Origin of the sequence: Aquibacillus rhizosphaerae (assembly GCF_030282825.1) — a bacterium.
Taxonomy (GTDB): Bacteria; Bacillota; Bacilli; order Bacillales; family Amphibacillaceae; genus Aquibacillus_C; species Aquibacillus_C rhizosphaerae.
Genome location: NZ_JASTZU010000018.1, coordinates 346,029 through 389,160 on the forward strand (window position 1 = coordinate 346,029; position 43,132 = coordinate 389,160).

Sequence of the window (43,132 nt, forward strand, 5' to 3'; positions counted from 1 at the left end):
CATAGTACATCGCTAAACCAGAACTCCGTATAGGCAAGCTGCCAAAGCAGGAAATTACTTAACCGCTTTTCCCCTCCAGTTCGAATAAGGAGGTCAGGTTCTGTCATACCTGCAGTATAAAGGTAGTTCGAGAACTGCTGTTCATCCAGATTATCCAGTGATAGCTTTGCCTCGTTTATATCCGTGAGCATCTCTTTCATGGCGTTAAGAATCTCATTCCTGCTTCCATAGTTGAGCGCAATAGTTAGCTTAAGACCATCATTATGTCTCGTACGGTCTATCGCATACTGTATTGCTTCACGTGTATGATCAGGCAGGTTGTCAATATCACCGATTGTCTCAATACGTACATTGTTAGAGATAAGTTCCGGTAAATAAATATTTAAAAATTGCTTCGGAAGTTTCAATATAAAATCTACCTCAGTTTTTGGACGTTTCCAGTTTTCTGTGGAAAACGCATAAAGTGTTAAAGCCTTCACATTGCATTTGACTGCTACTTTGACAATTTTCACTAAAGCCGATAAACCTTCTTTATGTCCAGCAAATCTAGGCATTCCTCGTCTCTCAGCCCAACGTCCGTTTCCGTCCATAATGATTGCTATATGGTCCGGTGTATTACCTTCCTGATAATGAAAGGATTCTTTCGATTGTTTATTACTCATAAATGGCATTTTCATAGACATATTCTGCCTCCCGAAATATTGTTAATTTCTCCAATTTGCTAAGCACAATGTTCAAAATTAGCTTCCTTGTTAAGAAATGTATTCTTAAAATACTGGAACTTCCTTCATAAACCAGTCTTAAACGCAGATACATGAAAAATATGTATCCTTACTAGTACCAAGCCTACTTTACTCGCCCTGAGTGTTTTCCTCACTTCTGTATTCTAAAATATCACCAGGTTGGCAATCCAACGACTTACAAATTGCCTCTAACGTTGATAATCGAACTGCCTTTGCCTTTCCGTTCTTTAAAATAGAAAGGTTAGCCATTGTAATTCCTACCCTTTCTGAAAGCTCTGTTACACTCATCTTCCTTTTTGCCAACATCACATCAATATTTATTATAATCGCCATTTTGTCACCTCAGACTGTTAAATCATTTTCGGATTTTATGTGGATTGCTTGCTGCAGGAGTCTTTGGAGAACAGCAACAAATACTGCGACGACTAAAGCAGCACCAGCTATGACCATTCCGAACAATATGAGACCAGGTGCATCATCCCACTCAGCTATGATAAAAATTAATGGTAAAGCCAATATATACAAACCAAAAATTAATTTAGCGCAGTTCTTTATCGTCCTTAGCGCGTTCACCGATAATTCTGAGAAAGCTTGGTTTTTGTCAATATAACTTAAAAGCAATAACCCTTGATACAGCGCAACGTATAACGGTATCGCCGATCCATACATAATAATTAAAATACCGAACACAACATAAGCTAACACTGCACCATTTTTCACTTGTTCTATTCCTTCGATTGCGATTTGTGGTAACAAAAGAATACACAAAGCAAGCACTGAAGTTCCAATCAGAAAAATAGATATCTTTAAAAAGAGTGTTGATCCCTGTTTCATAAAAAGCACCTCACCTATTTATTTTCATTTTTATTCTAACAACACATTTATTGTTTTGCAATAAATATTTATTAATTTTACAAGTATTTTTATTGAATTTATTATTTTCAGACCAAGAGAAAGAGCATTCTTTATTATCAGAATGCTCTTTCTCTTGGTTTCGACTACTTCATTAATCAATCACTTCCTGCACTGATACTGGCTTTATTGAAAATTAGACTAAGATACATTTTCGAAAGACAAATATTTTTAAAATTTAATTAGACTTCATAGTTGTTTTTTATAAAGAAAGTTAACTTTAAATTTATAGCTTAGTGCTCATTGTATTGTAGGATTCTGTGTACACTTGTACTTGATTTCGACCTGATTCCTTAGCCTCATATAAAGCTTAATCTGCTTTGTTAAGAATCTGATATAGTAGCTCCCCAACCCCTTCTGCTTCAGCTACACCAAGGCTTAACGTTATAGAAATCTTTTCATCAGATGTCGAAAATGAACTTCTCTCCACTTCCCTACGCATTTGATTTGCGATAGCTTCTGCTTCTGTTGTTGAATAACCCTGTAAAGCAAGTACAAACTCCTCACCGCCAAATCGCGCAAAAAGCATCCCATCTTTTAGTTGTGCTTTACAAACACCTACTACATGCACAAGCAACTGATCACCAACATAAATGACCGTATGTATCATTCACTTTCTTAAAATAATCGATATCAATCAAGATGACACTAAACGGTATAGCGCTTTTCATTGATGCGTCTAAACTTTGTTGGCATTGTTCAAAAAAGGCACGGCGATTATAAATTTGCGTAAGATCATCATAATAGGCTTGATGTTCCAGCTTTTCTTGAAGCTCTTTTACCTCGGTAATATCGCTAAACAGTAATAAAAGACCATTGCTATTATTCGTTTTTTGCATCTTTGTAGAACGAACCTGATAGATTTTATTTTCGTTTCCAAGTTTCTTATACCGTAATTCACCATGTATATTAGGCTCTATGTTATAAGGGAACGGATTACTAGAAAGTTGGCTCCATACCTTAGTAAAATTCTCCCCAAGCATAGACTTATTTATGTTCGGAAACAGACTTTCACACGCTTGATTAAATTCTATTATTCTATAAGAATCATCTAGTACAATAACGCCATCATCTATACTATTAAAAATAGCGTCTTTTGCAATAGGTATAATCGAAAATAAACGTGAGGAACTAATCGCCCATACATATAACAAGGAAGTTAGCCATAGAGACATTGGAACTGGATCAATTCCTGGAGGTGTCAACCCAATGAGATAAATGAAAGCCGTTAGCATGGGGACTAATTGTCCAAAAAGTAATGCGATTAATTGGGGGCGGTACACCTTAGCTGTTTCCTTCCAATGCGAAATTAATAGAAAGAAAGCGATAAACATACAAGCAAAGGTAAACATCCCATGAATCATGTACCATATCCCTATTTCCTGATGGACAAAAGGCGCTCCGAGTACCGAATCAAATGCATACACACGATAATGCAAATGATGAAAATCATTTGTCACAACCATGACCAAGCTTATAAAGGGTATGATTATTAGGGGAATCCATTTTCTCTTTGTAATTTTAATCCCTAGATAATGCATAATGAACAGTAATCCAAGCGGAGAAGATACTGGCATGCCAATATATTGAACAATTGTCCAGAATTTCATTTCTTGCAAAGTTGTTGACATAAGCCCAAATGCTGATCCAATACAATAAATGGTAATACTCAATGAATACAAAATAAACCAATTTGCTATATTTTTAAACTTATGGCGCTTCATAAAGACATATAGACAAAGATAAATAATTAATACACTCGATGTGCAAACAAGGGTTATATATGCTGTCAATTCTGTATTCACGTTGTTGCTCCTCTATTAGCAGAAATGTTTCTTTTAATTTAGCATAAGTGTGCATAAAAGTGGATGTTTTTCTTTATTTTTACAAATAAATGATGCAGAAAAAGTTTCTTATGTTGACACTTAGTACTAATAAAAGCATGAAAATCATACGATTGTAAAAATAGAACAACAGCTAAGGAGTGACGTTAATTGGAAAAAGTTATTTTAAATTTACAACCAATCGTTAGTAATCTCAATTTACCTACTGTTATTAAATCTATCGTACTCCCAGGTGACACAGTGGAAAGTCTATTTATTGCAACCCAGGTCGGTGAGATATTTTACATAAGAAACGGTGAAATAAAGGTGTTTTTAGATATTCGCTCACATGTCATTTCACTTGAAGAATACGATGAACGTGGATTATTAGGGCTTGCGTTTCATTCTAGTTTTTATGATAATGGTTTATTTTATCTCCATTATTCTGTAGCTGGTACGGAAGGTCCTGGTGCCCTCTCTAATTCTTTTAAACCTAATCCCTGCGACTCAAGTACGCTAAATTTAGATTGGACGCACAGAGAAACACAATATAGCCATGTTAATACGATTGAAGAATGGGGATTGCAATCGAATGAACAGCCGCAAAAACGGCGAACATTACTTCGTATAAAAAGACCCTTTTCCAATCATAATGGAGTGAATAGCTTAAACTTTTCACCAGAAACAGGAAAACTCGTATTCACACATGGAGACGGTGGATCTGGGTATGATCCCTTTAATTTAAGTCAGGACATTTTGGAAATCGCCGGTAAAATTATAGAAATTGATGTTACCACATACATAGCTATCGACCCTCCTGTTGTAACTCGTTTTAATGAGCTTCCTAAACCTATCCTAGCAACCCTTTCGCTAATGGCAAAAGGAGTACGTAACATACCTGGTATTTCCTATCAATGGTTTTATAATCAGTATGTGAAATATGTGGGAAACGTTGGGCAGGATTTAGTAGAGTCCGTCTATTCCTTCGTCCACTACAAACCGATCCCGGTCAGCCAACTTGTTCAAGCTGAAGCAAACGGAGGTAAATTAGACGAGGAAGGATTGATTAACTTTGGGTGTCGAGCGTGGGAAGGTGCATTCCCGACATCAATCATAAGAAACTGCGCAGATGATGGTCCTTTGGACAAAAAAGGAATGGCCTATTATAAGGAAGCTGTAAAAATTGCAACAAAACGGCTGCCACCTTTGATGATTTATTTCCATCAGGATCCTCGACCAGATAAGTTTGAAGCAACAGCACTTACAGGTGTTCAGGCGTATTTGGGGAATAGAATCCCTACTTTGACAGGTACAGTAGTGTTTTCCGAGCTTTCAAAAAAAGGAAACGCTAATGGTCCAGCAAGAGGAACGTTAGCTTATACACGGTATAGATCAGATGGGATGTTAAATAGTTTTATGGAGATTCAGACTAATGATCCATTCGATTCAAATGATGCGTACTATGTTAGTCTTGGCACAAATATGAATCAGTCTAGAATTTATGTAGGTGTGTATGGCTCTATGCAGGTAACTGATTATAACCAAGGAACTGTTTTTGAGATTGTCCCGAGAGGATAGATTTCTATGGTTTAAGGCATTACGAGTAGCAACTGTTAATTGATACCTAATTGCTGAATCTAACTTATTAATTTTTACGCTATTCTATAGCAAAATCTATCTTGTTTCAAAGAAAACAAAAACTCATGTTTTAACCCTAAAAATCATAGTCAAAATGCTGATTAACAAAGTCTGTCATAGGACTACTATCACCTTCATTCCCTATATAATCTAAATCAAAATCATGAAAATACAAATACGCAATGCTTTGTTTTTCATCCGATGTTCCAATCATACCAAAGGATTTTGGAAAGTGTGTATGATCTTTTTCATTTCCTTTAACTACATTAAAAATATAACTATTAACTGAAAATTCATATTCAGCTATGGATGTGTTCAATTTTTTGGTCAAAAATATATAGTTCTCTGCTAATTTTTCTTTTTCTTTTGTATATGTTTTATCATCGTATGTAACAATAAGTGCAACCGAGTTGGATTGAAACAAAAGCATTGTTTTTGAAGTGTATCTATATTCAATATCTTCATATTCAGGTAAATTATCCAGTGCGGGCATCGTATCCCTTGCACGTGTATCAATGTTAGTTCCAGTGTTAAGATAATCTTCTATATCTGTACTTGTATCGCTGCCGAATGCCTTACCAAATAAAAATACAACCCCTATCAAGATCGTTATAACTAATAATGTAATCATTATTAGAATTGTATTTACTAATAACTTTTTCATTGATAATTCCCACATTGGACCCCCCATTGTATTCTCACCTGATTTTATATACCTGTTCTTTAATAGGAGCTGGAGCATCGATAACTCCTTGTTCATATTTGTACGAGTTAATTCATGAATATATCTAGTTAAAACTCTTTCCCATTCATCATCTAAAATCACACCATTTTCAGTGACATACGCCATAATAACTAAACCGTGTTGCAATTCATCTTCGCTTTTTAGAGAAGTTATAAACTCATTAAGTATTTTTTCGTCCCCGTCTCTCCTTTTACGAGAAACAGTAAGTGTAATATCGAACCTTTATAACTTCTCGGATTAATAGGGGCATGACCCAATTCTCGCCCGATTTTCTCATTGATAAACAAAACATAAAAATCAGTTATTTCTTCAAAATTCTCTTTAATAAAAGGACGTATTTCAGTTTCAAAATCATCCGCCCATTTATCAGCAATGTAAGTATCAACCATTTGTTTATAGCTTTTGCAGGATAATAAGTAATCGATTCAATTTGTATATATGGGAGTATACTACAACCCTTTAGCTTAATAAAAAATTCTAATATCCATTAGAATTAGTCTTTCTTTTGATATTTAATAACTTCTGATCCAAATTCTAAACATTCACTACAAATGGATACTCCTGGTCCAAGAGCTAACTCACCTACGTCTTCTTTACTTCTACCACAAAATGAACAAGCTCCCACGTTCTTCACCTTGTTATCTTTAATTGGTTTCGAATTCTTTTCTAACGCGTTGTATAACTCATCAACTACTTTCGGTTCAATATAATCAAAGTTGCCTTTTAATTTTATAGTAATAGTTGTATAAGCAATGGCCATTCCTTCGTAAAAACGTTGTCTTTCTAATTGATTGCTACTTTTTGACTTTTCTTCACACAATGAGCTCAGTTTCTCTAATTCCATGATAACATCTTCAACTTTTGCACCTCTAAACATTTTTTTTCTAAAATCTTCGTCCATTTCAACACCTCTTTCTTATTTTATGTAAACATTTGTTTACATCTTTTATAAGGTATATTCTCTGAAACTATAAAATGTACCTTTATATTCTAAAAAATTTCGAGTGTGGTATTTCTAAAAAGGATTAGAGATACAATTTTCAACGAAAAAAGAGCCTTAACCCTTGTTGGATTAAAGCCGCGATAGTTGAATACACTCATAAGCTATTTTAGGTTTTACGAAATAATAAACAACAAAAATTCAACCACGGAATACTTAGCATGACTATCTATACAATATTCCAAGCAGATTGTTCTTTTACTAAAGATATACATTCTTTTGTTTTCAATTCTTAACCTTTTTGCTTCTTTACACCAAATAACTTTTTGATAACAAAGTAAATTGGAGTAAAAATTGCCAACCAAATACCTAAATCAAGGCAAGCTGACACCAAATTAAATTCGTCACTAAATAAATTATATTCAAGATTTAAAAGCGCTGTTACCCATTCATGAATTAGAATAGTTAATATAATACTAATTATTCCTGTAGCAGTTTCTTTCAAGAAACTCTCCCCTTCTCTAATACACATAATTCTCATTCGACTTTAGCATAATTAAAAAGTCCAAACAATGTATTTCATTACACTCCTAATTAAAACGCCAAAATAAGTATTATCCAGTTCCTGTTGCCTTCTTTTGCACCATCTTCAATTAATGCACTAGCTCTTAATGATATTGCACCAAATTATTCCAACTACGCTAAGCCACCTTAAATTCTAGCTGAAGACTAACGCAACAAATAAGATCAACACATCAATACCAGATTCACCTTTACCTTAAAAAACTTATACTGCGTGGAAAAAATCCACCTGAAATAGGTAACATCAAACCCTTTTCCCATTGGGAGAGTGCATTGTTTTAACTTAAGCTTCATTGCAATTCATTAATTGACTTCTTTCAGAAAAAGTTCAAACAAAAAGACTTCAATTAAAATGAATAATTGAAGCATTAGTCTAGACTATCAAGATAGCAGGAGCACTTTATTAATTGTCACCAGCAATTTTATAGTGCTGCCATTCATAAGGTATTAGATTCAGGTACTTCTTCTGTAAAAATCGATCATCAATAAGTGCGATCACACCAGTATCTGAATCAGATCGAATAAGACGTCCGCCAGCTTGCAATACTTTGTTCATTCCTGGATATACATAAGCATAATCGAAGCCATTCTTACCAACCGATTGGAAATAGTCCTTTATAATATCTCTTTCAAAACCAATCTGTGGCATACCAACCCCAACTACGATAACACCTTGTAATCGGTCACCTTTTAAATCTACTCCTTCAGAAAAAATTCCTCCGAGTACAGCGAAACCTACCAATCTTTCGGCGCGTTCAGACTTAAACTGCGTGAGAAAATCTTCTCTTTCTGCTTCTGTCATTCCAACATCTTGCATCATGGTAGACATATTTGGATAATGATCGGTAAACTGATCATACGCATTTCTCATATATTGATAGGACGGGAAGAAGATTAAGAAATTTCCGTGCCTTTTATCGATAACATCTTTAATAAAGTGCACCATAGGCTCGATTGTCTTTTCTCTATCCCGATACCTCGTCGATAACGGTTGAATCATAACCTCAGTGTTTTCCCTCGCAAAAGGGGATGGAATAGAGATAACATAATCGTCAGATTGCCCACCGAGTAAATCTTTATAGTAATCTGCAGGTATTAACGTTGCTGAAAAAAACACCCTTGCCCTAAATCCTTTACCCATTTTTAGAATTTGCTCGGATGGGTCAAGACAAAATAACTTCATCATCACTTCACTCTTATGAATGTCAACATACGTAATAAATTGTTCATTGTATAATTTAGCAATTTTCACAAAGGTTTGGGCAGCAAAATACGTATCTAGCAACAATCCATGTTCCATTCTTACCAGCTCTAGCTCTGCTTCTACGATGAACGTTTCTAGTAATTCTACTAGTTCTTCGTCTAAGTCCTTTCGTAAATATTCCTCAGACTTCTTTACTTGTAATAAATAGTCATTGATCGCTTTTGCCTGTGTAGCAAGACGGCTATTATTAAACTCTCTTTTCAGCTGCAAAAAGTTAGATTTATGAATCGCAGCAGAATACATTTCCCTCGCACGGTCAACTAGGTTATGTGCCTCATCTACTAGTATTGTGGTTTTCTTTTTCTGATCTTCCAACAACCGCTTCAACGATACTCGCGGGTCAAAAATATAATTATAATCACAAATAACAGCATCCACTGCATAAGCAAGTTCAATGGAAAATTCAAAAGGACAAACCCGATGTTTTCTAGCGTATCGTTCAATAACGCTCCGATTTATCATTTTCTCCTGTTGCAAAATATCAATAACCGCCCCATTTACTCGGTCATAAAAACCGGCTGCAAATGGGCAATCTTTACTCGTGCAAATGGTTTCCTCTTGAAAACAAATTTTATCTTTGGCGGTTATGGTCAGAACTTTAATATCTAGGCCATAATCAATCAATTGCCGAAATGCTTCTTCTGCAGTTGTTCTTGTGATTGTCTTTGCAGTCAGATAAAACAACTTCTCCAGTTTTCCTTCGCCAATAGCTTTAACAGCAGGAAAAATAGTAGAAATTGTTTTACCTATCCCAGTCGAAGCACTTGCAAATAGTGTTTTTTTATCATCAATGGTTTTATATACGGCACCAGCAAGCTTACGTTGACCTTCACGATAAGTGTCAAACGGAAATGCCAGTGTTTTACTTGTCCTATTTCGCTTTTCTTTATGCTCTAACTTCACTTTTAAAAAAGGACCATATTTTTCTATGACATCATAAACGAAGGATTCCAATTCCTCATATGTCATTACGCGACGAAACTTTTTCTGTTCTAGCGTTTTCACCTGAACATACGTAAGCTGAATCGTCACTTCCGATAAATCGTGGTCACCAGCATAGATATAACCATAAAAAATTGCCTGTGCCCAGTGTACTGGATGTGTATCTTCCTGAACATCATCCAGTGAATGTATCGTGGACTTTATTTCGTCAATTGTCACTGATTCATCACTTTTAAGCAATCCATCACAACGTCCATCCACTCGAACAACAAATTCTTGATAAGGAATATCTGCTTCTACAAACACTTCCTTTTCATCTTGTTCCTCATATCCTTTTTGGATTAACTGATGGATTCTAGTTCCTTCTATCATCACCTGAGACGTACGGAAGCCAGACTCAATACTGCCAGTACGATACACGTATTCTACTAAATTTCTTACTGAAATTTTCACTATGTTCGTCATTTCATATCACCTAAAATAATTATCGGCTTGGATGGACACCCAGTCAAATTTAATTATCAGCACTAACAGAAAATATTAATGTTTTTCCTGTATTTCTCCAATAAACTTCATTAAGGAATAAAATTAAAACCAAAAGGCTTCAATCCAAATGAATGATTGAAGCCTTACTCTGAACTATCAAACTACTTATCAAACTTAGCTTTTACATCCTCAGGCAATGCTTCTGCCTGAACTTCTTCATAACCTTTCACAAAGGCTCCTTTTGCGGTTATCTTTAAAAATGCGTTTTCCTTTAAATCTTTTATTGCACTAAATGCTAATTCTGTTTTCTTCCCGTCTTCATGGTAGCCAGTTAAATCGTAATAATATCTACCCTCATCTACAACAGGCTCTTCATTGACTTGGACATAAACATTTCCCAATTCAATGAAGGGATTGATACGAGCTCTTTCTCCTTCAGGAACAATTACAAAAAAGCCAGCGAAGATAACTACCACAGCAATAACAATATTTCTTACCTTTTTATTCAATTTTTTCCTCTCCCTTATTTAAAGTTTTGCTGACACTTGATCTATCCGTCTTTAAAAGACAATTCTCCTTACTTGTTTCACATAAAAAAATCGGACAATCAAGAAGTAGATCACTTGAATCAAAGCGAAACTTCCTAAAACAAGAGAAGATTCTACTGTTAAATTGTAATTAAACAAACGGGATAAAGCGGTAAGTGCAACAGCACCATGCACTAATGCGACAACAATTGGTGAGAAAAATAGAATCGCGATTTGTCTGTTTACTACTTTTTGCAACTCTGATTGTGTCAATCCAATTTTTGCAATAGCTTGGAATTTGCGCTTTTCTTCATCCAAATCTGTAAATAAGCGAAAATAGAGAAAGCTACCAGCCGAAACAAAGAACACAATTCCGATAAACAACCCAATAAAAAGAATAGGACCATATGCTTTGTTAATTTCATAAATGGTATAATCAGTGATAAACGTTTTATACTGTAAATCGCCTTCTGATCTTTCTATTATTCTTCCCACTTCAATAATTTGATCGGTTTGCCCTTCTTCCGCATTCCATACGACACTATGATCCTTTCGTTCAGGTGATCCAAGTTGCTTGAAATCCTTATCATTCACCACATAATACCCATTCATTGCTGATAATACGGCTGATTCTACTACTTTTGTAGGTTGAATTTCTTGTCCATTTTGTAGTTTGACACTTGCTTCCATTAACACTTCACTAGCTTTTGGCCCTTCCGCGATGTTCGCATCACTTTGTTCCACTACAATGGCCTCATTTCCCTCCGGATGTAGTTCCTTGTCACCAATAAGTGCTGCAAAGCGATTGTAGTCAGAAGCACTTGCGATTACGACACTTCGTTCACCTATCTCATGATAGTGCAACTCCATCGATGCCATTTTTGCATCAATATTTTCCTCCTGCAAAATTGCATTAATGGTGTTCGCATCTTCCTCAATCATCGCTTTCGTGTCATCTAGAAAGGGGCTATACGTAATCGCATAGGGACTAGCCTCCTTTGTTCCTTTTGTGAGGTAAGACCCGAATCCATATAAAGAACCAATCGCACTAAAAGCAACTGTTGAAATAATTGCCACCATAAAAAATGTCCTTGCATTATCCTTCAATCGAAAGGATAAGTCAGAGAATAAGAGCATATTTGTTTTGCGCCAGAAGATCGATGTATTATTTTTCAAACGACGGATGACATACACACTTAATTGAGTAAATAATAGATAGGTTCCAAGTGTTACGACTAAAATAACTGGAATCATCACATAGACAACATAAATACCCTCCACCATCATAGCCGTAATATATCCCGAGATAAGTAGTAGTGCTGCGAGTACCGATAGAATAATCGATGCTTTTGGTTCTCCTTTAGACTGTTTATCCCCTTTAATTAAATCAACTAGTCTTTTTGTACGTAGAACAAACGAAACAAATAAGGATATACAAAAAAATAGAAATAAAAAGCTAATAAACGTCACAATTATTGCGAGTGTAGGGAAATAAAAATCCAGTGTTTCACTAATAATTAATACGTTTTCGGCAATTAAAAGAATCGCTTTTGCAAATACCAAGCCAGACACAATTCCACCGACTGTAGCAAAAAATCCGATTAAGATGTTCTCCAAAAATACCATCAGACGAATTTGCTTATTGGAGGCACCAAGCATGATTAACAAACCAAACTCTTTCTTTCTCGACTGTAAAAAGGAACTCATCGAGTAAAGGACAAAAAAGAAAGAAAACACATAAATGATGCCACCAGCAACTCCCATACCGAGTAGTGCATTTTGATTGATCGAACCTCCTGAAAATGCTGGATGAAATGCAAAAATGGCAAAAGTGAAGAATACCATAACGGTAAACATGCTACTAAGGAGGTAGGCAATATACATTCGTTTATTGCGCAAGACATTATTAAATGCGAACTGACGAAAAGTCATTACCATCGCCTCCCATCAAGGAAAGCATGTCAATTATTTTCTGAAAAAATGCTTGTCTACTCTCCCCACAATGAATCTCGGAGTGTAACTTCCCATCACGGATGAAGACAACTCTATCTGAATAGCTTGCTGCTTGTGGATCATGCGTTACCATTAACAAACTCGTTTGTTCCTGCTTATTAATGTCTCCAAGCATCGCCATGACATCCTTTGACGCTTTTGAATCAAGGTTTCCAGTTGGTTCATCAGCTAATAGTAGCTTCGGTTGATGAATCATCGCCCTTGCAATCGCTACTCGTTGCGCTTGACCGCCTGATATTTCGTACGTGCGTTTAGCCATAATCGATCCGATTCCAAGACTTTCCGCTATTTTATGCGCCTTTTCCTTCATCTCTTTTACACGTGTACCATCTAGTGTTAGTGGTAATACGATATTTTCTTCTACCGTTAATGTATGAAGGAGGTTGAAATCCTGAAATATAAATCCTAGTTCAGTTCGACGGAATTTAGCTAACGCATTTTTCTTCAGCATATGTGGATTTTTTCCTTCGATCTTAACTTGTCCCGTAGTTGGTGCATCGTTGGTGGAAATAATATTTAGTAAGGTTGTTTTCCCACTACCAGATGGACCCATAATGCCAACAAATTCACCAGTTTCTATTTCTAAACTAATATCAGTAAGGGCACGGTAAGCTACTTTCCCTTCGTAAACCTTACTTACATTTGTAAGTGTGAGCATAATCATTCTCCTCTGCTAAGTTTCTAAAACAAGTATAGCCGAAGCGCGCAGCCTTAAACTATCGATTATGCTTTCACGAACCTTACATCGATGTAAGGTTTTGAGTCGTTGAAAAAATGATTCGGATTGTTGTTCCCTCTCCCTGCTCTGATTCCAATTCAATTCTATGCTCTAGTTTTTCAGCAACTTCTTTTACCAAGTAAAGCCCCATTCCTGTTGATTCCCGATATTTCCGTCCATTTTCTCCGGTATAAAATTTATTGAATACCCGCTTCTTGTCCACAGCTGGAATACCAATTCCAAAGTCCTTCACTTCAAGGATTGCTTCCTCGTCCCTTTCATATATAGATAGGAAAAGATGCTTTACTTTTCCAGTAGAGTATTTGACAGCGTTATGGACGAGTTGTGTTAATAAGAAGAAAAGCCACTTCTCATCTGTCTCCACTGTTATACCTGATTTTTGTTCCTTTAATTGTGGGTATACTTCATGTCGAATGTAGAAACGCTTGTTTTCTTGATTCACTTCATGGATTAGCTTAGAAAGAAGAACTGGCTTAATCTGAAAATCTTCTGTAATCGTACGAAGTCTTGCCATATAGAGAACGGTATGTAGGCCATTTCGCATTCGTTCTGTTTCCTCACGAATACTAGATGATTCTGGTTCATCTAACGTTTGTGCTGTTAACTCAATCACAGACAGCGGTGTCTTCATTTGATGGACCCAGCGATCGATAAACAACAAATGCTCATCCTGTCTATCTTCTGCTTGTTGAAGTTCTTCCTGATATAAACGATACTGTACAAGAAGTAACTGATCGAGCGCTTCTCCTAATGGCGATCGTTCCGTCGTCTCAAGTGATTCATCCATTGTTGCGATTGGATGCTGTAATCTTTGATAGAATTTCTTTCTACTCACGTATCGATAGATGAGAAATACGGTTAACAGCACGAGAGATAGAATAAAAGCGTAGAAAATTACACCTACCCCACGATAGCCATCAAGCCAAAAAAGGATAGTAATCGTGATGCATTGAATCAGTTGAAGTACAATGAAAAGAACATGCTCTCGAAGAAAAAGTTTCATGATTGTTCTTCTTTCCACGTCATATGGAGACGATAGCCTGCGCCTCTAACCGTCTCAACCGCATTTTCTATCCCTAATGATTGAAACTTATTTCGGACACGAGTGATATTCACATTCAATGTATTTTCATCCACATAGGCTTGGTCATCCCAAAGCTTCTCTAACAAATCCTGTCGACCGGCAACACGAGGATACCGCTCCAGTAACGTTTCGATGATGTCGGTTTCTTTTTTTGTTAAGGCTGTCACTTCATTTTTATATCGAAGTTCCAACCGTTCTGGATAAAAGCGCAACTCTCCTTGAATAAGTACTCTTTCCTCATGCTTCGTTGCATATTCCCCGTAGGCACGGCGCATCTGACTTCTAATCTTAGCCATGACAATATCAGGATGAAATGGCTTCGTTATAAAATCATCCCCGCCATTTTCTAGAGCCATGACTTGATCCATCTCACCAGTTCTGGCCGAAATAAAAATGACCGGACAAATCGATTCCTTCCTAATTTGCCTACACCAATAATACCCATCATAACTAGGTAGATTAATGTCTAGTAATAAGAGATCGGGCTGCACATCCCGAAATGTGTCTAATATATGCTCAAAATCTTCAGCTACAGTGACCTTATATCCATATTTTTTCATATAGGAAGATAAAAATTCTGCAATTTTCATATCATCTTCCACAATCATGATTTTCTCCATGTATGGTTTCTCCTAGATTTATATTTTTACTTTTGTTTAATGTAACATAGGTAATTGCTCTAATACCATTTTCAATAAGACGATACTATTTTTATTGGAGATCACTTTGGCGATAAGGTTTCTTGATTAGCAGGAGCAATCACTGCCTTCACCATCATATGTAGAATTTCTGTATTCGAGTTACCATTAAATAAATAATGCCTGTCAACTCCCGTAAAATGTTGACATTCCACGGGATCATGACAGGCTCTTTCATTAATACTTGCAGGTTACGTAACGTCATCCATTACACTAGCTATCAAGGGAGGGAATTTAAATGAATAATCGAGAAAAGTTCTTTCTTCATTCGCCATGGACATGGAAAGAACTGATTCAATTACTATTATTGGTGTTAGTGTTTGTACCGGTTTTTATAGAATATCTACTAAAGGATTATTTGGCAACTTTATTCCAAAATGACCTTTACTCAGGGACATTGATTGGTTTAATCATGTCTATGATCTTCATGCTTGGGGTGTATGTTTTTGCAATAATGCCAAATAACCTTAGCTGGAAAGAAGTCGGTCTAAGAAGGTTTTCTTCAAGTTATTGGAAAGCTATTATTGGTTGGACCATTGTATTAATTGTAATAAGCATCGCAATGGTTGTTGTCATGGAGGATCTTTTAGGTGTTGGACCGAATAGTACGAAGACTGATAGCCTACAGTCAAGCGTGACCCTACTTAACTTCTTTATCGGGTTTATATCAGCAGCAATTATTTCACCAGTATATGAAGAGATATTTTACCGAGGATTCCTTTATCGATTCATTCGTAGCAAATACGGAATCGCTGTAGGCATGTTAAGTAGTTCATTTATTTTTATGATCATTCACATTCCAACCTTTAATACGCTGCCAGTCAATTTTGTGTCTGGCCTTATATTTGCATGGACCTATGAAAAATCAGGTTCCGTTTTTCCGGCAATGATCATACATGGATTATTTAATGGGATTGCCGTTATCGTTACTGTCCTTGGATGACGGCATATCCTTCTTCAATAAAATCTATGATTTCCTGTTTTATAGGATATAGATTTAGTTCATGTGAAGATTCTTGGGAACGACGTACCTCCCAGAACTTTGACATCAGCTTTTGATCACCATGAAACGTTTCCTCTGAAAGAATATCTAAGTCTTCCAAAATAAACTTAGCGCGTTCCGTTTCAGGGGAGATACCTTCTTGTATGCAAAATTCAATCCGTTTTACTAGATTCATCCATTTTTTTGTAGATAGGTTATCCCTTTCTAGTTTCGGCAAGCTCTCTTGTAATTTTTCTTGCTCTTCCATCGAGAAATAGATGCTCCATGACTTAGTCGGTTCTGGCCGAACAATGAGTGAGATCAGGTCTTTCCAGTTAATCGTACCTTCTAATTTAAGAATGTGAAGCAGCGAATTTGTATGTGCTATTGAATTTTGTGTATTCAATATTTGCTCTTCCAGATATGATTTATGAGCGGTAAGAATGGTCTCTATCGATTTGTTTTTGATAATACTCCTTATTTCTTCGAGTGGAAGTGCGAGCGATTTCAGTAGAAGTACTTTTTCAAGAACTAAGCAGTCCTCTGCAGAGTAGAACCTTTTTCCTCCCTCGCCCAGTTTCGACGGACAAACAAGACCAATTTGATCGTAATATCTAATAGTCCTAATGGACACCTTAAACCGCTTTGCCAACTCCCCACTTGATATGTACATTTTCCCTCTCCTTAACCGTTATTTAAGTTGACTACCATACGTTTTAATTTTAACACAAAATTTAAGTGGTTCTTTTTCAGAAAAATAATTGAGGTCCTCGAAGTGAAAATCCTCTTGTTTCATTTTGCATTAGTTTAATACTTGATGACTTGTAAAGTAACTTCTGAAATAACCGTGGCATCTTTTTGTGATGATTACTCAACCCTTCTTTCTGTATAGATTAGCCTTAGGAAGGTTCATACCCTATTGTTAAATCCAATTAAAAAAACATTAAAATTAAAGCAATAATAAAAACAGCGATAAAGAACTCAATATAATATGATTTCTTTTGTTCTGTTTTGTTGTTTTTCTTCCTATAATTTTTCCAACCAATAAACAAACCAATAAACATACCCATGATGCCTATGCGTAAGATTGAGACTATGTTTTCATATATAGGTGTATAAGTAGTCACATAACCACTATTACTAATCCGTGCAACGTCTTTATAATCGACAAATAAAATAGCAATAGCCAAACTCGCAAGATTAGTACCTGTTCCTACCCGTAAATTATCGAATTCTGCCAAATCACGGGCACTTCTCCACTAATCGTTTCCATGCATCCGAATAGGATTATGAAGTGATACGATCGTGATTAGTTGCATATTTAACTCTTTAATGGATGTCTTATATTCTTGTCGATGCCATTCTATTAAGATTCCTAGGATGGCATTTGTTTGATAGCTAATTAAATAGTCTACTTGTAAATCAGGTTGTGACGTTAACAAGCCTTCCTCTATGGAATCTCGCATAAATGTTCGGACCGTGTCGAACAGGAGATAATAATACATCATTGGAATCCGCTCATCAAAAATAATTTGATAAAAATCTTGATATTTTTTTACATGATGAAAAATTTTGATCATGTCTGCTGTGATATCTTTTATCTTATAGTTTGTTTTGTAATAAGGCTCTTCATAGGATTTTCTAAGATCTTCTACGATTACATCTAAATACTCCTTAAAGACCTCGTGCACATCTTTATAATGTAAATAAAATGTGCCTCGATTTATTTGTGCTAACCTACATAGTTCTGCGATCGTTATTGTTTCTATTGACTTCGTTTTAAGTAAACTTAATAAAGCATGGCGCAAACTTTCCTGTGTTTTTATAATACGTAAATCTTTTTTCAAAATTTTTCACCTCTTATTGTACACCTTTTATAAAAACTGTTGATTAGTCAACACAAATCTATCATTTCGTTGTTTGTACTTCTTTTCTATACCTATTATACTTTTAATGAACACATGTTCAATAAGTTTCTAAACATTTGGAGGGATTTAGGATGAAATTACAGGACAAAGTGGCTATTGTTACAGGGGCAGCTTCAGGCATGGGGAAAGAAATTGCAGAATTATACGCAAATGAAGGTGCAAAAGTTATCGTTGCTGATCTGAACATCGATGGTGCAGAAGCTGTAGCAAAAGCGATCACAGATAACAATGGTGTTGCAAAGGCTGTTCAGGTAAATGTAGCGAAACAAGAAGATATTGACACAATGATTGATACAGCGGTAAGTGAATTTGGAACGTTAGATATTCTAGTAAACAATGCTGGTATTATGGACGGATTTGAACCTGTTGGGGATATTCTTGATGAGCGTTGGGATTTAATTTTTGATATAAATACAAAAGGAATAATGCGAGCAATGCGTAAGGCATTACCAATTTTCCTTGAAAAAGAAAGCGGCGTAATTATAAATACTGCTTCCACTGGTGGCATAAGTGGTGCACATGCTGGAGCTGCATATGGTGCATCGAAGCATGCGGTGATTGGTCTTACAAAAAATACTGGTTTTATGTATGCCCAAAAAGGAATCCGCTGTAATGCAATAGCCCCTGGTGCGGTAGAAACGAATATTTCTTCTTCTATGAAGAATATTAATCAATTTGGTATGGAGCGCGCAAGAGTTGCACAAGGTGTCATCCCTCGTGTAGGACAACCTGAGGAAATAGCAAAAGTAGCGCTATTTCTAGCATCCGATGATTCCAGCTTCTTAAACGGTACGGTTGTCACTGCTGACGGAGGATGGACCGCAGCATTTTAAAAAGTCATTCAAAAACCTAAGGAAACGGAAGGAGGCTTCTTCTGTTTCCATTTACGATTTATTATATTTAGCACACTCGAACCTTCATCCTGTTCCAACTTTGTTTAAATATTGCTCATTTATTCACATGTTAAGTTATATCAAACTGTCACTCTCTATCATTTGACTCACCATTTCTTCCAATGGGGAATTTTTAATAACATCCCTTTTCAGTAAGTAGTTCCGATACTGTGGAGAAAATCTAGAAAATAGGTGAAATAACATACTAAAACACACTATGTTTAGCACCATAAAAAACAGTAAAAATAACAAAAAACAAACGCTTCAACATTTTAATGTCCAAGCTTTTGTTTTTTATATTGTCTTGTTGAACTCACTATAATTTAAGAGATTTTTTTCACAAACTTGACTACTACTTTCAACCAACTTTAATTCCAAAGGCTATCCACCTTCCATCAATGTCTTCAACTACAAATTCCTTATTATTGTAATCAGTATTCACTAAAGAACGGACTATATTCACATTAGAATTGAGTAATTCTTCTTGAAGTTTCTTTTGATTCTTCGTAATAAAGTAAGCGTCGTATCCATAGCCGTATAAGTCTCTATTAGGAATTACCTTTTGTCCATTAGTTTTGGTTAAGATAATTTCTGTTGTATCACGATACAAGCAAATATGAGGTTCATTCCCATTCAAATAATGAACAGCCGTAAATCCCATTTTCTGTTCATAAAAATTTGCAGTTTTTATTATGTCCTGTGTTGGAAAAATACAGTGTGATTCTATTAAAAGGTTCTTCATTTACTTTCTCCTTATATAAGTTTCCAATTTAATTTCTATAAACCTTGTGAAATCCCTTCTTTCACTAAACTGCATCTTTAACACAATAAGGGCTGTATCTCTTCTTCCAGATAAGCACCCCGTTCGTATTATAAGGTTAGCCAGATGCTAAATATTTCTGGTTGACCTTTTTTTACTTGGTCTTATTATCATTGTAGCCGGGGTAGAACGTAAGCACCCGTGGGACTTGATCCCGTCAAGTAAACCGTTCGCCCCCTACTTGTAGAAACATGATTGAGGCTGGTTGGGACTATGATCTCGTATAACAAGCGAAGCTATGACACTGCAAGAAGAATTTAGGGTACCGGCAAATACTTTCAGGAGGAGATAACGAATGAATCCAGTAGTTGGTCTGGATGTAGCTAAAGGGGAAAGCCAGATTCAAGGTTTTCTAGACAAAAAGAAACCTTATAAAAATAGCTTTAAAGTTTCACATACCATGGAAGGGCTAGAAAGTTTGCTTCACTTTTTAATTGAAATTGAGAATAATACTCGGGTACGGCCTCCAGTCGTACTTGAATCTACTGGACATTATCACACGCCGGTGGTTCAGTATTTAGATAAGCAGGGTTACTTGATTATTATTGTTAATCCATTGATTTCTTATAGGGCAAAGAGTTCAAGTTTACGGAAGGTCAAAACGGATGTTATTGACGCAAGGTATCTCTGCGAACTGTACTACAAAGAAGAGTTAGAACCACAAAAGAAACGTGGAATACACCTATTAAACTTACGTAAGCTCACAAGACAACATGACAATATTACGAGTATATATGTACAGACTAAATTACAATTTCATTCTGTGCTGGATCAGGTATTCCGTGAATATCATGGGGTTTTTGGTGATTTATATTCTAGTGTTTCTTTACTTACTCTTTTAGAATACCCAACATCTAAAGATGTTTTAGAAGTAGATAAAGAGACTTTAGGCAAAAGGGTTCATGAATTTTGTCCAAGACGCTCACTGAAATGGGCGGAATCAAAAGCTGATAAGTTAATAACTGCAGCACACCGTAATCCATTTCAAGAAACACTTTATCAAAGTCACATCTTGAGCATAGAAATGTATATCAAAATGCTTTTAGAGTACCAGAAGCACCTATCTAAACTGAAAGAGCAAATAGATGCTTTGGCAAAAGAAATGAAGAATGTAAGATTATCCGATCCATCCCTGGTATTGGTGAAAAAATCGCGGCAACGATTATTTCTGAAATTGGGGAGATAGATCTGTTTGATAATCCTAAAAAAACTAGTAGCTTTTGCAGGTATAGATCCAAGCATCTTTGAATCTGGACGCTTCAAAGGAACTGTAAATCGAATTACCAAAAGAGGATTTAGCCGCCTCAGACATGCTTTATTTATGGCGGTTCGCTCTGCAATACGTGATTCTCGCAAACAGAAAACAACTGATGACATCATTCCACGTAATAAGAAATTACGAGCATTTTATGATAAAAAACGAGAAGAAGGAAAGCCGTATAAAGTAGCCATAATTGCATGTGCAAACAAACTATTACATTGGATTTACGCATTACTAAAAAGCAATACTATCTTCCTAGATATTGCTTAATTAACCAAATTAAACAAATAAACCAAAACCTTCCAGAAAATAATTTTAAGGAGGGTTATTTGGCATGCGTGAAATTAGTATATCACAATTAATTTCGATTTTTTAGAGAAATTCATTGACAACTATTAGCTGGTTTAATTTAATAAACTTTAATCTAATAATTTAATTGTAATTGCTAATGTACCCCATTCCTTTTCCTTCTCTGGAGTTTATATTCTATAAGTCCGTTCTACCATTTCATCAATTGCATATTGTGTTCCATTTTCTCAACTCCTAATTATCTATTTCTTATTAAACAAACCTGCGGCGTTACTTCAATAAGCAATAAGAGCTGCCAAATAGACAACTCCTTGTTCTACTAAAGCACCCTTGTATGTTGAATAGGGGCAGTAATTTATTCAATAAAGATTAGAATATTTAGAGACACAATAATAGCCGTAACAATATAAAGATAACCCTTCCAATTTTTCCTATCATCCAATACCTTTTCAATTCCAACTAATGATAACGTAACTGAAGAAAAGAGGAGTATTCCATATATAGGTAACTTAGTTCCATCAACAAAAAAATAACAAATAGTAGCAATGAGACTTATAATACCAAAACTATTAATACCTTTATTCAATATCTTCATATTTCCCCCCTCATTATTTTTCACATTAATCAATAATCTTGTCCTTTTACATAATACAGTCTTCGTTTCTTGTTGTAGATAAGCTTCCGTTAGTTTAAGTGTAATAATTCACAATTTCTATTTTATACATAGGTATTTTATGAAAATTTTCAAATTCCCCCACTTAATTTTCAGTTTCAACTTGGTTATTCAGGTAATCTTGTATTATCCATTTTAAAATCAAAGTAATCAAAATAGTATATCCTATAAGATTTGGATATGTTATAGAAATAATCGAGTTTTGAATCAGAATGGCACCAATAAATAATATAAAAATTGTAATGAAATACATGCTATTACCAGCAAATAATGTATTATATCGAGTACGTTGGTCATGTTGTAAATTAATCTTATTCCAATTACCTTTTCTATATATATTCAAACCATAAGCAATGACTTGAATAGATGCAAATATGGCAATAATTAGAGTTAACTTAGAATGTGACAAGAATAAATAACTTGCAAATAAAAACAGAGGGATTCCCATTCTCAAAATAAAATTAGTCTTATACGAAACATTCACTTTACACATCTCCTTCTATCCAAAATAATTTCTCAAGCGAACAGTCTAACACAGTCGCTAATTTAATTGCTGTTCCAATAGATGGTTCATAACGTTGTTTTTCAATAGCTATAATAGTTTGTCTCGTCACCCAGATACTTTCAGCTAACTGTTCTTGTGTAATGCCTTTTTCTTTTCTAAAATCTTTAACTGAATTTTTAACACCATGCTTCATTATTCACATCCTTCCTAAAATGTAACGTTCACATTACATAAATTAATATTATCTTGTAAAAAATGTAATGTCAACATTACATTTTTTACATTTTCATTAAGGTTATAAACTTTCAGAAATTTCATATTTAAGCACAAAAAAAATCGACTTCTTATAAAAAGAAATCAATTTTTTTATTACACTATACTGCCTCGTTAGTTTAAGAAAAATCATTCACAAATCCTACATTTATTTTAACATAAAATTACAATTTCCTACTTAGTTAATGGAAATCAACATAGCAAATAGCATACCAATTAACATAGTAAATAACACAATGACAACAGCTATTGTCATTGTGTTATTTTGGTTGCGATTTAGTATGTTAATTCAAGTATTTATATCCAAAAACATTGATATATTAGTGAAAATTAATAGGCCGAATCATATGATAATTGGTCTGTTAATTAGTGTGTTATTTCGAAGTTTCTCCACCGAAACGGAACTACTTACCTTTTCAGTCATCCTTTCAAAAATCAAACATACATCATTTTTTATAAACCAATTTAAACCTTTCACAAACAACTGGGATTTTACAATCAAAATCTTGGTTTATCGATTCTAATTCTTTTTTGAAAAAGGCTTCATGCACATCACACCAATAACGTAATGTACGATCACCTTCACCCTCTAAATATGCGTGTTCTGCGGAAACTTCATCGAAAGGAACGATTACTACCGAGGTTGTTTCTACTATGGCAACAGCATTTCCTTCTCCATCGAGAATAATATTGACAAGCCCAACATACGGTAGCTCCTCTTTTTCCAATTCATATAACGTATAAATTGATGAAGTCGCTGTTTTTGTGCCTTCTAATACTAATTCTGCAAGTTCATCAGCCATTTCTTTCGAATCGCCAAATGCCCATGCCTCGTAATCTTTTGGTCCATTAGGATTTATCTTTTGATAGTCCTTCCACATTTGACTAATGGATTCATTTTTCATTTTATAGCAACCTACTTTCGATTTAATTTTCTAACTGATCACAAAGCGCTTCCCATTTTTGTTCTAAGTCTTCTTTTTCCTTATATAACTGTTGTAGTACCTCTAAGTCTTTCACTTCCAATAACTTTTTGTCTAGCTCCATGATTCTTTCCTCTAAAAAGACTACATCCATTTTCATATTTTCATTGTCCGTAGGCTTATGCTTAATCGGCTCCTTTCGTTTCGATAGCGTTTCTTTCTTTTTCTCCATATTTATTTGCACTGCTTTCCCTCTAAATTCATTCATTTTTTCCTTGGCCCAGGTATAGTCCCCTTCAAAACAATGAATTTTATTTGCTTCTATCCAATAAATCTTTCCAAATAGCTTGTTAAGAAAATACCGGTCATGAGATACCGTTACTATACTACCTTGAAAATCATCAAGTGCTTCTTCCAACACTTCCCTTGATTCAATGTCTAAATGGTTTGTTGGTTCATCTAAGATGAGCAAATTGATATCTTTATACATTAATTGTGCTAATCTTAACCGCATCCTCTCACCCCCACTAAGCTGAGAGACTTTCTGAAAAACAGCGTACCCATAAAACATAAACCGTGCTAAAATTCCTCTTGCTTCTCCCTCTGTCACTTTAACCTCATCTCTAAAGGTCTCAATAACTGTTTTATTTTCAATAGTAGAGAAAATATTTTGAGATAGGTACCCTATTTTGACATTGCTACCTACCCGCACCTCTCCTTTATCTGGATAAAGTCGTTCAAGGATTAAATGAAGTAGTGTTGATTTCCCTGTTCCATTTTCTCCTATAATGGCAGTCCGATCTTGGTAGGAAATATGCATATTCACATCTTCGAATAACAACTTGTCATCAAAACGCTTTGATACATCTTTAAACACAATAACGTCATTTCCACTCCGGTCCGATGCATCCATTTCTAGATTCATTTTCTTCCGATTTAATATTGGTCGATTTAGCTTTTCCATTCGCTCTAACGCTCTCTCCATATTCCTTGCTCGTCTGTGAAGATCCGCATTTGGTGGGGTGGCTCTGTTTGCCCAATCTCTTAAACGTTTAATCGCTTCTTTCATCTTTTTTATTTTCTTTTGTTGCTCCTCATAGGCTTGAAATTCCCTTAAAAGCTTTGCTTCTTTTTCTTTTATAAACCCTGAGAAATTTGTATGGTAAGCAGTAACTTCTCCATCTTCCAAGTCGATGACTTTGTTGACTACTTCATCAAGAAAATAACGATCATGTGAAATAACAAGGACTGTCCCGCTATATTCTCGTAAAAAATCTCCAAGCCATTCGACTGCCATTAAGTCTAAATGATTTGTCGGTTCATCCAATAGTAACAGGTCTGGTTCTTTTAATAGCATCAGACAAAGCCCCACCTTTGTTTTTTCACCTCCACTTAAACGAGAAAATGGCTGATCAAGTAAGCGTTGAATATTTAAACCGTGAACTATTTTTTCAATATTAGATTCTATTTGATAACCACCATTAATCGCATACTTGTCTTGTAATTCTCCATATTCTTCGATGAGTTTTTCAAGTTTATCTGCGTTCGCCTCCCTCCCCATTTCTGACTCTAACTTTTTCATTTTTTCTTCCATCTGCAGTAAAGGTGAAAAGGCTAATCTTAGTACATCCTTTGTAGTTGTGGAATCATGGTAATCTGGAATTTGTGTAAGGTAACCAATGACAGACCCTTTTTTCCAATGTATTTGTCCTGAATCTGGTGTTTCCTCACCAGCTAGCAAACGAATCAACGTCGATTTTCCGCTACCATTTCGGCCAACTAAACCAACCCGTTCCTTTTCGTTTATTTCAAATGATATATTCTCAAAAATAGAGTTACCTCCATACATCTTAGCTATTTTGTTAACGCTACATACAATCATTATTATTCCTCCTTAAAAAAATACAAAAAAAGCCATGAGAAGACATACCTTCCCATGGCTACAGTTTTTAATAGAACGTCACTCAATCAGCGTTCTATTCCATTAAAAAAGGAGAGCATGAAAAATGCTCTCCTTTCAACCGTTCTTTATCAAGTGGGTTAAGAGATGTTTTCACCGTTTTAGATTGCTATAGAGTTGTTAAAAAAGGACACACGTATCCCGTTAACAACTGCAACAGCAAATTTTGCACGGTATAAATAAAGGAATTCAACCCAATATCCGCACACTAAAACAGCTTGATTCAACATCTTTCCCCACCTCCGATCATAAAAGTTACTTATATATTATCACTTAAATGAATTTTACTCAATTGTATTTTTAAAAATTAGTTGAAAAATGTAGATGATAAATATTTATTTCTCGTTAGTTACAAATTATTGCATAATATATAAATGATTTTACAATAAGTAATTATTTCTTACCTTTTCGTTCTAAAAGTATAGGTGCTATATTTAGTAAGATAGAAACAATTGTCAAAAACCAAAATGCCCTTGCCATTCCAGGTATTACATCCGATAAAGCCGCCCAATCTTCTGCTTCTACCCACCGAGTTAGATAACTGTAATCCGCACAAATTGTCAATGCTGTAAATGATAATCCCATCGCCATAGCAAGCTTATAATCCTTTCCTGCTGCATACAGATAAAGATTTATAAAAGTTACTACTATTGCAATTACCCCTAATATTATCCACATAACTATTCCTCCATATATTTTTATTTAAGATAAAATTATTAATTTGTATGAGAAACTTTCAAAGTAAATAAATATTTCTAATACCTCAAATAACCTTCTTTCTGAAACCAGTTAACTAAATAAGGTTTGTGTCCCTTGTTTACATAAGCACCCTGTACATGAATAAGCAATGGGCTACTATTAGCTTAAAAGAAAAAGCCTTCTATTTATACATTTAATAACAACAAATAATTTCTCCCCCTACTTTCTCATTCACAACAATACTGTCTCTTTACTTAAAGATTTTTTATCCACATTTCATTTTAACATATAATTCCAATAATTTTTAAAACCAATCCAAGCGAAAAGAGGATTGCCAATTTATATGACAATCCCCTTGTTGCACTATAGCCGTAAAGGCTCCAAGTAAAAGTGACTAACATCCCTGAACCAACATTTGGAAAGACTTTGATACTATATACACAAGCTTCTAAGCAATACAATATATATAAGTATATATTTTCACAAATCAATTCTCTGTTAGTTATACATCCTTCCTTTCAGAACTTGCATAAATTTATAGCCTTTGTATATGTGTTTGGTTAAAAGAATCCTGATATTTTAATCCAAAACCTAATAATCTATCCATAAATATATGAGCAATCCAGATGATGATTATTATAAGTAAATGTTCATTTAAAAAGAAGAAGTAACCTATTGCTAAAAGGAGTGGTAACACAAAGCTGTGTCCCAAATTATAAACCTTTGCACCTATTTTATTGTTAAATGCATAGCCAACCATTGTAATATCGGGAATGAATAAAAGAACAAAAAACAACCAGATTGGAAAGTCTAACAATGTATAAATATAAAACGAAATGGCAAGGGCGATTCCGTTTTCAATACGCACAACTTGATTGATACTCAATACATGCCCCTCCCTGTACACTCTCAAATGTAAATCCTAACTTTTTTAACACGATCATCAGCTGAATTTGTTTTTCGCATTCTTCATCATATTCTGGATTACCATTTTCAAGTCTCTTTGGTTTCAATATATTCTCTTTCTCATAATAACGAATTGTATAAGCTTGCAATTGATATTTCTCAGCAAAATCTTTAATTTGCATGTTTACCAACTCCTCAAATACAACATTAACATTGGAGTAAGCTTCAAGGTCAAGAGAAACCAAGTCCTAAAGCACCTGATGGTTTAGTTTAAATGAACATGTTCACAATACCGCATATCTTGTTTTCCATGATTTTGGATATGCCTTGTTGTGCAATATCCGTCTAATACAAAAAAGGACCACCTAAAAGGATGGACCTCGTCAAATTAATAATTCTTCTTTTGAAATAATGCGCCATCCATTAGTTACAAGGTGGTCTATATAATCATTGAGAGTATTTTCCTCTAAATCTATTGCAATTGGATGTAAAGATACATAGCATTCATTAGACTCATAGTTTAAAGTAACTTTCACAACCTCATAACCATTATGAAATCTTGAGTCGAAACCTGGATCATCAATAATATCTCCTTTAACGGGACGAACAGTTGATTGAATTGTTTTCATTACCATTTCCGACCTGTTATTTCCTCTTTCTTCTTTTGTAGATGTTAGAAAAATAATCATATTGATTTTCATTAGATGGCCCCATTTATTCATGAATTTGGTAATTATAATATATCATTTTTATACCCTTAAGCAAATCCATTAATAACCCAAAACCGTATCAACTGTTTTAACCCCGATAAACAACATCACACTTACCGTATGTAGAAAAGTATGTTGGATGACTAGTGTCCTGCGCACGTGCACCTACTTATAGTATCGCACGTTACTCATCAGATATCCCAATCCCCAGGACAACAGTATACTAAGTGCAAGCACCAACCCATATTCTGCAAATACTGGCAAGGATATGTGATTTGTTGCATAAATCAGAGCATATACGACAACATAGTGAAAGATGTATATACTGTAACGGCTAATGGAGATCCTCTTTGTAAAAGGCGTACTTTTGTCAGCAAATCTCTGGAACAAGGCAAGGAGCACAAATACGGCTGAAAAAATGGAAATATTGAAACTCAGGACCAGAAGCAGATTAACAACAGAGAAATTTGCGATGTCCGGAACTGTTGACTCATAAACGACAAAAGCAATGTAAATGATTATAGAAATTACATAGGTAACGAACCAAGGAATAATCCTTGGCCTGTAACCCGTTTTGAACCAGTCTTTCTGGTATGCATGGATTCCGAGAAGGAAATAAGCAGCATATACAAGGAGCATGACCCCCTGGAAATTGATGATGTATAAATTGGTAAAGCTGGCTTCGTTAATAAATTGATTGACAACAAAGTAAAATCCTGTCGTCACGGCAATAAATAACACAATAGAACGAAACGTTAATTGCCCTTTCGTGATACCAGCTGACTTCACTCTTACGCTACATATGACGTATACCAGGCTTAACAGAATAAAGAACAACAGCAGCACACCAATAAACCATAAGTGAAACTGGCTGATATTTTGACTCTTGTAAAATTCAAAAATCCAGTATTTGAAAAAACCTTCATCATTTCCCCAGGAACGAGCCGCAATATAGCTGGCGATTGGCGACAAAAGAATTAATCCGACTAGATAAGGAATCCCCAGTCGGACTATTTTATCCTTGAGGAAAGGTGTGGCACCTTTCTTTATAAGAGGGCCCAATGCAAAATATCCAGCAATGAAGAACATAATCGCGTTCATCAATTGACCGTTTACAGCCAGAATTAGAAATAGAATGATTGAACTAAACGCATCGGGAACCATATTTTTAACAAAAGGCATGTCTTGAAAGAGGTTAACATAGTGCATATTCACATGATAAAAGACGACAAGAGTTATGACAAAAGTCCGTAATGTGTCTAAGAAATAAATTCGTTTTGTATGCTCCATTAAAAACCTCCATAAAATATGGTTTAATATTCAGCGTATTGAAATTCGTGATTATAGAATTATTGCTCCGAAGTCGTTACCCGCTCGAATCGGAATCGCTTATTTCGTCAATAAATCTTCTTCATAAGCTCAAAAACTTCTTCTATTGTGAGGCCAAAGGATTTGTAATAAGAAATGTCAACCACCATTTGCTTCATTATCATGTCGTTTCGTTTTTGAAGCATATCATCGGTTGAGAGTTCTGCTACAAAACATCCTTTTCCAGATACTGTATAAATTAAACCACATCGTTCGAGTTCTTCCCAAGCTTTTTTTATGGTGATAACACTAACACGTAGTTCTTTGGCTGCTTGTCGTATTGGCGGTAAACTATAACCTTGTTCTATCTCACCCTTGAGAATTTGAGCGCTGATTTGATCAAAGATTTGCTGATAAATCGGTTTTTCAGATGTATTCGAAATCAATAAGTTCATTAAATATCCAATCTCCCAAATCGTTTAATAGCTATACTGCATGCTGCAATAGTGAAAACTGTGAATATTACAATTCCGACAATAAGGATGGTTATTTGAAGCGATACATTATCAGCACCGTTACCATTGAAAGTCTCAAATACAAAAGAATTCTGTATTCCCAACCACTGTACACTTGCGAAATAAAGCAATGTAGCCGTAATGGATGCAGTTGCCGCTGAACCATATTTATACGCTGTTTTGTAAAACATAGGGATAAAGATAATGTTGAAGATTGCAAGCATGACAAAACACAGCCCCCAAAAACCCATATGTGGTGCGAAGAAAGAGTAGGTCATATCCGGGTATAATTGAAACGTGAACAAACCAAAAATCATTGCAATCACAATATGCAATAATTCCAGAATAACAATAACTGTGACCCTTGCCTTCACCATGTCTTTTCTGGATACGGGCATTGTCATAGTAAATACCAGATCATTCTGTGCTTTAAATTGAGCAAAAATATTAGGTACTGAAATCCAGAAAAAATACTGAAGAACTAGAAAGTAAATCCAGTTAGGTATAAGCATTAAGGTGCCTATTAAAAAAGGCAAGGCCAGAAACCAAGGATTTATGCCTAATTTCAAGTCCTTTATCACTAAGTTATACATACATTTCCTCCTTTTTTGCAAAATAAATCATGATCTCCTCGAGACTTGGTATAGTTGCTTTTATATCAGAAGAGGTATCAAAGTCGCACAAGCGAATCAACCCTGTAAAGCCGAATGAATTCATTTTGTATGAAATCAACCGTTCTTTCAGCTGGTTCAACTGGCTTTCGTTACCGTTCAGCAGGCGATAGGAATCCATAAATTCTTCTTTTTCCGAGCTGTCGATTATTTTTCCGTTATCGATAAAAGTAATAAAATCTGCACACTTTTCCAAGTCGGATGTACTATGGGTGGAGAAAAGAATGCTGATTTGGCCATCTACTACGAGTTCTTGAAAAATATCCAACAGCTCATCTTTTGCAGCCGGATCAAGTCCGCTTGTCGGTTCGTCGAGAATGAGAAGTTTCGCTCCATGAGACAAGGCAAGGGATAAGTTGTACTTTACTTTCATTCCCATTGACAAGTCATTAATTTTTTTGTCTTCGTCTAACTTGAATCTTCTTAAATAATTATAATAAGTCTCATCCTCCCAGTTCTTATAGAATTTCTTTATAACATTGGTCAATGTCTTAATTTTGCTTCGAGTATAGAAATCGATGCTGCCAAATGCGAAACCGATTTCTTGTTTCAAATCGAGTTCATGTTCTACTATGTTCTTACCTAGAACGTGTACTTCACCGCTATCCAAATGAATCATGTTCATGATTGATTTGATTGTGGTTGTTTTCCCTGCGCCATTGGCACCAATAAAACCCATAATATAACCCTTTTCCAGCTGAAACGATACATCTTTCAAATGAAAGTTTTTAAACTTTTTATTTAAATCTTTAACTTCCAAAGCAATCACAAGCTATCCCCTCCGTGTATATCGTATATACACAATATTACACACGTAAGGTGAAATGTCAATCGTTTTAAAAATCAACAGTTTTGTTTGTTTAACATTGTTTCAGGCGATAATATTCCAATATTACTTAATTAAATTTGAATGAGATGATATACATCAAATCGTGTATATCGATAATTATTCTTTTTGAATACATACGTAGAAGATGTAAGGAAATGTTTCTTCCTGTAGTTACTATGTACAGCGGTGTGAATTATTCAGACAGTGTTACCTTATCCCATTTTCAAGAAAACTGCTAAAGTGTGATAGTTTTCTGATTTAATGTTATATATTACGTAAACAAACATAAAAATGATTTATGAATGAGTATATAGGATTCTAATTATAAGCATGTGGTTTATTAACTACACCCTTTGTTAATCGAATACTGAAGGAGAGGAGATTATATGCTTTTTGATGTTTTGCTTGCAGAGCAGATGGCCTGGGATGTTTCATTGTTAATGGGGCTTATAACTATATTCGTAACCTATGTACTCTTAATTAATCGACTTACAGATATCAAAATATACCATAAAAAACCTCTTCTATTTTGCCTCAGTTTAGCATTATTCTATTTCATTTTTGGTAGCCCTTTAGCTGTAATTAGTCATCTCTCTTTTAGTACACACATGCTTCAAATGAGCATTCTTTATTTTATTGTCCCCCCATTCTTGCTGCTAGGTATTCCCGAAAAATTACACATAAAAATAAAGAAACTGTCTGTTTTAAAAAGAATAAGTAAACTACTTTTAACTCCTTTAGTTGCTTTATATGTTTTTGGGATAATGTTCTTAATGTATCATCTACCGATAATACTAAATGTTTTATCTGAATTTCCATTTGTTCATAATGGTATATTATATTACTTCTTATATTGTCATTTAGTATGTGGTGGCCAATTGTAGCACCTGATTCCAAACAACGTCTTAGCAAGCTACAGAAAAAGCGTTACGCATTTCTAAGTGGAATTGTATTAATGCCAGCTTGTATTATGTTTATTTTAAGTGCCGTGATTGACGGAGCACCACATCCCTTTCTTAACCAAATGACAGCAAAACTTTGTTTACCTCCACAAACGAATCCTTTGAATTATCCACCTTTACCGTTCAACACTAAAACTGATCAGATAATGGCGGGAACCTTAATGTTAGGAATACACAAGTTTGGTATCATGCTGTCATTTCGCCTAGGTAATAGTGAGAAAATGGAATCAAATAATAATATGAAAATATAGAGTTATCCAAAGAAGTATTTAACTATATAAACTCATTCATAAATTCTATTGAGTCTGAGTAAAATTAATTAGGTTCAAGGAAAAATACAAATTTTGGCTGAAGGTGGTGAAAATTCATATGAATCAAATGGTTACCTTTGATGTTAAAGGGATGCATTGCCCTGATTGTCCTACAAAGATTGAAAAAGTAATTTTAAGAACGGATGGAGTAAACCAAATTAAAATTAATTTAGAAAATGAGAATGGTTATGTAATGTACAATAAAAATAGTCTAGACATTAAAGACATTATTGAAAAAATCAGTAAAATGGGATTTAAGGTTCAAAATATCCAAAGCAATTATGAAGTAAAAATTTAACAAAACGAAGTCCTTTTCTTCCATTCTTTGGCATTAATGCTTCACCCCTTAATACAAGTACTTTTAGCTCTGGTAAGGGGTTTTTGATTTTTCTTTCATTGGCTAATAAGCATGAAAAAGCCTTCAAAAGTAATAGTTTATATCGATTTTTATAAGCGATATACCTGGATTCTCGGTATCAATATTAAAAGATAAATGTACGCACTAATTTCACAAATCGCTAAACAAAAAATGCCATAAACAATTTTTTTCCATCTGAGTTCGGTTCTTATTCCTACTCCATTTCATGAATGCATATACACAAAAATATTACTTTTGTGCTAAATCCCTATCTGCCGTCATAGAATATATCAATTACCTTTGTGGAGGATCATATATGTCCCTTTTGCCTATTCTTATATCTTCATTTTGTACAAGCCTTGGAGCTTTCCCCGTATTATTAATTAAAAATCTATCACATAAAGGAAAAGATATTACATTGGCATATACTGCAGGCATTATGGTTGCGGCTTCTGCATATGGATTAATCCCATCTGCAATCATACTATCTAATATATCCACTTTAGTTGTAGGTATATTAATAGGTACCTTTGTACTTACATTCATTGAGATTCTGATTCCTCATACTGATTTAGACCATTCCAAACAGCCGGTAGGACATGCCCATGTTATGTTGTTTATGATAGCTATGTCTATTCATAATTTTCCTGAAGGGTTATCTGTAGGAATTTCAAATGTCAGTAGTGACCTTGATTTGGGACCTCTTGTTGCCTTTGCAATTGGGTTACAAAACATTCCTGAAGGTTTTTTAGTTGCATTATTCTTGATTACTCAAGGAATAAGTCGTATGAAGGCAATTTTTCTCTCTACTGTTACAGGATTAATCGAATTATGTGCGGGGATTTTGGGTCACTTTTTTGGAGAACTATTTCAATATATTATTCCCTACGGTTTAGCTTTTGCTGCTGGTTCTATGTTATTTGTTGTATATAAAGAATTAATTCCAGAGAGTCATGGGGATGGACATGAACGAGCAGCTACCATTACATTTATCTTTGGATTTATTACGATGATATATTTAACAGAATTTTTCAGATGAAATATTTTTGGTCTTAACATAAATATTTGTATTTAGGCAAAAATAAGAGAAACGAGCAAATTGGAGACGTACATTTATGATACTTCTTGCCGTTATATTAATGTTAAGTGGGTTAGTAATAATTAATGCCATATATGCTTATCACACCAAGCACATTGATTCACATTTTCTATCCACTTTGTCGTACTTTATAAAACAAGTTCCTTTTTTTCTTTCCGCCAGTATGATGATTGGGTATGGAGTAAAGTTTCTAACAAAAATTGTAGATAACTTAACCTTCTCTCTTATTGCATCTAAAGGATTGGAGATCCTAGTAAGTGTGGCAATTGGCTTGATATTTTTCAAGGAGGTTCCTAGTTGGCGTACTGCAATGGGTATCATAATTATATTAGTGGATTTTTGGGTATTAAAAGGAAAATAATCCTTACTTTTACGTATTAGCATTTAGCTTACGAATTCATCTATCGTAAGCTGATTTTTTTGTTTGTTTTAAAAAATTTTACGCCCTACAAGAGAAAAGATTGATGATGAAGACGCTCGATCTTCAGCTATCCTTGAAATAATGGAACTATTTAAATATATCTATATACTTTTTTTTGTACTTTTTGTCGTCAACTATATCAATCAAATCTAAAGCCGTTTGTTTGATAGTCATATCATTAAAATGGTCATATAGATTCCTCATATTTTGAAGGATGTCATTACGAATTAAAGTGTAATTTTTTTTATCCGTTCCGTTTTTAAAACGTGCAACCATATAGTCCATAACCATTTCTTTTTGAGTTGTACCAGCAATTCCTACCTTCCATATGGATTGGAGACTATGCCTAGCTGTCACAAACTTTTCATCTTTTGTTACCTCCCACAACTTAGGGAAATCTTTCATAATCCTCATCTCCGGATCGCTTATGGCTAGGTTAGCTAAATATTGTGCAGCACGAGAGCGTTGATGGTTATCTTTATGAGTTAAGTCCTCTAATAGTTGGTCCCATACTTCATATACCCAATCAACTTTATGGTCAGTTACTTTTAATATATACTGATAGGATTCATAACGTTCATTTTTATCGCCAGATTTAGATTTTTCAAATTCTAATTTTATTTTACTATTCATTTTTATCCCACCTAAATTTCTCATAGTAATTATTCAAGTTACTTATTTTTTGTTAAAATTAATTGCCCTAAGAATCTAAATTTATCATACCCATCAAACCTTCTCACATAAAAGGTATCAGAAAGTGGCATATTGACATTTCCACGTTTAAAAAGTTTACAATATAGATTTTAAGCTCACCAGCTGTGTTTCACTCAACAAGTAAAGACATTGCTTCAGTTTTCAAAATAGAGCATCTCTTCTTTTCCATGTTCTATATTAATATACCGCCAAGTCGAATCATGATCACTTATTCCGTAGGCATGAACCGGAACAAGTCCACCTGAGGTTGAAGAATAAACCACAAATGTATCGATAAATGTATAGTTCCGTGTTTCTACAAGTTTTTTATCCTCCATGTTTACTTTTCTTTTCAGTATATACAAACCTTCTTCAGGTGTAATTACTTTGTTAAAAATCTCATGGTCATTTAATGAGAAAGGTATTGAAGGAATGCTATGCATCATCCCAAAATCTCCAGATCTTGCATCGAAATAAATTTTGTTTGATTGATCAGAAAAAGCATATAGAGGCATAGAATTTAACATAGGTTTATATGCAAACGTATAATATTGATCATCCATGTTACTTGAATAATTCACATTGATACCCAGGTACTCGACAGAAAATCGCTTATCTTCCCCATAAATACGATGTAGCATCATTGATACTTTCTCTTGCACCTTATCAATATCTAAAAGTTCTCCTGTTCTATCTACAGCGCCGTAGTAATCGATTTGAATTGGATAACCTGAAAATGCATCCACTTCTCCACTTAAACTCCTGTTTTTAATTTCAATTCTATACGTATATTCTCGATTCTTAGTTCCACAAAAGTTACACTGAAAAATGGTTTTTACAAAAAAGAGACCATCATTGGCCTAAATAGCAACTATATAGAAGGAATCTATATAAAAGGGTCCTTATTATTTATTACCTCTGTTTATCAACGCATTGTTTAAACAAAACTTGTACCTCATGTGGATATTGTTTTTCAACACGAACGAGTCAGTAATTATTTTCCAGATAGTTACTTAGTTTTATAAAAAAGGGTATTTAAAAGTTTTATGTTGATATTAGGTAAAAAAATGGAACTTCCTAGTTTATCGAATTTCCATTTTGTTCCTTATTGATTTACTCAACTAATGATGCCTTTATCTAAATATCTGATAAGCCTTTAGAATAATCCACAACATAATTATGCTCCATGCTAAAATTATGAATGAACCTACAACCCAATTTTTCGGTTTCCCATTTTTCATTATTTCTTTTGCTTTATCTTCACATTCTGATATTACTTCATTAGGTATCATCTTCAATGCAAACATAATACCTAATGGAACGATAATAACATCATCTAAATAACCAAGGATTGGTATAAAATCAGGTATCAAATCAATCGGACTAAACGCATAAGCTACAACACAAATTGAAAATATTTTAGCATACAAAAGTACTCTTTCATCTTTATATGCTAAGTAAAGTACAAAGATTTGTTGTTTTATTTTTTTCGCCCAAGCCTTTATTTTCCGCATAAAGTGTATTCTCCGTATAAAGAATTAAAAACCTTTTTTCTTACTTCTAATATAACATTAATTACATTCTTGCCCGATAGCTCCATAAACCAAAAGAACTGCCCTAAAGCTCCACTCTTTCGTTCAAGCTACCTGTTACTTCAATTAGAAAAGAGCAATCCCTGCTTGTTGAAGGATTGCACCCATTACTTTAATTAGTTTTAATCCTCTTTATAGAGACCACAGAAGAAAACAAACAAAACAACTAAAAAGCCTGGGTATATAAGTAGTCCACCCCTTGTTGTCGTTGTATATCCAGTGTAATAATTGCACCTATTAATATAATACTAATTCCCAATAACATGATTCTTGTTGACTTCTTAAGTCATCCCCCCTGTTGTTAAACAATCCTGCTCTTAACTTCGAGAAAGAGAGACGAATACCTTGTTCAGTATTTGCTCTTAGTACAAAAGTTCACAAATTTTTTAATCTTCTTTTAGAAAGTTTTCATTTTCTATCGTGACTTTTATTTCTTTTTAGATAACCAAAAATAGTATCGAAAATAATGTAAAAAATAACAAGAGCAATGAATTTAAGATGCAAAACACTGTTGTAATCATTACTAAAAACTAGTATCACACCTATAACAGTAATAGTTATTTTTAATAATAAAACTGATTTACTCATATTCGCATCCTCCTTTTTAGTAACTCCCATTTCACTTCAATAATCGATGAAGCTATCACACCGTAAATCCCTTGTTCAAGATGAACTCACTGTTTGTTTAAGTTTATTGCTTCACTGTCTTCTGAGAAAAGGCTTTTGAATTACCAACCCATACGTTGTTTAAGAGATTCGATTTGTGCAATATGATGTTTACCGTGCCAAGCATATCTTTGTGTTGCAATTTCTAGATTCATAAAACCGTGTGTAGGACTCTTGAATGACCTCTGAAATTCAAATTCGGATAATGAACGGAGTAATATTACGAATCTACTGTGAATTGATTCAATAAGGTTCAGAGATATTTCAATAGGTGTATTTTGATAATCGCTCAATTCTGCCCATAAATCTTCTCGATAAGAACTTGAAATTGGGTTATTTTCGGTTAGTGCCTTTTTGAAACGAATAAATGCATTCATATCATTATCAGCCATATGGTGAACTACCTGTTGAATAGTCCATCCACCAGAACGGTATTGCGTATGGAGTTGCTCAATAGATAGGTTTTGTACTGTGTTCCGAATGTGTTCCGGTAATTCCGAAATATTCAGAATCCATTGGTTTCGTTGTTCTGGAGTTGAATTCTGTACTGGTTCAAATTGACCTATAGGAAAACGAATATGATCGTGCATAAATCTCCACCCTTTTCTATAATTTTAACAATTATACATATTCGATAAGCATTGTTATCTTTCCTTCTTCTTCAAGTAACCTGCTATATACAGTTTGGTTTTTCCGACGTATTCAACGTAAGAAAAGATACCAAAAACGCCAGATTGATATCTTTGTAGAAGGATAATATACATTCAGCATTTATAGTTTTCAAAATTAACAAACATAGGACTTTATTTGGAGAAGGGGATATGATTCGCTTGGATGCCTGATGAAACAACAGCTTCAGCCTTTCAAGACAATCGCCCATAGCCAAGTCAAATCCTTAAACGCTTTACTATGGATGCACACAAAGATAAAAGGTCCACCACATCAACGTTTTATAACTGATACTGTATATAACTGCTCCTTTACTACCTTTCTGCGTTCCACATTAGCACGCGTTGTTGAAGAAGCCCAAAGGATTAATTACTTTTGTAGTTGATTTAAAATCTGTTTTAATACATCATTTTGCAACATATCATTAGTAAACAGCGTTTCTTCCTCCACTCCAAGATAATCGTTTGGATTCCACCAGGTACGTAAAGAGTCTTCTCCAAATTCCATCTTCTTGCTACGAGTATTATGACGTAGGACTGTTTCTTCAAAGGATAAATCAAAATAATAAGTATATGCTTCTTGGTTAAAGAACTGGATTAAATCCATTAGCATTTCACCATAACTTCTTTTATTTAAGATTCCTTCCACTATAACAAACTCACACTTATCTTTACCGTATTCAACAATTTGTCGAATCAAATCAATTGAAAGATTTCCATCTCTATCGTGAACTTTCAACATATCACGGCGAACGACGTCCTGAGAAACCAAGAGCGTTCCACGACCTAAATGATTTTGAAGGCTTTTCGCAATCGTAGTTTTTCCACTTCCCGAATTACCTCTTAAGATAATTAGCTTAGATTCCATAAACTCCCCTACCCATTGTCTTTTTTTATTTCTTACTTTTAACACTTCAATCTAATAATCAATTTTCCTTCTTGCACTAAATTGCGTTGTTACTTCCATAAGCAAGTGCGATTTTCTCTAAAAGAAAACGACTCCCTTTAGTGGAATAAACACCTATTTATAGCCTTTAATTAAGTTTTCAAAAGCGGTACTATCTTTATTTATTGGCAAAATATCCTTTCATTCTTTCTGTTTTCCATTAGCAATCGAGTTTCTTATTGAACTAAACGCATGTTCGTTGAATAAGAAACATTGTCTATATCGTAAAACTTTATAACCTAATTGCATCATATGTTTCCATATTTTGTATTAAACCCTTTTAAAACACCATAACATTCTTTATGCCTTCGGTGATAACTGTTAACGTTCTGGATATGGTATAGTCCCTTTGTACCAACAACCACAATAAACAGAGCCCTATAAAAAAGGCAGACAATCGCATTCACTTGAAAAAATGCTTTGTCTGCCGAGCAAAATAATTATACTAGATTTATAGATACTTCATCCTTACCGTCAGTCATCCGTCCTTACCTTTTTAAAACAGATATATGTGAAGAGTGCTGCACCAAGCGCCCAAATAGCAACAATACCAATTGGAATCCAGGAATTTGTATCATGCATGTCGATTAACTGCATCAATGGAAATACATCCGCGATCATGATGGCGGTACTGTCTTCGCCAAGACCAAGAAAATCAATCATTGGTGTGAACCCAAATAAAAACATTACCGGCATGAGGTAGGCAGACGTTGAAGCAATTGATTTCGTAAAAAGCCCGATACCAATGCCAAGGAATAAAAAGAATAGAAATAATAGAATTAATCCTATGATAGCCTGAACATTTAGAAAAGGCTTAATACCAACGATAACTAGAGAGATAGTTAATGCTATGAAACTCATCAATCCAACTACCAAACTCTTTCCAATAATGATATCTAGAAAAGAGGCAGGTGACAGCATTAGCCCACGTAATGTTTTCTTCTCATTTTCTTCTGCCATCATGGTCATCATGCAGCTTGCTGTTACAGATGAAAAGGTGACACCAACGATTAAATATAACATTGGGATAGGAAGCCCTTCCTCTCCACCTAACTGTTTGTAAAGCAGTGCTAGTATAATCGGGATGACCGGCATCATCAAAAGCATCATGTTCTTCATAAAATCTTTTATATCTTTTTCAAAAATGGCACTAATTCGTTGTGCGTTCATTATACTAGCTCCTTCCCTGTAATTTTTAGAAAGATTTGACCAAGTGTTGGATTGTCCGTTTGCATTGCTTTCACTTCTCCGTTTTCGATTAGTTCCTTAATCTTATTAGCGTTCCCAGACTCATTTTCAATAACAAGTCTCTCTCCAGCAAATGTTTCCACGTGAAAAGCATGTGTCGAGTATTTATACCTAAGTTCATCCGGGTTGCCCAATTCCTGTAGTTTACCTTTATCTAAAAAAGCTACACGGTCACATAATTCAGTTGCTTCTTCCATATCATGCGTTGTTAAAAAAATAGTCGTCCCTGCTTCATTCAGCTTCTGCAGTCCACGATGGATATGTGCCACATTCCCTGGGTCTAGAGCGGAAGTAGGTTCGTCTAAAAATACCAGTTTCGGTTTATGAATGAGTGCTTTTGCCAGCAGAACGCGCTGCTTCATCCCTTTTGATAATTTAGACACGGTTTTCTTGCTTTCTTCTCTTAAATTCACTACATCTAGCATGACATCTATTTGTTCTAGGGGTGCATCATACAACTTACAAAACAATTTCAAATTATCATAGATTGTTAGACGTTCATACAACGAACTATTATCGGATAATATCCCAATTTTAGATTTAAAATCAGAAGTTCCAAATGATTGTGAATGCACATCTAATACGTTCACATCACCTGCTGTTTGCTCAAGTTCTCCTGTTAAAATTTTAATCGTTGTTGTTTTGCCTGATCCACTCGGACCCAACAACCCAAAAATCTCTCCTGGCTTCACGAAGAAACTGACATCTTCAATTGCTGCATTTTGATCAAATACCTTCCTCAGTCCATTAACTTCAATTGCATTATTCAATGAAACTCCTCCTTTGGTGATCTAAGCTCATCGTACACTGGATTGGTTAGAAATACAGTCATATCAAGGTAAAATGTACTCTATTACAGCTTAAATGTACCCATTTCAAGGTGAATAAACCCCTGGAATAGGTACCTGTTTTCTTGCTTGAGCTGAACTGTACCTATAGATTAAACATTTCTTGAATACGTTGTATCTTTGTCCTTGATAACGGAATAGTCGACTTGACTCGGTTATCAATTCTGAGTGAATATGTATTTTTTGACCATGTAATGATCTCACGTACCTTTTGCAAATTTACTATGTATGATCTATGACACCGGTAAAAACCGTAAGCTTCTAATTTATTTTCTATTTCAGCCAATGTCGAATCCAGTGCATAAGATTCATCATTAATCACAATCATCGCCTTGCCATCCTGGCTTTCGATATAATCAATTTCAAGCGGATCAAACAAAATAACTTTATCATCTATCTTCGCAGGGATTTTGAATAAATTTACTGTAGATGGTGTGAAGGCTGGTTCAGTTCCAGTTGTAACATCCTCCTCCTTTACGTTATCTACTTCAATTTCCTGGAGACCTTTTTCCTGCAACCTATAAGCGACATCGCTAAGAAGCAGTGCATGTTCCATGTTCGATACTAAAATAAGTGCTGGTATCTTATTGTTTGTTATCCGCTTAAGCATATTGATAAAAGTATTGATCGTCCTTACATCCACCCCGTGAATCGGTTCTTGGAAAACCATCGGATATGTATTCATCATAAAATATTTTGCATACTGTACACGGCGTTTTTCAGAATGCGAGCACTTCCGTAAAGGCTTTTTGGCACACATGTGCAATTCGAACAGCACTAGAATTTCAGGCAATGGGATGGAACAACCGAACCATTTATGATAAAAAGCAACATTATCAGCGACTGTTAAACGATCGTATAATCCGTCCTTCCAATCACACACGGTAACGTCACTATCATTATAAAGCATATGTATTAATTCAGCCTGCATATCCGTATCACTGTAAATCCCCGTGATATTTGATTCATTTAAGTTAAGGGAAAACGGTGGCAGGATTTCACTTTTCATTATTTCATAATCAAGTTTAAAACTCGTCATCTTACAAACTCCTATTCAACTATCATGTTATGCTATTAATTTATCATAGTATAACATGATAGTTATTGGATTCTTTATAGAAATTAATTCGTAGGGTTATTTTGCTAAATATTGTATTAACGAACCAATATAATGCTTTTATTAGTTAGTTATTGAGTGTATTCTGTTTTTTTAACATGTTGGTCTAAACACACAGGGATTAGCCAAAACACAATAGAAAGAGTTATTGCTTACATCATTTCTATATGAAATGACAGATACCTATAATAATTCACGTTTGGCAAAATTCAATATTTAGCTCCTCATTATTTAATAAGGTGCAGGAGTCTTTTGGTCAATGTAGAATGTATCCATAAGATAATTGGATTGATTGGGGGAACTTATGGATAGCTATATACAATTCACAATCACTTTTTTATTGTTCGTCTCCTTGATACTTCCGCTTACTACTTTAGTTCACGAACTTGGTCACGCACTTACAGCATTAATATTGTTCAAAGAGCCAGTAGGAGTTAGATTGGGAAGCTCTTTCAAGGGTACTGGTTTTAAAGTAGGTAAACTAACATTTAAAATTCAGCCTTTAAGTGGGTGGGTTGGTTTTGTCGAATATAACATACCTAAAGGTAAGAATAACATTGTGTCCAATGCTATGATTATGATTGCAGGTCCATTTTTTTCATTTATACTAGGTTTAATTTGTTATATTTCAATTACATTTTCAGACAGTCAATACATTATAATTTTTTTATTAAAGTCTATTATGAATGCATCTTTGGTACAATTCATTATTACAATTCTCCCTATAAAATATCCATCATTTTTAAGGGCTTATAAAGGAATGCCAAGCGATGGATATAGAGTTATGAAACTAATTATGAGTAGGGATAATCCTAAAGAATATAAAGATAAATAGCTAAACAATCGAGAGGAAACCTGAATGTATCAGCTTTCCCTCCAATTTCATTTAATTATCAACATTA

At 34.6% G+C, this 43,132-nt stretch carries 49 protein-coding genes and 3 pseudogenes (1 of these 52 running past the window's edge); 9 read left to right on the plus strand and 43 right to left on the minus strand.

Going from position 1 to position 43,132, the window contains the following annotated elements:
- From QQS35_RS05255 to QQS35_RS05275, 5 genes are all read right to left on the minus strand, one after another.
- Window positions 1–683, minus strand: partial view of an isoprenyl transferase gene (locus QQS35_RS05255; RefSeq protein WP_285930823.1) — the 5' portion only. Its footprint begins 133 nt before the window's first position; 683 of the gene's 816 nt are visible here — the first part of the coding sequence; the start codon lies at window positions 681–683; its stop codon lies beyond the left edge, outside the window.
- A 168-nt stretch (window positions 684–851) separates the two neighbouring features.
- Complete coding sequence (locus tag QQS35_RS05260) at window positions 852–1,076, minus strand: helix-turn-helix domain-containing protein (RefSeq protein ID WP_285930824.1); 225 nt, start codon at window positions 1,074–1,076, stop codon at window positions 852–854.
- A 9-nt stretch (window positions 1,077–1,085) separates the two neighbouring features.
- Window positions 1,086–1,577: a DUF2975 domain-containing protein gene (locus QQS35_RS05265; RefSeq protein WP_285930826.1), complete on the minus strand. Its 492-nt coding sequence runs from the start codon at window positions 1,575–1,577 to the stop codon at window positions 1,086–1,088.
- 388 nt (window positions 1,578–1,965) lie between these two features.
- Entirely contained in the window at window positions 1,966–2,265 is a 300-nt protein-coding gene (locus QQS35_RS05270) for a GGDEF domain-containing protein (RefSeq protein WP_285930827.1), read from the minus strand.
- Entirely contained in the window at window positions 2,237–3,460 is a 1,224-nt protein-coding gene (locus QQS35_RS05275) for a histidine kinase N-terminal 7TM domain-containing protein (RefSeq protein ID WP_285930828.1), read from the minus strand. Before QQS35_RS05275 ends, QQS35_RS05270 begins: the two co-directional genes overlap by 29 nt.
- Window positions 3,461–3,649: 189 nt before the next feature.
- Here QQS35_RS05275 and QQS35_RS05280 point away from each other — a divergent pair, with 189 nt between their 5' ends.
- Entirely contained in the window at window positions 3,650–5,056 is a 1,407-nt protein-coding gene (locus QQS35_RS05280; protein WP_285930830.1) for a PQQ-dependent sugar dehydrogenase, read from the plus strand.
- Window positions 5,057–5,192: 136 nt separating this feature from the next.
- Here QQS35_RS05280 and QQS35_RS05285 read toward each other — a convergent pair whose 3' ends face one another.
- From QQS35_RS05285 to QQS35_RS05330, 10 genes are all read right to left on the minus strand, one after another.
- Window positions 5,193–5,987 carry a hypothetical protein gene (locus tag QQS35_RS05285; protein ID WP_285930832.1) on the minus strand — a complete coding sequence of 265 codons (795 nt, stop codon included), beginning with the start codon at window positions 5,985–5,987 and terminating at the stop codon, window positions 5,193–5,195.
- A gap of 23 nt (window positions 5,988–6,010) precedes the next feature.
- Window positions 6,011–6,250, minus strand: coding sequence for a hypothetical protein (locus QQS35_RS05290; RefSeq protein WP_285930833.1), 240 nt, complete (start codon window positions 6,248–6,250; stop codon window positions 6,011–6,013).
- A gap of 104 nt (window positions 6,251–6,354) precedes the next feature.
- A complete protein-coding gene (locus tag QQS35_RS05295; RefSeq protein ID WP_285930834.1) occupies window positions 6,355–6,762 on the minus strand; it encodes a ClpX C4-type zinc finger protein in 408 nt (135 codons plus the stop codon).
- A gap of 331 nt (window positions 6,763–7,093) precedes the next feature.
- Window positions 7,094–7,306: a hypothetical protein gene (locus QQS35_RS05300; protein WP_285930836.1), complete on the minus strand. Its 213-nt coding sequence runs from the start codon at window positions 7,304–7,306 to the stop codon at window positions 7,094–7,096.
- A gap of 480 nt (window positions 7,307–7,786) precedes the next feature.
- Entirely contained in the window at window positions 7,787–10,054 is a 2,268-nt protein-coding gene (locus QQS35_RS05305) for an ATP-dependent DNA helicase (RefSeq protein ID WP_285930838.1), read from the minus strand.
- A 182-nt stretch (window positions 10,055–10,236) separates the two neighbouring features.
- Entirely contained in the window at window positions 10,237–10,584 is a 348-nt protein-coding gene (locus QQS35_RS05310; protein ID WP_285930839.1) for a YxeA family protein, read from the minus strand.
- A 51-nt stretch (window positions 10,585–10,635) separates the two neighbouring features.
- Window positions 10,636–12,534 carry an ABC transporter permease gene (locus tag QQS35_RS05315; protein ID WP_285930840.1) on the minus strand — a complete coding sequence of 633 codons (1,899 nt, stop codon included), beginning with the start codon at window positions 12,532–12,534 and terminating at the stop codon, window positions 10,636–10,638.
- Window positions 12,509–13,273, minus strand: coding sequence for an ABC transporter ATP-binding protein (locus QQS35_RS05320; protein WP_285930841.1), 765 nt, complete (start codon window positions 13,271–13,273; stop codon window positions 12,509–12,511). The genes QQS35_RS05315 and QQS35_RS05320 overlap by 26 nt, the downstream gene beginning before the upstream one ends.
- Before the next feature lie 82 nt (window positions 13,274–13,355).
- Window positions 13,356–14,357 carry a sensor histidine kinase gene (locus tag QQS35_RS05325; RefSeq protein WP_285930843.1) on the minus strand — a complete coding sequence of 334 codons (1,002 nt, stop codon included), beginning with the start codon at window positions 14,355–14,357 and terminating at the stop codon, window positions 13,356–13,358.
- The gene (locus tag QQS35_RS05330; protein ID WP_285930845.1) at window positions 14,354–15,058 is read right to left on the minus strand and encodes a response regulator transcription factor; all 705 of its coding nucleotides are present in this window, start codon (window positions 15,056–15,058) and stop codon (window positions 14,354–14,356) included. The genes QQS35_RS05325 and QQS35_RS05330 overlap by 4 nt, the downstream gene beginning before the upstream one ends.
- A gap of 316 nt (window positions 15,059–15,374) precedes the next feature.
- Between QQS35_RS05330 and QQS35_RS05335 the strand changes: the two genes are divergently transcribed.
- Window positions 15,375–16,079: a CPBP family intramembrane glutamic endopeptidase gene (locus tag QQS35_RS05335; RefSeq protein WP_285930847.1), complete on the plus strand. Its 705-nt coding sequence runs from the start codon at window positions 15,375–15,377 to the stop codon at window positions 16,077–16,079.
- On the opposite strand, the gene QQS35_RS05340 is transcribed toward QQS35_RS05335, so the two are convergent.
- The 3 genes from QQS35_RS05340 to QQS35_RS05350 form a co-directional block, all read right to left on the minus strand.
- Complete coding sequence (locus QQS35_RS05340; RefSeq protein WP_285930848.1) at window positions 16,063–16,791, minus strand: MerR family transcriptional regulator; 729 nt, start codon at window positions 16,789–16,791, stop codon at window positions 16,063–16,065. The two genes, QQS35_RS05335 and QQS35_RS05340, sit on opposite strands and share 17 nt — an antisense overlap.
- Window positions 16,792–17,050: 259 nt before the next feature.
- Entirely contained in the window at window positions 17,051–17,359 is a 309-nt protein-coding gene (locus QQS35_RS05345) for a hypothetical protein (RefSeq protein WP_285930849.1), read from the minus strand.
- A gap of 18 nt (window positions 17,360–17,377) precedes the next feature.
- A complete protein-coding gene (locus QQS35_RS05350) occupies window positions 17,378–17,965 on the minus strand; it encodes a TetR/AcrR family transcriptional regulator (protein WP_285930850.1) in 588 nt (195 codons plus the stop codon).
- Window positions 17,966–18,117: 152 nt separating this feature from the next.
- On the opposite strand from QQS35_RS05350, the gene QQS35_RS05355 reads away from it, so the two are divergent.
- Window positions 18,118–18,879, plus strand: coding sequence for an SDR family oxidoreductase (locus QQS35_RS05355; RefSeq protein WP_285930851.1), 762 nt, complete (start codon window positions 18,118–18,120; stop codon window positions 18,877–18,879).
- Window positions 18,880–19,297: 418 nt separating this feature from the next.
- Here the strand turns inward: QQS35_RS05355 and QQS35_RS05360 are convergent, their stop codons facing one another.
- Window positions 19,298–19,681, minus strand: coding sequence for a VOC family protein (locus tag QQS35_RS05360; protein WP_285930852.1), 384 nt, complete (start codon window positions 19,679–19,681; stop codon window positions 19,298–19,300).
- A 373-nt stretch (window positions 19,682–20,054) separates the two neighbouring features.
- Between QQS35_RS05360 and QQS35_RS05365 the strand changes: the two are divergent.
- Window positions 20,055–21,290: pseudogene (locus QQS35_RS05365) on the plus strand (IS110 family RNA-guided transposase).
- Window positions 21,291–21,684: 394 nt separating this feature from the next.
- On the opposite strand, the gene QQS35_RS05370 reads toward QQS35_RS05365, so the two are convergent.
- The 14 genes from QQS35_RS05370 to QQS35_RS05435 all read right to left on the minus strand — a co-directional run bounded on the left by QQS35_RS05370 (window position 21,685) and on the right by QQS35_RS05435 (window position 31,241).
- On the minus strand, window positions 21,685–21,924 hold the full coding sequence (locus QQS35_RS05370) for a hypothetical protein (RefSeq protein ID WP_285930853.1): 240 nt from the start codon (window positions 21,922–21,924) through the stop codon (window positions 21,685–21,687).
- 163 nt (window positions 21,925–22,087) lie between these two features.
- Window positions 22,088–22,486 (minus strand): hypothetical protein, encoded by a 399-nt coding sequence (locus QQS35_RS05375; protein ID WP_285930854.1) that lies wholly within the window; start codon window positions 22,484–22,486, stop codon window positions 22,088–22,090.
- A gap of 1 nt (window position 22,487) precedes the next feature.
- Window positions 22,488–22,700 carry a helix-turn-helix transcriptional regulator gene (locus QQS35_RS05380; protein WP_285930855.1) on the minus strand — a complete coding sequence of 71 codons (213 nt, stop codon included), beginning with the start codon at window positions 22,698–22,700 and terminating at the stop codon, window positions 22,488–22,490.
- 526 nt (window positions 22,701–23,226) lie between these two features.
- Window positions 23,227–23,685: an ASCH domain-containing protein gene (locus QQS35_RS05385; RefSeq protein WP_285930856.1), complete on the minus strand. Its 459-nt coding sequence runs from the start codon at window positions 23,683–23,685 to the stop codon at window positions 23,227–23,229.
- 22 nt (window positions 23,686–23,707) lie between these two features.
- Window positions 23,708–25,585, minus strand: a complete 1,878-nt coding sequence (abc-f, locus tag QQS35_RS05390) for a ribosomal protection-like ABC-F family protein (protein ID WP_285930857.1) — start codon at window positions 25,583–25,585, stop codon at window positions 23,708–23,710.
- Window positions 25,586–25,764: 179 nt separating this feature from the next.
- A complete protein-coding gene (locus tag QQS35_RS05395; protein ID WP_285930859.1) occupies window positions 25,765–25,893 on the minus strand; it encodes an RAxF-45 family protein in 129 nt (42 codons plus the stop codon).
- Window positions 25,894–26,056: 163 nt separating this feature from the next.
- Window positions 26,057–26,341, minus strand: a complete 285-nt coding sequence (locus QQS35_RS05400) for a hypothetical protein (protein ID WP_285930860.1) — start codon at window positions 26,339–26,341, stop codon at window positions 26,057–26,059.
- A 556-nt stretch (window positions 26,342–26,897) separates the two neighbouring features.
- The gene (locus QQS35_RS05405) at window positions 26,898–27,248 is read right to left on the minus strand and encodes a DUF4260 domain-containing protein (RefSeq protein ID WP_285930861.1); all 351 of its coding nucleotides are present in this window, start codon (window positions 27,246–27,248) and stop codon (window positions 26,898–26,900) included.
- On the minus strand, window positions 27,220–27,450 hold the full coding sequence (locus tag QQS35_RS05410; protein ID WP_285930863.1) for a MerR family transcriptional regulator: 231 nt from the start codon (window positions 27,448–27,450) through the stop codon (window positions 27,220–27,222). The genes QQS35_RS05405 and QQS35_RS05410 overlap by 29 nt, the downstream gene beginning before the upstream one ends.
- A gap of 201 nt (window positions 27,451–27,651) precedes the next feature.
- A complete protein-coding gene (locus QQS35_RS05415) occupies window positions 27,652–27,969 on the minus strand; it encodes a hypothetical protein (RefSeq protein ID WP_285930864.1) in 318 nt (105 codons plus the stop codon).
- Window positions 27,970–28,143: 174 nt separating this feature from the next.
- Complete coding sequence (locus tag QQS35_RS05420; RefSeq protein WP_285930865.1) at window positions 28,144–29,268, minus strand: acyltransferase family protein; 1,125 nt, start codon at window positions 29,266–29,268, stop codon at window positions 28,144–28,146.
- A gap of 107 nt (window positions 29,269–29,375) precedes the next feature.
- Window positions 29,376–29,741: a GntR family transcriptional regulator gene (locus QQS35_RS05425; RefSeq protein ID WP_285930866.1), complete on the minus strand. Its 366-nt coding sequence runs from the start codon at window positions 29,739–29,741 to the stop codon at window positions 29,376–29,378.
- Entirely contained in the window at window positions 29,741–30,394 is a 654-nt protein-coding gene (locus QQS35_RS05430; protein WP_285930868.1) for an ABC-2 transporter permease, read from the minus strand. The genes QQS35_RS05425 and QQS35_RS05430 overlap by 1 nt, the downstream gene beginning before the upstream one ends.
- Window positions 30,387–31,241 carry an ABC transporter ATP-binding protein gene (locus tag QQS35_RS05435; RefSeq protein WP_285930869.1) on the minus strand — a complete coding sequence of 285 codons (855 nt, stop codon included), beginning with the start codon at window positions 31,239–31,241 and terminating at the stop codon, window positions 30,387–30,389. The genes QQS35_RS05430 and QQS35_RS05435 overlap by 8 nt, the downstream gene beginning before the upstream one ends.
- A gap of 500 nt (window positions 31,242–31,741) precedes the next feature.
- Between QQS35_RS05435 and QQS35_RS05440 the strand changes: the two are divergent.
- From QQS35_RS05440 to QQS35_RS05455, 4 genes and pseudogenes are all read left to right on the plus strand, one after another.
- Window positions 31,742–32,514 (plus strand): annotated as a pseudogene (locus QQS35_RS05440) (cytochrome c oxidase assembly protein).
- A gap of 118 nt (window positions 32,515–32,632) precedes the next feature.
- Entirely contained in the window at window positions 32,633–32,872 is a 240-nt protein-coding gene (locus QQS35_RS05445) for a heavy-metal-associated domain-containing protein (protein WP_285930870.1), read from the plus strand.
- A gap of 376 nt (window positions 32,873–33,248) precedes the next feature.
- Window positions 33,249–33,971, plus strand: coding sequence for a ZIP family metal transporter (locus QQS35_RS05450; protein ID WP_285930872.1), 723 nt, complete (start codon window positions 33,249–33,251; stop codon window positions 33,969–33,971).
- A gap of 76 nt (window positions 33,972–34,047) precedes the next feature.
- Window positions 34,048–34,392, plus strand: a complete 345-nt coding sequence (locus QQS35_RS05455; RefSeq protein WP_285930873.1) for a hypothetical protein — start codon at window positions 34,048–34,050, stop codon at window positions 34,390–34,392.
- Window positions 34,393–34,539: 147 nt separating this feature from the next.
- On the opposite strand, the gene QQS35_RS05460 is transcribed toward QQS35_RS05455, so the two are convergent.
- The 10 genes and pseudogenes from QQS35_RS05460 to QQS35_RS05500 all read right to left on the minus strand — a co-directional run bounded on the left by QQS35_RS05460 (window position 34,540) and on the right by QQS35_RS05500 (window position 42,152).
- Window positions 34,540–35,085, minus strand: coding sequence for a hypothetical protein (locus tag QQS35_RS05460; RefSeq protein WP_285930874.1), 546 nt, complete (start codon window positions 35,083–35,085; stop codon window positions 34,540–34,542).
- A gap of 215 nt (window positions 35,086–35,300) precedes the next feature.
- Window positions 35,301–35,891 (minus strand): hypothetical protein, encoded by a 591-nt coding sequence (locus QQS35_RS05465; RefSeq protein WP_285930875.1) that lies wholly within the window; start codon window positions 35,889–35,891, stop codon window positions 35,301–35,303.
- 387 nt (window positions 35,892–36,278) lie between these two features.
- Window positions 36,279–36,659, minus strand: coding sequence for a YkvA family protein (locus tag QQS35_RS05470; RefSeq protein ID WP_285930876.1), 381 nt, complete (start codon window positions 36,657–36,659; stop codon window positions 36,279–36,281).
- Window positions 36,660–37,145: 486 nt separating this feature from the next.
- Complete coding sequence (locus QQS35_RS05475) at window positions 37,146–37,325, minus strand: hypothetical protein (protein WP_285930877.1); 180 nt, start codon at window positions 37,323–37,325, stop codon at window positions 37,146–37,148.
- A gap of 140 nt (window positions 37,326–37,465) precedes the next feature.
- Window positions 37,466–37,993, minus strand: coding sequence for a YfiT family bacillithiol transferase (locus QQS35_RS05480; protein WP_285930878.1), 528 nt, complete (start codon window positions 37,991–37,993; stop codon window positions 37,466–37,468).
- A gap of 448 nt (window positions 37,994–38,441) precedes the next feature.
- A complete protein-coding gene (locus QQS35_RS05485) occupies window positions 38,442–38,939 on the minus strand; it encodes a kinase (RefSeq protein ID WP_285930880.1) in 498 nt (165 codons plus the stop codon).
- Between the two features lie 332 nt (window positions 38,940–39,271).
- Window positions 39,272–39,376, minus strand: a pseudogene (locus tag QQS35_RS22890) (IS1595 family transposase); the annotation flags it as partial.
- A 115-nt stretch (window positions 39,377–39,491) separates the two neighbouring features.
- On the minus strand, window positions 39,492–40,187 hold the full coding sequence (locus QQS35_RS05490) for an ABC transporter permease (protein ID WP_285930881.1): 696 nt from the start codon (window positions 40,185–40,187) through the stop codon (window positions 39,492–39,494).
- Window positions 40,187–41,035 (minus strand): ABC transporter ATP-binding protein, encoded by an 849-nt coding sequence (locus QQS35_RS05495; protein WP_285930883.1) that lies wholly within the window; start codon window positions 41,033–41,035, stop codon window positions 40,187–40,189. The genes QQS35_RS05490 and QQS35_RS05495 overlap by 1 nt, the downstream gene beginning before the upstream one ends.
- 163 nt (window positions 41,036–41,198) lie before the next feature.
- Complete coding sequence (locus QQS35_RS05500) at window positions 41,199–42,152, minus strand: response regulator transcription factor (protein WP_285930885.1); 954 nt, start codon at window positions 42,150–42,152, stop codon at window positions 41,199–41,201.
- Window positions 42,153–42,534: 382 nt separating this feature from the next.
- Here QQS35_RS05500 and QQS35_RS05505 point away from each other — a divergent pair, with 382 nt between their 5' ends.
- The gene (locus QQS35_RS05505; RefSeq protein ID WP_285930886.1) at window positions 42,535–43,065 is read left to right on the plus strand and encodes a M50 family metallopeptidase; all 531 of its coding nucleotides are present in this window, start codon (window positions 42,535–42,537) and stop codon (window positions 43,063–43,065) included.
- The last annotated feature ends 67 nt before the right edge of the window (window positions 43,066–43,132 follow it).

Excerpts from the sequence above, each read along its gene's own strand:
- QQS35_RS05260 (WP_285930824.1), bottom strand. The coding sequence starts at position 1,076 with ATGGCGATTATAATAAATATTGATGTGATGTTGGCAAAAAGGAAGATG.
- QQS35_RS05265 (WP_285930826.1), bottom strand. The coding sequence starts at position 1,577 with ATGAAACAGGGATCAACACTCTTTTTAAAGATATCTATTTTTCTGATT.
- QQS35_RS05270 (WP_285930827.1), bottom strand. The coding sequence starts at position 2,265 with ATGATACATACGGTCATTTATGTTGGTGATCAGTTGCTTGTGCATGTA.
- QQS35_RS05290 (WP_285930833.1), bottom strand. The coding sequence starts at position 6,250 with ATGGTTGATACTTACATTGCTGATAAATGGGCGGATGATTTTGAAACT.
- QQS35_RS05295 (WP_285930834.1), bottom strand. The coding sequence starts at position 6,762 with ATGGACGAAGATTTTAGAAAAAAAATGTTTAGAGGTGCAAAAGTTGAA.
- QQS35_RS05305 (WP_285930838.1), bottom strand. The coding sequence starts at position 10,054 with ATGACGAACATAGTGAAAATTTCAGTAAGAAATTTAGTAGAATACGTG.
- QQS35_RS05315 (WP_285930840.1), bottom strand. The coding sequence starts at position 12,534 with ATGACTTTTCGTCAGTTCGCATTTAATAATGTCTTGCGCAATAAACGA.
- QQS35_RS05320 (WP_285930841.1), bottom strand. The coding sequence starts at position 13,273 with ATGCTCACACTTACAAATGTAAGTAAGGTTTACGAAGGGAAAGTAGCT.
- QQS35_RS05325 (WP_285930843.1), bottom strand. The coding sequence starts at position 14,357 with ATGAAACTTTTTCTTCGAGAGCATGTTCTTTTCATTGTACTTCAACTG.
- QQS35_RS05330 (WP_285930845.1), bottom strand. The coding sequence starts at position 15,058 with ATGGAGAAAATCATGATTGTGGAAGATGATATGAAAATTGCAGAATTT.
- QQS35_RS05335 (WP_285930847.1), top strand. The coding sequence starts at position 15,375 with ATGAATAATCGAGAAAAGTTCTTTCTTCATTCGCCATGGACATGGAAA.
- QQS35_RS05340 (WP_285930848.1), bottom strand. The coding sequence starts at position 16,791 with ATGTACATATCAAGTGGGGAGTTGGCAAAGCGGTTTAAGGTGTCCATT.
- QQS35_RS05355 (WP_285930851.1), top strand. The coding sequence starts at position 18,118 with ATGAAATTACAGGACAAAGTGGCTATTGTTACAGGGGCAGCTTCAGGC.
- QQS35_RS05360 (WP_285930852.1), bottom strand. The coding sequence starts at position 19,681 with ATGAAGAACCTTTTAATAGAATCACACTGTATTTTTCCAACACAGGAC.
- QQS35_RS05370 (WP_285930853.1), bottom strand. The coding sequence starts at position 21,924 with ATGAAGATATTGAATAAAGGTATTAATAGTTTTGGTATTATAAGTCTC.
- QQS35_RS05380 (WP_285930855.1), bottom strand. The coding sequence starts at position 22,700 with ATGAAGCATGGTGTTAAAAATTCAGTTAAAGATTTTAGAAAAGAAAAA.
- QQS35_RS05385 (WP_285930856.1), bottom strand. The coding sequence starts at position 23,685 with ATGAAAAATGAATCCATTAGTCAAATGTGGAAGGACTATCAAAAGATA.
- abc-f (WP_285930857.1), bottom strand. The coding sequence starts at position 25,585 with ATGATTGTATGTAGCGTTAACAAAATAGCTAAGATGTATGGAGGTAAC.
- QQS35_RS05395 (WP_285930859.1), bottom strand. The coding sequence starts at position 25,893 with ATGTTGAATCAAGCTGTTTTAGTGTGCGGATATTGGGTTGAATTCCTT.
- QQS35_RS05400 (WP_285930860.1), bottom strand. The coding sequence starts at position 26,341 with ATGTGGATAATATTAGGGGTAATTGCAATAGTAGTAACTTTTATAAAT.
- QQS35_RS05410 (WP_285930863.1), bottom strand. The coding sequence starts at position 27,450 with ATGCAAATTAAAGATTTTGCTGAGAAATATCAATTGCAAGCTTATACA.
- QQS35_RS05415 (WP_285930864.1), bottom strand. The coding sequence starts at position 27,969 with ATGAAAATCAATATGATTATTTTTCTAACATCTACAAAAGAAGAAAGA.
- QQS35_RS05420 (WP_285930865.1), bottom strand. The coding sequence starts at position 29,268 with ATGGAGCATACAAAACGAATTTATTTCTTAGACACATTACGGACTTTT.
- QQS35_RS05425 (WP_285930866.1), bottom strand. The coding sequence starts at position 29,741 with ATGAACTTATTGATTTCGAATACATCTGAAAAACCGATTTATCAGCAA.
- QQS35_RS05430 (WP_285930868.1), bottom strand. The coding sequence starts at position 30,394 with ATGTATAACTTAGTGATAAAGGACTTGAAATTAGGCATAAATCCTTGG.
- QQS35_RS05445 (WP_285930870.1), top strand. The coding sequence starts at position 32,633 with ATGAATCAAATGGTTACCTTTGATGTTAAAGGGATGCATTGCCCTGAT.
- QQS35_RS05450 (WP_285930872.1), top strand. The coding sequence starts at position 33,249 with ATGTCCCTTTTGCCTATTCTTATATCTTCATTTTGTACAAGCCTTGGA.
- QQS35_RS05455 (WP_285930873.1), top strand. The coding sequence starts at position 34,048 with ATGATACTTCTTGCCGTTATATTAATGTTAAGTGGGTTAGTAATAATT.
- QQS35_RS05460 (WP_285930874.1), bottom strand. The coding sequence starts at position 35,085 with ATGAATAGTAAAATAAAATTAGAATTTGAAAAATCTAAATCTGGCGAT.
- QQS35_RS05470 (WP_285930876.1), bottom strand. The coding sequence starts at position 36,659 with ATGCGGAAAATAAAGGCTTGGGCGAAAAAAATAAAACAACAAATCTTT.
- QQS35_RS05475 (WP_285930877.1), bottom strand. The coding sequence starts at position 37,325 with ATGAGTAAATCAGTTTTATTATTAAAAATAACTATTACTGTTATAGGT.
- QQS35_RS05480 (WP_285930878.1), bottom strand. The coding sequence starts at position 37,993 with ATGCACGATCATATTCGTTTTCCTATAGGTCAATTTGAACCAGTACAG.
- QQS35_RS05485 (WP_285930880.1), bottom strand. The coding sequence starts at position 38,939 with ATGGAATCTAAGCTAATTATCTTAAGAGGTAATTCGGGAAGTGGAAAA.
- QQS35_RS05490 (WP_285930881.1), bottom strand. The coding sequence starts at position 40,187 with ATGAACGCACAACGAATTAGTGCCATTTTTGAAAAAGATATAAAAGAT.
- QQS35_RS05500 (WP_285930885.1), bottom strand. The coding sequence starts at position 42,152 with ATGACGAGTTTTAAACTTGATTATGAAATAATGAAAAGTGAAATCCTG.
- QQS35_RS05505 (WP_285930886.1), top strand. The coding sequence starts at position 42,535 with ATGGATAGCTATATACAATTCACAATCACTTTTTTATTGTTCGTCTCC.